The 57,108-nt window shown below is 67.1% G+C and carries 49 protein-coding genes and 2 pseudogenes (1 of these 51 only partly in view); 22 read left to right on the top strand and 29 right to left on the bottom strand.

Features of this window, described 5'->3' with window-relative positions:
* Positions 1-870 carry the 3' portion of an FAD-dependent monooxygenase gene (locus AAHM41_RS09120; protein WP_342236211.1) on the top strand. It extends 297 nt beyond the left edge of the window, so 870 of the gene's 1,167 nt are visible here — the last part of the coding sequence; its start codon lies off the left edge, out of view; its stop codon occupies positions 868-870.
* A 26-nt stretch (positions 871-896) separates the two neighbouring features.
* Here AAHM41_RS09120 and cueR read toward each other — a convergent pair whose 3' ends face one another.
* The 3 genes from cueR to AAHM41_RS09105 are packed head-to-tail and all read right to left on the bottom strand — an operon-like array spanning position 897 to position 4,968.
* Positions 897-1,346: a Cu(I)-responsive transcriptional regulator gene (cueR, locus tag AAHM41_RS09115; RefSeq protein WP_342236210.1), complete on the bottom strand. Its 450-nt coding sequence runs from the start codon at positions 1,344-1,346 to the stop codon at positions 897-899.
* Positions 1,343-2,359, bottom strand: coding sequence for a 2Fe-2S iron-sulfur cluster-binding protein (locus AAHM41_RS09110; RefSeq protein ID WP_342236209.1), 1,017 nt, complete (start codon positions 2,357-2,359; stop codon positions 1,343-1,345). Before AAHM41_RS09110 ends, cueR begins: the two co-directional genes overlap by 4 nt.
* 59 nt (positions 2,360-2,418) lie before the next feature.
* Complete coding sequence (locus AAHM41_RS09105) at positions 2,419-4,968, bottom strand: heavy metal translocating P-type ATPase (RefSeq protein WP_446719439.1); 2,550 nt, start codon at positions 4,966-4,968, stop codon at positions 2,419-2,421.
* A 199-nt stretch (positions 4,969-5,167) separates the two neighbouring features.
* Between AAHM41_RS09105 and AAHM41_RS09100 the strand changes: the two genes are divergently transcribed.
* Positions 5,168-5,611, top strand: coding sequence for a YqaA family protein (locus AAHM41_RS09100; RefSeq protein WP_342236208.1), 444 nt, complete (start codon positions 5,168-5,170; stop codon positions 5,609-5,611).
* Positions 5,612-5,756: 145 nt separating this feature from the next.
* Here AAHM41_RS09100 and AAHM41_RS09095 read toward each other — a convergent pair whose 3' ends face one another.
* The gene (locus AAHM41_RS09095; RefSeq protein ID WP_342236207.1) at positions 5,757-6,161 is read right to left on the bottom strand and encodes a cupin domain-containing protein; all 405 of its coding nucleotides are present in this window, start codon (positions 6,159-6,161) and stop codon (positions 5,757-5,759) included.
* Positions 6,162-6,430: 269 nt separating this feature from the next.
* On the opposite strand from AAHM41_RS09095, the gene AAHM41_RS09090 reads away from it, so the two are divergent.
* The 8 genes from AAHM41_RS09090 to copM all read left to right on the top strand — a co-directional run bounded on the left by AAHM41_RS09090 (position 6,431) and on the right by copM (position 12,857).
* On the top strand, positions 6,431-6,631 hold the full coding sequence (locus AAHM41_RS09090) for a hypothetical protein (RefSeq protein ID WP_342236206.1): 201 nt from the start codon (positions 6,431-6,433) through the stop codon (positions 6,629-6,631).
* 45 nt (positions 6,632-6,676) lie between these two features.
* A complete protein-coding gene (locus AAHM41_RS09085) occupies positions 6,677-7,264 on the top strand; it encodes a TlpA disulfide reductase family protein (protein WP_342236205.1) in 588 nt (195 codons plus the stop codon).
* 765 nt (positions 7,265-8,029) lie between these two features.
* Entirely contained in the window at positions 8,030-8,770 is a 741-nt protein-coding gene (locus AAHM41_RS09080) for a DsbA family protein (protein ID WP_342236204.1), read from the top strand.
* Positions 8,771-8,835: 65 nt separating this feature from the next.
* Positions 8,836-9,315 carry a hypothetical protein gene (locus tag AAHM41_RS09075; protein WP_342236203.1) on the top strand — a complete coding sequence of 160 codons (480 nt, stop codon included), beginning with the start codon at positions 8,836-8,838 and terminating at the stop codon, positions 9,313-9,315.
* Positions 9,316-9,317: 2 nt separating this feature from the next.
* Complete coding sequence (gene mrdA, locus AAHM41_RS09070; protein ID WP_342236202.1) at positions 9,318-11,189, top strand: penicillin-binding protein 2; 1,872 nt, start codon at positions 9,318-9,320, stop codon at positions 11,187-11,189.
* A gap of 5 nt (positions 11,190-11,194) precedes the next feature.
* Positions 11,195-11,650 (top strand): c-type cytochrome, encoded by a 456-nt coding sequence (locus tag AAHM41_RS09065; RefSeq protein ID WP_342236201.1) that lies wholly within the window; start codon positions 11,195-11,197, stop codon positions 11,648-11,650.
* 44 nt (positions 11,651-11,694) lie between these two features.
* Positions 11,695-12,339: an NrsF family protein gene (locus AAHM41_RS09060; RefSeq protein ID WP_342236200.1), complete on the top strand. Its 645-nt coding sequence runs from the start codon at positions 11,695-11,697 to the stop codon at positions 12,337-12,339.
* 107 nt (positions 12,340-12,446) lie between these two features.
* Positions 12,447-12,857, top strand: coding sequence for a CopM family metallochaperone (copM, locus tag AAHM41_RS09055; RefSeq protein WP_342236199.1), 411 nt, complete (start codon positions 12,447-12,449; stop codon positions 12,855-12,857).
* 102 nt (positions 12,858-12,959) lie between these two features.
* Here copM and AAHM41_RS09050 read toward each other — a convergent pair whose 3' ends face one another.
* The 18 genes and pseudogenes from AAHM41_RS09050 to AAHM41_RS08965 all read right to left on the bottom strand — a co-directional run bounded on the left by AAHM41_RS09050 (position 12,960) and on the right by AAHM41_RS08965 (position 33,675).
* Entirely contained in the window at positions 12,960-14,531 is a 1,572-nt protein-coding gene (locus tag AAHM41_RS09050; protein WP_342236198.1) for a DUF4396 domain-containing protein, read from the bottom strand.
* A 141-nt stretch (positions 14,532-14,672) separates the two neighbouring features.
* On the bottom strand, positions 14,673-14,981 hold the full coding sequence (locus AAHM41_RS09045; protein ID WP_342236217.1) for a M23 family metallopeptidase: 309 nt from the start codon (positions 14,979-14,981) through the stop codon (positions 14,673-14,675).
* Positions 14,963-15,592, bottom strand: coding sequence for an MFS transporter (locus tag AAHM41_RS09040; RefSeq protein ID WP_342236197.1), 630 nt, complete (start codon positions 15,590-15,592; stop codon positions 14,963-14,965). The genes AAHM41_RS09045 and AAHM41_RS09040 overlap by 19 nt, the downstream gene beginning before the upstream one ends.
* Positions 15,593-15,615: 23 nt before the next feature.
* On the bottom strand, positions 15,616-18,006 hold the full coding sequence (locus tag AAHM41_RS09035; protein ID WP_342236196.1) for a heavy metal translocating P-type ATPase: 2,391 nt from the start codon (positions 18,004-18,006) through the stop codon (positions 15,616-15,618).
* Entirely contained in the window at positions 18,003-18,695 is a 693-nt protein-coding gene (locus tag AAHM41_RS09030; RefSeq protein WP_342236195.1) for a methyltransferase family protein, read from the bottom strand. The genes AAHM41_RS09035 and AAHM41_RS09030 overlap by 4 nt, the downstream gene beginning before the upstream one ends.
* 3 nt (positions 18,696-18,698) lie before the next feature.
* On the bottom strand, positions 18,699-19,016 hold the full coding sequence (locus AAHM41_RS09025) for a DUF2933 domain-containing protein (RefSeq protein ID WP_446719438.1): 318 nt from the start codon (positions 19,014-19,016) through the stop codon (positions 18,699-18,701).
* 106 nt (positions 19,017-19,122) lie between these two features.
* Positions 19,123-19,692, bottom strand: coding sequence for a Spy/CpxP family protein refolding chaperone (locus tag AAHM41_RS09020; RefSeq protein ID WP_342236194.1), 570 nt, complete (start codon positions 19,690-19,692; stop codon positions 19,123-19,125).
* A gap of 36 nt (positions 19,693-19,728) precedes the next feature.
* On the bottom strand, positions 19,729-20,025 hold the full coding sequence (locus AAHM41_RS09015; RefSeq protein ID WP_342236193.1) for a DUF5676 family membrane protein: 297 nt from the start codon (positions 20,023-20,025) through the stop codon (positions 19,729-19,731).
* 815 nt (positions 20,026-20,840) lie between these two features.
* Positions 20,841-21,535 (bottom strand): annotated as a pseudogene (locus tag AAHM41_RS09010) (IS6 family transposase).
* Positions 21,536-22,076: 541 nt separating this feature from the next.
* Positions 22,077-23,591 (bottom strand): mechanosensitive ion channel family protein, encoded by a 1,515-nt coding sequence (locus AAHM41_RS09005; protein ID WP_342236192.1) that lies wholly within the window; start codon positions 23,589-23,591, stop codon positions 22,077-22,079.
* Positions 23,592-23,727: 136 nt separating this feature from the next.
* Entirely contained in the window at positions 23,728-24,588 is an 861-nt protein-coding gene (locus AAHM41_RS09000) for an alpha/beta fold hydrolase (protein WP_342236191.1), read from the bottom strand.
* 85 nt (positions 24,589-24,673) lie between these two features.
* On the bottom strand, positions 24,674-25,495 hold the full coding sequence (locus AAHM41_RS08995; RefSeq protein ID WP_342236190.1) for an alpha/beta fold hydrolase: 822 nt from the start codon (positions 25,493-25,495) through the stop codon (positions 24,674-24,676).
* Positions 25,496-25,575: 80 nt separating this feature from the next.
* Positions 25,576-27,180 (bottom strand): MFS transporter, encoded by a 1,605-nt coding sequence (locus tag AAHM41_RS08990; protein ID WP_342236189.1) that lies wholly within the window; start codon positions 27,178-27,180, stop codon positions 25,576-25,578.
* The gene (locus tag AAHM41_RS08985; RefSeq protein WP_342236188.1) at positions 27,177-28,340 is read right to left on the bottom strand and encodes an HlyD family secretion protein; all 1,164 of its coding nucleotides are present in this window, start codon (positions 28,338-28,340) and stop codon (positions 27,177-27,179) included. The genes AAHM41_RS08990 and AAHM41_RS08985 overlap by 4 nt, the downstream gene beginning before the upstream one ends.
* A 16-nt stretch (positions 28,341-28,356) precedes the next feature.
* Positions 28,357-30,585 carry a xanthine dehydrogenase family protein molybdopterin-binding subunit gene (locus AAHM41_RS08980; RefSeq protein ID WP_342236187.1) on the bottom strand — a complete coding sequence of 743 codons (2,229 nt, stop codon included), beginning with the start codon at positions 30,583-30,585 and terminating at the stop codon, positions 28,357-28,359.
* Positions 30,582-31,076 carry a (2Fe-2S)-binding protein gene (locus AAHM41_RS08975; RefSeq protein WP_342236186.1) on the bottom strand — a complete coding sequence of 165 codons (495 nt, stop codon included), beginning with the start codon at positions 31,074-31,076 and terminating at the stop codon, positions 30,582-30,584. The genes AAHM41_RS08980 and AAHM41_RS08975 overlap by 4 nt, the downstream gene beginning before the upstream one ends.
* Before the next feature lie 7 nt (positions 31,077-31,083).
* Positions 31,084-32,412 carry a c-type cytochrome gene (locus AAHM41_RS08970; protein ID WP_342236185.1) on the bottom strand — a complete coding sequence of 443 codons (1,329 nt, stop codon included), beginning with the start codon at positions 32,410-32,412 and terminating at the stop codon, positions 31,084-31,086.
* Between the two features lie 60 nt (positions 32,413-32,472).
* Positions 32,473-33,675 (bottom strand): MFS transporter, encoded by a 1,203-nt coding sequence (locus tag AAHM41_RS08965; protein ID WP_342236184.1) that lies wholly within the window; start codon positions 33,673-33,675, stop codon positions 32,473-32,475.
* A 241-nt stretch (positions 33,676-33,916) separates the two neighbouring features.
* Between AAHM41_RS08965 and AAHM41_RS08960 the strand changes: the two genes are divergently transcribed.
* From AAHM41_RS08960 to cydB, 4 genes are all read left to right on the top strand, one after another.
* The gene (locus tag AAHM41_RS08960) at positions 33,917-35,032 is read left to right on the top strand and encodes an FAD binding domain-containing protein (protein ID WP_342236183.1); all 1,116 of its coding nucleotides are present in this window, start codon (positions 33,917-33,919) and stop codon (positions 35,030-35,032) included.
* Positions 35,033-35,281: 249 nt separating this feature from the next.
* Positions 35,282-37,018: a ubiquinone-dependent pyruvate dehydrogenase gene (gene poxB / locus AAHM41_RS08955; protein WP_342236182.1), complete on the top strand. Its 1,737-nt coding sequence runs from the start codon at positions 35,282-35,284 to the stop codon at positions 37,016-37,018.
* Between the two features lie 76 nt (positions 37,019-37,094).
* A complete protein-coding gene (locus AAHM41_RS08950) occupies positions 37,095-38,513 on the top strand; it encodes a cytochrome ubiquinol oxidase subunit I (protein ID WP_342236181.1) in 1,419 nt (472 codons plus the stop codon).
* Positions 38,510-39,496, top strand: coding sequence for a cytochrome d ubiquinol oxidase subunit II (cydB, locus tag AAHM41_RS08945; RefSeq protein WP_342236180.1), 987 nt, complete (start codon positions 38,510-38,512; stop codon positions 39,494-39,496). The genes AAHM41_RS08950 and cydB overlap by 4 nt, the downstream gene beginning before the upstream one ends.
* Before the next feature lie 126 nt (positions 39,497-39,622).
* Here the strand turns inward: cydB and AAHM41_RS08940 are convergent, their stop codons facing one another.
* Complete coding sequence (locus AAHM41_RS08940) at positions 39,623-40,000, bottom strand: response regulator transcription factor (protein ID WP_342236179.1); 378 nt, start codon at positions 39,998-40,000, stop codon at positions 39,623-39,625.
* A gap of 117 nt (positions 40,001-40,117) precedes the next feature.
* Positions 40,118-40,774 (bottom strand): response regulator transcription factor, encoded by a 657-nt coding sequence (locus AAHM41_RS08935; RefSeq protein WP_342236178.1) that lies wholly within the window; start codon positions 40,772-40,774, stop codon positions 40,118-40,120.
* Between the two features lie 314 nt (positions 40,775-41,088).
* On the opposite strand from AAHM41_RS08935, the gene AAHM41_RS08930 reads away from it, so the two are divergent.
* The 8 genes from AAHM41_RS08930 to AAHM41_RS08895 all read left to right on the top strand — a co-directional run bounded on the left by AAHM41_RS08930 (position 41,089) and on the right by AAHM41_RS08895 (position 48,257).
* On the top strand, positions 41,089-41,604 hold the full coding sequence (locus AAHM41_RS08930) for a Dps family protein (protein ID WP_342236177.1): 516 nt from the start codon (positions 41,089-41,091) through the stop codon (positions 41,602-41,604).
* A gap of 253 nt (positions 41,605-41,857) precedes the next feature.
* A complete protein-coding gene (locus tag AAHM41_RS08925; RefSeq protein ID WP_342236176.1) occupies positions 41,858-42,505 on the top strand; it encodes a hydrolase in 648 nt (215 codons plus the stop codon).
* Positions 42,506-42,541: 36 nt separating this feature from the next.
* Positions 42,542-42,805, top strand: coding sequence for a XapX domain-containing protein (locus AAHM41_RS08920; protein ID WP_138888145.1), 264 nt, complete (start codon positions 42,542-42,544; stop codon positions 42,803-42,805).
* 79 nt (positions 42,806-42,884) lie between these two features.
* On the top strand, positions 42,885-44,774 hold the full coding sequence (locus tag AAHM41_RS08915; RefSeq protein ID WP_342236175.1) for an amidohydrolase: 1,890 nt from the start codon (positions 42,885-42,887) through the stop codon (positions 44,772-44,774).
* Positions 44,775-44,776: 2 nt separating this feature from the next.
* Positions 44,777-45,220, top strand: a complete 444-nt coding sequence (locus AAHM41_RS08910; RefSeq protein WP_342236174.1) for a DoxX family protein — start codon at positions 44,777-44,779, stop codon at positions 45,218-45,220.
* A gap of 26 nt (positions 45,221-45,246) precedes the next feature.
* Positions 45,247-46,140: a glyoxalase gene (locus tag AAHM41_RS08905; RefSeq protein ID WP_342236173.1), complete on the top strand. Its 894-nt coding sequence runs from the start codon at positions 45,247-45,249 to the stop codon at positions 46,138-46,140.
* Between the two features lie 16 nt (positions 46,141-46,156).
* Positions 46,157-47,578, top strand: a complete 1,422-nt coding sequence (locus AAHM41_RS08900) for an alginate export family protein (protein ID WP_342236172.1) — start codon at positions 46,157-46,159, stop codon at positions 47,576-47,578.
* Between the two features lie 4 nt (positions 47,579-47,582).
* Entirely contained in the window at positions 47,583-48,257 is a 675-nt protein-coding gene (locus AAHM41_RS08895) for a YoaK family protein (protein WP_342236171.1), read from the top strand.
* Positions 48,258-48,270: 13 nt separating this feature from the next.
* Here the strand turns inward: AAHM41_RS08895 and AAHM41_RS08890 are convergent, their stop codons facing one another.
* From AAHM41_RS08890 to AAHM41_RS08870, 5 genes and pseudogenes are all read right to left on the bottom strand, one after another.
* Positions 48,271-53,355 (bottom strand): trifunctional serine/threonine-protein kinase/ATP-binding protein/sensor histidine kinase, encoded by a 5,085-nt coding sequence (locus AAHM41_RS08890; protein WP_342236170.1) that lies wholly within the window; start codon positions 53,353-53,355, stop codon positions 48,271-48,273.
* 237 nt (positions 53,356-53,592) lie between these two features.
* Positions 53,593-54,369, bottom strand: a pseudogene (locus AAHM41_RS08885) (LysR substrate-binding domain-containing protein).
* A gap of 196 nt (positions 54,370-54,565) precedes the next feature.
* On the bottom strand, positions 54,566-55,390 hold the full coding sequence (locus AAHM41_RS08880; RefSeq protein WP_342236169.1) for an aldo/keto reductase: 825 nt from the start codon (positions 55,388-55,390) through the stop codon (positions 54,566-54,568).
* Positions 55,391-55,408: 18 nt separating this feature from the next.
* Positions 55,409-56,392, bottom strand: a complete 984-nt coding sequence (locus AAHM41_RS08875; protein WP_342236215.1) for a TIGR03571 family LLM class oxidoreductase — start codon at positions 56,390-56,392, stop codon at positions 55,409-55,411.
* Positions 56,393-56,755: 363 nt separating this feature from the next.
* On the bottom strand, positions 56,756-57,108 hold a 353-nt coding region (locus AAHM41_RS08870), incomplete at its 5' end, for an adenylate/guanylate cyclase domain-containing protein (protein WP_342236168.1).

Here is a 57,108-nt window from a genome sequence, read left to right as displayed (position 1 = left end):
ACGCTGCATCGGGGCGACCTGCAGCATGCTCTTCTCTCACAGCTGCCGCCCTCGATCGTTCGAACCGGCAAGAAATGCATTGATGCCCGCCAAACCGAAGGCAGGGTGATCCTGACTTTCGCCGATGGCGATACCGTCGATGCCGAGCTGGTGCTGGCCTGCGACGGCATCCATTCCGCGGTGAGGGCGGCGGCGTTCCCCGGCGCGAGGGAGCGTTTCGCCGACTACACCTGCTGGCGCGCGATCGCCGAAGTCGTCCCGGCCGGGACGGATCCGGGCCAGGTGACGGAGAGTTGGGGTGCGGGTGATCGCTTCGGCATGGCGCCGCTGCGGGACGGTAGACTGTATTGGTTCGCCTGCTGCGGGGCTCGCAGGATGAACGATCCCGAACTCGCCAAGATGGATCTGCCCGCGCTGCAGCGGATGTTCTCGGGATACCACAGGCCCATCCCGGAGGTGCTGCAGGCGACCCCGGCAGACAGCCTGATCTGGACCGACATCAGCGATGTCGAGCCGCTGCCGTCCTTCGTGAACGGACGGGTGGTGCTGCTCGGCGATGCCGCCCACGCGGTGACGCCCGACCTCGGCCAGGGTGCCGGCTTGGCCATCGAGGACGCGGCGGTGCTGCCCGTGCTGCTCGGGAGATATCCCTTGGATCAGGCACTGCGGAGATATGATGCCCTGCGGCTCGAACGGGCTCGCAAGATCACGGCCAACTCCCGGCTCTACGGGCGGATCGCCCAGTGGAAAAGCCCTCTGGCCGTGCGCTTGCGCAACCTTCTGGCCAGAAGCATCCCAGAGCGCTGGATGGACCGGCAACTCGATGCGATCCTCGACATCCGGTTCGAGCCGGTTGGATCGGCGGAATAAGGCCCAAGTGCTGCCCTCAACAGCGCTCAAGCGGATCGCGTCCGGGCGCCATCGCCCGCGTGGGGACGACGGGCCGATTTGGACGGCGGCTGGAGCGCCAGGTCGTCGATGATCGGGCAGTCAGGGCGATTGTCGCCGTGGCAGCTCGCCGAGAGATGCTTCAGCGTGGCGATCATCTGTCTCAGCCCCTCGACCTTCTGCTCCAGCTCGGTGACATGCTCGAGCGCGATCCGTTTCACATCGGCGCTCGATCGGCCGCGATCCTGCCAGAGAGCCAGGAGATCGGTGATCTGCTCGACGGAGAAGCCGAGATCCCGCGCGCGGCGGATGAAGCGCAACATGTGGACGTCGTCGTCGGTATAGACCCGGTAGCCGGCTTCGGTTCGAAGCGCCTTCCGGGTCAGTCCGACGGACTCGTAGTAGCGGATCATCTTGGCGGAGACGCCGGAGGCGACGGCAGCTTGTCCTATGTTCATGATGGCGAAACCTGTTGGTCGGGCGTGAAGAAGACGTCGGCATGGATATCGGCGGATCGCATGCCTCGCTCAAGCAGCGCGGCGCCGGTGGCCCCGACCATGGCGGGCGGCCCGGCGACATAGGCTTTCCAGCCGTCCAGATCCGACACGTCCGCGGCAACGGCGTCCGAGACGGTGCCGGACCGAACGTCGGCCTCGGCAGCCGCCGACAGCACTGGGACGAAACGCAATCCCGGATTTGCCGCTTCGAGTCTGCGAAAGTGGTCGACCAGATAAAGATCGCGCTCGGCGCGGGCGCCGAAGTAGACGTGGATCGGCTGCCGCATGCCGTTGGCCAGAGCCGTTCCGACGATGGCCTTGATCGGCGCCAGCCCCGAACCCCCTGCGACCGCGAGAATGGGGCCGGCATGTTTCTCTCTGAGGAATGCCGAACCGAGCGGGCCCTCGACCGTCACGGGGTCACCGACCGCGGCGTCACGAAAGATCCTGCCGGTGGCCGCGCCGCCCGGAACGCGCCGGATGTGGAATTCGAGCAGGTCGTCCTCGGGATCGTTCGCCATCGAGTAGTCGCGCGACGGCGTGCCCGGGAAGGTGAGCCGGGCGTATTGACCTGGCTTGAACCGGAAGGCGCTCCGGTCAGCGAGCGCAACCCGGACCAGCCTGACGTCGTGGGTCGCGCTCTCGATTGCGGCGATCCGGCCGGACAGGCGGCGGACCGGGATATCGGCGACCTCGTCCTCGCCGCTGAGCCAGACGATGGTTCCGTCCGACTGCGGGACAGCCCGACAGGCCAGGACAAGCCCTTGTGCCCGCTCAGCGGGGGAGAGGGCGAAGCGGGTGTGCGGCAGGAGCTCCACTTCGCCATCCAGCAACCGTGATTTGCAGGCGCCGCATCGGCCGGAGCGGCATCCGTGCGGGTAGGGGATGCCGGCATCCAGCGCCTTGGCGAGGATCGTCTCGCCGGGTCCGACGGCGATTGTTCGTCCGAGCTGCGGAATGACGATGCGGTTCATGGCCACCTATTCCTCGGGACTGGAGAGACGGCGGGCTCGGCGAGCGAGCCCGCCTCCGATCACTCTGCGGGCGAGAGCCGCGCTTCCGCGGCCGGTTCGCTGTTCCGATCCGCCAGAGGCGGCTGGAACCGGCGGAGCCGAAGCGCGTTGGTCAGCACGAAGACGCTCGACAACGCCATGGCCCCGGCCGCCAGGATCGGCGACAGCAACCAGCCCTGGGCCGGATAGAGGGCGCCGGCCGCGACCGGGATCAGCGCGGCGTTGTAGGCGAAGGCCCAGAACAGGTTCTGCTTGATGTTCCGGATGGTCGCCTGCGACAGGGCGATGGCGTTGACCACGCCGCGCAGGTCGCCCGACATCAGCACCAGGTCGGCGCTCTCGATGGCGATGTCCGTGCCGGTGCCGATGGCGATGCCGACATCGGCGGCCGCCAGCGCCGGCGCGTCGTTGATGCCGTCGCCGACGAAGGCGACCCGTCGGCCGCCTGTGCCGAGCCGCTTCACCGCCTCGACCTTGCCCTCCGGCAGCACCTCGGCAATGACCTCGTCGATGCCGAGGCGCCGGGCGATCGCCTCCGCCGTGCCGCGGTTGTCGCCCGTGACCATCGCCACCTTGAGGCCGAGCCCGTGCAGGGCGCGGATCGCCTCCGGGGTCGAATCCTTGATCGGGTCCGACACCGCGATGATGGCCGCCAGGCGTCCGTCGACCGCGGCGTAGAGCGGCGACTTGCCTTCATCACCCAGGCGGCGCGCGGTCGCAGTGAAGGTCGAAAGGTCGTGGCCGAGCTTCTGCATGAAGCGGTCGGCGCCGCCCGCGACGTGCCTCGTCCCAACGGAGGCGGCCACGCCGAAGCCAGGCACCGCCTCGAAGCCTTCGACCGGGGAGGGCGCCAAGCCACGCTTTTCGGCGGCCGCGACGATCGCCTCGGCGATCGGGTGCTCGGAGCGCGCCTCGACCGAGGCCACCAGCCGCAGCACCTCGTCGCGATCGAAGCCGTCGAGCGTGTCGAAATCCGTCAGCTCGGGCCGGCCCCGGGTCAGCGTGCCGGTCTTGTCGAGCGCGATCACCCCGGCGTCGCGCAGAGTCTGCAGCGCGTCGCCCTTGCGGAACAGCACCCCCATCTCGGCGGCGCGGCCGGTGCCGACCATGATGGAGGTCGGCGTCGCCAGCCCCATGGCGCAGGGGCAGGCGATGATCAGCACCGCGACGGCATTGACCAGGGCGAAGGCCAGGGCCGGGTCCGGGCCAGAGACGAGCCAGATCAGGAAGGTCGCGGCCGCCACGGCCATCACCGCGGGCACGAACCAGGCCGTCACCTTGTCGACGAGCGCCTGGATCGGCAGCTTCGCCCCTTGCGCCTGCTCGACCATGCGGATGATCTGGGCCAGCACCGTCTCGCCGCCGACCCTTGTGGCGCGGAAGGAGAAGCTGCCGGTCTTGTTTATGGTGCCGCCGACCACTTCGGCGCCGACGCCCTTGGCCACCGGCACGGGTTCGCCGGTGATCATCGCCTCGTCGACGAAGGACGAGCCCTCGACCACCATGCCGTCGACCGGCACCTTCTCGCCCGGCCGGACGAGCACGACGTCGTCGACCCGCACCTCCTCGAGCGGCAGATCCAGCGTGCGCCCGTCGCGGACGACGCGCGCCGTCTTCGGCTGCAGGCCGATCAGCCGCTTGATCGCCTCCGAGGTCCGCCCCTTGGCGCGCGCTTCGAGATACCGGCCGAGAAGGATGAGCGCCGCGATCACGGCGGCGGCCTCATAGTAGACATTGGCCGTGCCTGCGGGCAGCACGCCGGGCAGGAAGGTCGCCACGACCGAGTAGCCCCAGGCGGCGGCCGTCCCGAGCGAGACGAGCGAGTTCATGTCGGGCGCCCCGCGCAGCAGGGCCGGAGCGCCCTTCCGGAAGAACCGGAGGCCCGGGCCGATGAGGACCAGGCTCGCGAGGACGAACTGGACGTACCAGCCCTCCTGCATGCCGACCGTCGTCATAACGAAGTCATGGATGGCGGGAACGAGATGCGAGCCCATATCGAGCACGAAGATCGGCAACGTCAGGAGTGCCGCGAGGGTCAGGCTTCGCCCGAGCGCCGTCGTCTCCGCGGCGCGGGCGTCACGCTCGCGGTCGCCGGTGTCCTCCGAACCAAGGCGTCGAGCCTCGTATCCCGCCTCGCGGATCGCCTGCTCCAGCGCGGAAGGCTGAACCGCGCCGCGCGCGAACCGGACGGTGCCGCGCTCGGCGGCGAGGTTGACGGACGCCTCCGTCACGCCGGGGACGGCCCGCAGCATCTTCTCGACACGCGCAACGCAGGACGCGCAGGTCATGCCTTGGATGGAGAGTTCGATCGTGTCCTGCAGCACGGCGTAGCCGGCATTCTCGATCGCCTTCACGACCGCCGGGATGTCCGGTGCGGCCGAGAACGACACGTCGGCCCGCTCGGTGGCGAGGTTGACCGTCGCCGCGGCGACGCCTGGCGTCTTCGCGATCGACTGCTCGACGCGGCGGACGCAGGAGGCGCAGGTCATCCCTTCGATGGCGACCTGATAGACATCCCTTCCGGCGGCGCCCGGCGCAGAGGCGCTCGAACTTTCTTGGTGTGCAGCCACGATTCTCATCCCCGCAACAGCGGATGTGCAGAGAGATGGACCTTCCAACAATGGGAAGGTCAAGGGGCTGTCGGCACTTTTCTGAGCACGGGCGCCCGGGGGACAGCGGCTCGGCGCGCCCAATCGTTTTCCCGTCGGAGAAACCGGGCGTCCATGCTAGTCGGGCGGTGACCGGCAGCGCCGCACCCAACTGACAATCATGGATATCGTAGCGAGCTATCTCGGCCTGTTCAGTGCTGCCTTTCTCGCCGCGACGATTCTGCCGGGCTCGTCCGAAGCGGTCCTGGTCGCGCTTCTTCTCGGTGGACTGGGCGATCCGCTGTGGCTCTTCGTCGTCGCGACCATCGGCAACACGGCCGGAGCCATCCTGAACTGGAGCCTGGGGCGATGGCTGCTCCGCTACGCCGGGCGCAGATGGTTTCCGGTCACCAGAGGACAGCTCGCCCGGGCAGGGGCCTGGTTCCGGCGGTATGGGGCCTGGTCCCTCCTGCTGTCCTGGGTGCCAATTGTCGGCGATCCTCTGACGGTCGCCGCCGGGACGCTGCGCATGTCCTTCCTGCCGTTCGTCATCCTCGTTGGGATCGGCAAGGCCGCTCGATACGGCATGGTGATTGCGGGCACTGAGGTCATTCGCTCCCTATGATCGACCGCCGGCCGTGCCGTCCGGCTGTCCGCTGAGTGAGCCCTACATCATGGCATCCGTCCCGGACACGGATGGAAAGATGTACGAGGACTGTGAAGGCTGGGGAGGCCGGTAAGGTCGACCCGTCCCCGCCGCAACCCCCGCTCTAGTTGTCGAAGGTGGTCAGGGCGGCGCCATCGTCCCCGACCGCGACCACGACGAGCTTTGCCGGCTCGGTCGTACTGGCGTTCTCGCTAACGCTGTGGATCGAGCCGGGCGGCTCGATCCAGAACTGGCCGGCTTGGAACACCTCGGTTTTGCCGCCATTCACCTGCGACCGGATGGCGCCGGAGACGACATAGGCGAACAGCGTGGCCGAGGCGTGGTGGCGGTGTGCCGGCGAGGTGCCGCCGGGCGCGTAATCGACCGTCAGCGCGGTGAGGGTCTTCCCGGGGATGTTGGCGAAGCTTTGCGCCGCCAACGGCGTGACGGTCTGGCCGCGAGCATCCGCCGCCGCGGCCGCCGTCCAGGCCCAGCCGCCTGCGAAGCCGAGGGCTAGCATTCCGGTCATGATTGCCGTCGCGGGTATCCGCTTGGAACCAAAGGTCATGTCCATTCTCCATGTTGGCGGTCGGGCCCGAATCTCGGGTCCTGAAGCCGCTCCGGAAGGAAAGACGACGTAGCCCCGGCGGATGTGACGACCGTCCTGCGAGGGATCCGCAGGACGGTCGCTTCAGGCGCTCACGGGTTGAGAAGCTGCGCCTTGCCCCTCCCGCTGAGCGGGAACGGCCGGGCACTTCCCGGGTGCGTTGTAAGACGCAAGCGCGGTAGGAGGCTGCAATGGCACCGTCGAAAAATCCGATCGCCGACGCTATTCCGGAGGCCCTGAGGCAGGCCTGCGTCGAACGTCGCTTCGATGTCGCGGAACATCTCCCGGCCGGCTTGGAGACGCTCGAGACCGATTGCGATCCCGGCACGCCGCTGGCCGCCGCCTACATGATTGCATGCTCGTCAACGGCGCCGCGCCCGGTGCGCCGGTGACGCATTGCCCTGCATCAGGCTGCAGCGAGGGAGCGGAGCGATTCGATGGCCGATCTGACGAGGCGCGCCTTGATGACGGGCGCGGCGACGCTCATCCCCGCCACGAGGGCGATGGCGGCCGATGGAGACGCGGCGCCCGTGCTGCTGAGCGGCGCCGGTCAATACACGGAGTTGGAGCCGGTCCGGACCATACCCGACCGGGCGATCGAGACGATCGACGGCACCATCGTCGATCTCCGTGAGTTCCGCGGCCGGGTCGTCCTTCTGAACTTCTGGGCGAGCTGGTGCGCCGCATGCATCGCTGAAATGCCTTCTCTCGACCGGCTGGCCGCCGTTGAGGACGAACGGAACCTGAAGGTGCTTCCGATCTCCATGGATCGCGGCGGCCGCACATCCGTCACGGCGTTCTATCGGCGCTACCGCCTGTCGCATCTGCCCGTGGTCACCGATCCGGCAGAGCACATCGGCTATTTTCGGGACAGCAATCTGAACGGAGCTCCCTTCCCGCTACGGGCCTTCCCGATCACATATCTGGTCGATCGCCGGTCCCGGATCCGCGGCTATGTGCCCGGTGCGGTCGAATGGGAATCGGAAGCCGCCAGGTCGCTTCTGGAGTTCCTGGCCGCAACATAGCCGGTCGCCACGAGGATCGCCGCCATGCGCCGGCCTGGTCGCCCGGCGACGGTGCGACAGGGGTTGCGCTTGCCTTTTGAGTGCCCACGCGCATAGTGGCGGCATGTCGGTTTTCCGCCGCCTCTGCAGTCTTCTGGCGATCCTGGCACTGCTGCTGGGCTCGTCGCTGCACGCGGCCGGAGCGGCCGGTCTGCTTGGGGCGTTCGGCGGCCCCGGCCATGCTACGACAGCGGCTTGTCCCGATTGTAAGGGAAGCGCGAAGACCGAGACGGCTGCAAAGGCCTCGATCTGTGCCCAGGCGACGTGCATGGCCATCCCGGTCGCGCTTCCCCGCGCCGAAGCGGCTCTTGCCCTGACAGCAGCCGCGTTTGCGCCGGGAGCCGACGACAAATTGGCCAGCCGAGCCAGAATTCCCGATCCGCACCCACCAAGAACCGGGGCGCCCGCCTAGGACGGATCTCGGGCCGTCGCGGCTTTCCGTGCGCTCATGAAGCATGGTGAATGACGAAGCGGCCTGGTCGGGCCGCAGCCTACGCAGGCACCCCGGCATTCACGGATCGGATGGCGGTAGCAACCGCACCGTCGGATCGATCCACAAGCACGAGAGCGCACGAGCTTCCGGAATCCAGCGTGTCCTGGGCGGCGAATCTCGCCGGCGGGCGCGGCCGGATTTCCTCGTGTCCTCACCCGAACGTCGGCTTCCGTTTCCCTCGCAGGTCCTCTCCTCGAACCTCAAAATGCAAGGAGGATCGGATGTTTCGATCCATGACCGTTCGACGGCTGGCGGCGACATTCGCCGTCGCGGCCGCGATCGCGGCCCCCTCTGCCTCGGCCCAGCAGGCGATCGACCCGGGGCAGAAGCAGGCGATCGAGCAGATCGTGCGCGACACCATTCGGGCGCATCCGGAGATCGTGGTCGAGGCGCTGGACGCCTACCAGGCCAAGAAGGAGGCTGAGGATCACTCGGCCCAGGCCAAGACGCTGACCAGCCGGGCCGACGAGATCTTCCGCAGCCCGTCCTCGCCGGTGATCGGCAATCCCGAGGGCGACGTCACGTTGGTCGAGTTCTTCGACTACCAGTGCCCCTATTGCAAGCGGGTGCAGCCCGACCTCGAGCGGCTTTTGAAGGAGGACAGCGGGCTGCGCGTGGTGATGAAGGAGTTCCCGATTCTCGGCCCGGTCTCGGTCGCCGCGGCGCAGGCTTCGCTGGCGGCGCAGAGGCAGGGCAAATATCTCGACTTCCACATGAAGCTGATGGCGGTCAAAGGACAGCTCACCGAGGCAGTGATCTACGAGACCGCCAAGCAGGTCGGGCTCGACATCGACAGGTTGAGCCAGGACATGAGAGACCCGTCGGTGGCGGCGGAGCTGCGGGCCAACGGGGACCTTGCCCAGGCGCTGGGCGTGCAGGGCACTCCGGCCTTTATCATCAACAACCAGTTGATCCCGGGCGCCATCGGCTATGACCCGCTGAAAAGCCTGATCGAGAAGGATCGAGCCGGATGATGGCCGCAGCTTCCCGATCATCCGGCTCTGACCTCGACCCGGGAGACATCTCAGTGAGACGGATCTTGAGGACATTCGCCTCTACTCCGGCGCTGGCCCGAAGTGTCGGCGGAATCGTCACCGCGATCCTGTCCTTCTCGGCACTCGGAACGGTCGCGGCTCTCTGGAGCAATCCGTGGTTCGTGCGGATGACGCCTGTCGGCGACTGTGAGGTTGCGTTCCTGGCGGCATCGTCCGCCCTGGCCGGCCTCTATGTCGCCGTCCGACACCCGGCCTGCTCGGCCAAGATGGCGGGGCTGGGCGGCGTGATCAACTTCCTCGGGGTCGCCTGTCCCATCTGCAACAAGATTCTGGTCGCGGCGTTCGGCAGCCAGCTCCTGATGAGCTATTTCGATCCCATCCGTGTCTATGTCGCTGCCGTCGGGGTGATCGTCCTTGCGGTCGCAATCGTCCTCGAAATCACCAGAACCCCCGGCGTTCAGCCTTCGGGCGCTCCATTGCGAATACCCAGCGGACCGACCCACGAGCCGTCGGTGCGGGGTTGAGCATGTTCGAGGACGACAAGGTCAAGCAGAAGGCGTTCACGCGGCGGGCGCTCGTCCTGGCCGGGCTGCAGGCGACCGCTATTGCCGGCCTCGGCGCGCATCTGTACCGGCTGCAGGTCCTCGAGCGGGACAAATATCAGGTGTTGTCGGACAAGAACCGCATCCGTCTCCGCATGGTGCCCGTCTCGCGCGGCCGCCTCTTCGACCGGACCGGGGCTCCGATCGCCGTCAATACCCAGAGCTTCGCCGCCATGATCACGCCGGAGAACGCCGACGATCTGAGGTCGACGCTCGAGCGGCTCGCGACCATCGTCCCGATCGGTTCCGATCGGATCCAGAGCGTGATCGACAGGGCGCGCCACCAGGCCAGCTATGTGCCGACGGAAGTCCTGTCCGGTCTTACCTGGGAACAGATGTCGGCGCTCTCGGTCAGCCTTCCGGAGTTGCCGGGGGTTGCGGTCGAGCAGCGTGATCAGAGGGCGTATCCCCTCGCATCCGTCATGGGCCATCTCACGGGATATCTGGCGGAGCCGTCGACGCTGGACGACCCTCTTCAGGAACAGGCGGCCAAGCTTGGCCTGAAGATCGGGGCGAACGGCCTCGAGCGCAGTTTCGAGGAACGTCTCCAAGGCCGGCCTGGAACGGTTCAGGTGGAGGTGGATGTCCGGGGTCGGACCGTTCGCCTCCTGTCGCAAACGCCCGGCACGCCCGGCGAGGACGTCACGCTCGCCGTCGACAGCGGGCTGCAGGAGTATGTCGCGCAGCGCCTTGCCACCGAACGCAGCGCGGCCGCCGTGGTCCTGGACCTCCGTGACGGCGGCGTTCTCGCCATGGTATCCCAGCCGGGCTATGATCCGAACACCCTCGTCGACGGCATCACCTCGGCGGAATGGAAGGGGCTCTCGGATAGCGCCGATCGGCCGCTTCTCAATAAGGCGATCTCCGGCGAGTATGCGCCCGGGTCGACCTTCAAGATGGTGGTGCTGCTCGCGGCCCTGCAGGGCGGCGTGATCACCCCTGACCATGCGACCACCTGTCGGGGCGTGTTCGAGCTGGGCAGCTCGCGCTTTCATTGCTGGAAGAGGGGCGGGCACGGCCGGGTCGGGATCCGCGAATCGCTGAAGTGGTCGTGCGACGTCTTCTACTACGACCTGGCCATTCGGGTCGGGATCGACCGGATCGCCGCGATGGCCAAGACCCTCGGTCTCGGCTCCTCCTTCGATATCGGGCTCGCGGGGGAGCGCGCCGCGCGCATTCCCACCGTGGAGTGGAAGGAAGCCGCTTTCGGCCAGCCGTGGCGCGTCGGCGAGACCGTGAACGCCGGAATCGGGCAGGGCTACGTCACCACGACCGCCCTCCAACTCGCGACCATGGCGGCAAGGCTGGCGAGCGGACGAGCGCTGACCCCGTCGCTGCTTCGCCGCAGGCCCGAGGAAGCCGAACCGCTCGCGCTCCCGATCGACCCGGAGTTTCTTGCGCTCGCTCTCGACGGCATGAACGCGGTGGTCAATGCGCGCGACGGCACGGCCTGGTCGGCGCGGATCTCCACTTCCGCCCAAGCCATGGCGGGCAAGACGGGGACGTCGCAGGTTCGGCGCATCACGATGGCGGAGCGGCAGTCGGGCGTCATTTCCAACAACGATCTTCCTTGGGAACGTCGCGATCACGCCTTGTTCGTGGCCTTTGCGCCGGTGCAGAAGCCGCGGTTCGCCGCCGCCGTCGTCGTCGAGCACGGGGGCGGCGGTTCGGCTGTCGCCGCCCCGATCGCCCGCGATGTGCTCCTCGAAGCGCAGCGGCTCCTCCCGGAGCAAGCCGATCACCACCACCTCATCGCCGCGGCGCCCCAGCCGCTGTCGGCAGCCGGCGGCGGATGAGCACGATGAAGCCCATATTCTGCGTCTCCGCCGTTTCCGGACTGCTCGTCCTGCTGCTCGCTGGCGCCGGCCTGTGGTGGCTCGGGAGCAGGCCGCCGCGGGTCGATCCGCGCGATCCGGCACAGGTCTCGGCCGGCGCCGCGGTCTACGCGAGGAGTTGCGCCGTCTGCCACGGCGTCAACCTGGAGGGACAGCCGAATTGGCAGTCACGGCTTCCGTCGGGACGCCTGCCGGCGCCGCCGCATGACGCGAGCGGCCATACCTGGCACCACCCGGATTCCGTCCTGTTCGAGATCGTGAAGAACGGCTTCGGTAAGATTGTGCCGTCCGGCTACGAATCGGATATGCCGACCTTCGCTGGCGTTCTGACCGATCAGCAGATCGCGGATGTCCTGGCCTACATCAAGAGCCGATGGCCCGGCGAGGTTCAGGCGCGTCAGGCCCGCGCGAACGCGGAATAGGCTGGAGGCTGGCCATGGCATCGCAACGACTTCGGACGGAGCAATTGATCGAGATCCTGGTGGCCGACCTGCGGCCCCTGGGTGTCGAGAACCGAGCCCGTGCATGGCGGTTGGTGATTTTTTCCGTCGCACCGGTCATGCTGCTGCTTCTCCTATTCCTGAGCCCGTTTCGTGCCGACTTCGCGTCCCACATGGCGGACGGGTTCTTCGTCTCCTCCGTCGCGACCTCGGCGCTGGTCTTCCTGGCGGGCGTGTTGACGCTCTCTGTCCTACGCGTCCCGCGGCGGTCGCGGCTGTGGCTTCTCCTGCCGGTCGTTGCCTTCGGATTCTGGCTTGCTTCGGAATTCGCCGGCATCGCCGCCGAGTTCTATCGGGAGGGGATGCTCGCCTTTGCCTTCGCCAGCAGCCCGGAATGTCCGCTCGTCATCACCGTGGTCGGGGGGGCGCTGCTTGTCGCCATGCTCGGCTTTGCGAGGGAAGCCGTGCTCCTGTGGAGGGGCCCGGCCGTCGCGATCGCCGCTCTATCCGCCTTTTCGCTGCCCGCGGCGTTCTTGAACCTGTTTCACGACCTGGACACCGCCGCGATGGTCCTGCTGTGGCACTTCGGCGCCATCGCTGTTCTCTCGGCCGCGGCCGTTCTCGTATTTCATCGATGGATTCCCGGCTTCCAGGAGGGTCTCGGGCTATGACCGATAGCCTGTCAGACCATCGCTGTCGGAGCCGGCCAGCCACAGGTCGACGGCCTGCATCGGGTTTGGGCGTCGGTCCGAACCTCCAACCACGTATCAGGAGCACAATGATGGGACGTAAGGGACTTTCCGCCGGCATTCTGGCTGTTCTGGGCTTCAGCGCCTGGGCGGCGGTTCAGTTCGCCGTTCCGGAAACGTCTGTCGCGCAGACCATGGATCATTCCAACATGCCCGGAATGTCCGCGCGGGCCGGCGCGATGAACGATCCGGCGTCGAAGGCCTTCATGGATGCGATGGGCCGGATGCAGGCCGATATGTCCGAGTCGATGACCGGGAACCCGGATGTCGACTTCGCCAAGGGGATGATCCCCCATCATCAGGGGGCCATCGATATGGCGAAGGTCGAACTCCAGTACGGAAAGGATCCGGAGCTCAAGAAGCTGGCCCAAGAGATCATTGCCGCTCAGGAGAAGGAGATCGCCTTTCTGAAGAGCTGGCTCGCCAAGAACGGCCAATAGCTGTTCCAGAACGCTCCGGAGCGCCAGGCAGCCTGCCTGGCGCTCCCTCGCCTGCAGCGGATCACTCGGGTTTGCCGCGACGTCAGGAGCTAGGGGCAGCGGTCAGGCCTCAACGTCGATGATCATCGTCAGCCCGCCGCCGCCCGCCTCCTCGACGTTGTTGTTGGTCGTATGGTGGGGAATGTGGCAGTGGATCAACCACTTGCCCGGCCGGCGCGCGGTCCAGATCACATCGAACCGCTGGCCCGGGCCGACATTGACGGTGTCGGCAAGGTGGCGCGCACTCTCTGCCAGGGTTTCCCCGTCGACGGCCACCACCTCGAAGGGGCCGCCGTGGACATGCATCGGATGCACGAAATTGTTGTTGGAGCCGACGAAGCGCAGCTTCACGGTCTCGCCGACCCGCATCCGGATCGTATCGGTCGCGGGATAGGCCTTGCCGTTGATCGTGAAGAAGTTCGGAAGGCCGCCTTCCATGAGCATCGCCGGATAGGTCAGCCACCTCCGCTTCAGCCATTCCTGGAGCAGGATCGCGCGGATGACGGAAGCCTCAAGATCGAACACCTTCACTCCGTTTTCGATGCGCGGTTCAAGCGGCTGGTCGCCGCGAGCCGTGGGCCGAGCCTCGTAGCTGACGAGGCTCGGTCGGATCGCAGCCATGTCGCGCATCGCCTGTGCCGGCGTGTTGAAGTCCATGATCATACCGGGCGGCATGATCACGCCGCCAACATCGCGTGCGCTGAGCCCGAGATTGACGGAGAAGGCCGGAGTGATGAGGCCGGTCAGCAGCATCAGCAGGGTGACGCCCGCCATGGCGGCGACCTGGGGGCCGGTCGGGGCTCTGGCCGGAGGAAGCTCCGCCTGGTGATGGCGCTGGCCGGCGTCGTGCTGGGCCCCGTTGGGGTGAGCGTGATGCTCGCCGTGAGCGGCCGCTGCGCCGTCGTGCCTCCCGTGCTCCTCTTCGTTGCCGGGGTTCGCCGGCCGTGCCATGTGAAATCGCGTTCCGGGCTTCCGCTCGGTCATCAGCCCGTGTTTCAGGCCCTTGGCCACCATCCAGACGTTGAACGGATAGGCGAGGGCGAACCCGGCCATCACCCCGAGTGACATCACGCCCCAGAACAGGAGCTCCGTCGGCTCCATCGCGCGCATGTCGCGGCCCATCATCAGGAAGGCCATCACCGGCCCCATGCCGGCCATCATGGCGTTCATGCTGATGAATTCGGGCAGGAAGGTCTTGCGCACGTTCTCCCAATATGTGCCGCCCATCATCTCCTTCATGAACAGCGACTGGAAGATGAAGAGGCCGAAGGCGAAGCCGGCGGCGTATTCGATGACGAGATCGATCGCCATCGGCAGGCCGAGTGTGGCGGTCACCGCGGCCGCCAGAATGATCCCGGTTGCATCACCGGCGCAGCAGTGGATCGTCGAGCCAGTGCCCTGCTTCCAAAGAGGGGACGTGAACTCCTCATGTGTGCCCGGCCGCGGCACCTTGTCGGCAAGCACATAGAGCAGCAGGCCGAACGGCCCCATGTAGAGGGTGACGAGAATAAAGCCCCAGCGCATGACGACCGGCTCCGGATTGTTCCGGAACTGATCCCAGGCGACATAGGCCGTCGAGAGCAGGGCGAGGGCGAACCAGACAATCAGAAAATAGTCGATCGGCTGCTCGACCATGAAATCCCTCGCGTTTGCCCGATGGTAACCGTGTTGCAATCAGCCGAGTTCCGCGTTCGGCAGGCGCCAGTCGAGGCAGGACGGCCATCTTCTACGCACCTCGCCGGCCGAGTACGGCGGGAACACGGTGCTTCGGTGCCGTCACCTCTGGGCCAGTTGCCTTCCAGAGACGACGGGGCCGAGCACGAGCTGAGGATCAACCCACCTTCGATTTTCGGTCACCTCGAAGTGCAGATGCGTTCCGGTCGCCCGGCCTGAGCGGCCGACATAGCCGATCGTCTGCCCCTGGCTGATCATCTGGCCCGGGCGAAGGCCGGTCGCGAACGCCTTGAGATGCGCGTAGAGGGTGCTGGCGGCGGCATGCGCGATCACGATATGCCGGCCGTAGCCGTCGTCGGTTGCAACCGCTGCCACCAGGCCATCCGCCGCGGCTACGACCGGCGTTCCCATCGGTGCGCGATAATCGATGCCGCTGTGCATGCGGCCATGGCGCCGGCCATGGCCAGGCTCGCCGCGAGCAGGAACGGGACTGCATTGCTGGGGAACGCGATGACCTCAGCGAGCGCTAGGCCGTCCCATCTCGCCGTGACGCCACCCAGCATCGGCCCAGCCAGAAAGCCGATGATGCTTGCCATGCTGATCCAACTGAAGCGTCGCACCCGACGGTACTCATCGGTTTCGCTGTCAGCGGTGTAGGCAAGCGCCGCCGGAACGATAGTGGCGGCGAAGCCACCGTTCAGCAGCCGGATCGCATAGAGGACCGGCAGGCTTTCCACCATCCCTGATGCGGCGAGGGTCAGGCCGAAGCCGACGAGGCCGACGACCAGAATCGGTCGACGGCCGATGCGATCCGAACATCGCCCCCAGGGGTACGCCGCGGCGAGAGGTGCGGCCGCGAAGATGGCGGTGATGAAGGCCGTGTGACGGGCGATGACGGCCGGCTCGGACGTTCCTGTCAGCCGTTGCACGATCAGAGGCAGGACCGGCAGGACGATGCCGTAGCCGAGCGCGGTGACGAACACGGCGAAGAGGAGGGCGGGAAGCGACAGCCGCGGCGCCAATCTCGCGTATTCCCTCCACGGCCTCATACCGGCGCTCCGCTGGGACGCGTGTCCGCGACTCCCGGCTTGGCTTCCAGGCCGCCGGCGGGTCCGAGCCCTTCGAGCCGCGTCCGTTTCAGAAGCAGCGCGTTGATGGCGACCAGCGCGGAACTGCCCGACATCGCCAGCGCGGCGATCTCAGGGCTGAGCAGGACGGGATAGAGCACGCCGGCGGCGAGCGGGAAGGCGATGACGTTGTAGCCGACCGCCCACCACAGGTTCTGGTGCATCTTGCGCAGGGTTGCGCGCGACAGCTCGATGGCGCCGACGACGTCGTAGGGGTCGCTTCTCATCAGCACGACGTCGGCGCTCTCCATGGCGACGTCTGTTCCGGCGCCGATGGCGAAGCCGACATCGGCCTGGGTGAGCGCCGGGGCGTCGTTGATGCCGTCGCCGACCATGCCGACCTTCAGCCCTTGTGCCTGCAGCTCCTTGATCTTCGCGGCCTTCTGGCCGGGCAGCACGTCGGCCAGCACCATCTCAATGCCGAGCTCGCCGGCAATGCGCTTTGCGGTCCCGGCATTGTCTCCGGTCAGCATCGCGACCTGGACGCCGCTCCGGCGCAGCTTGGCCACCGTCGCCCGGGCCGTGGGACGCGGCGCGTCGGCGATGGCGACAAGGCCCAGGATCTGCCCGTCGCGCGCCACATGGACCACGGTGCGCCCGGCTCCCTTCAACTGCTCTGCCGCAGCGGTGAGCGGACCGAGGTCGATCTTCTCCTCGTCCATCAGCCGACGATTGCCGAGGAACGCCGTCTTCCCCTCGACCTCGGCACGCGCGCCCTTTCCCTCGAGATTGAGGAAGGACCGAGCCTCGGGGGCAGCCAGCGCCTTGGCCTGGTCGACGATCGCCAGGGCGAGCGGATGGTCGGAACCGCGCTCGACCGCCGCCGCGATGCGCAGCACCTCGTCCGGCGAAGACCGTCCGGCCGGGATCACCTCGACCACGCGGGGCTGGCCCATGGTGAGCGTGCCGGTCTTGTCGAACACGATGATGTCGAGCTTGGTCGCATCCTCGAGCGCCGAGGCGTTCTTGAACAGGATGCCGTTCACGGCGCCGAGCCCGGTGCCGACCATCACCGCCATGGGCGTGGCGAGGCCAAGGGCGTCCGGGCAGGCGATGACGAAGACGGTGATCGTCAATGTCAGCGCGAAGAGGAGCGTCTGGCCCAGCCAGACATACCAGATCGCGAAGGTGGCCAGACCGATCAGGATCGCCGCGAGCACCAGCCACTGCGAGGTGCGATCGGCAAGGAGTTGGGCCGGGGCCTTGGAGTTCTGAGCCTCCTGGACGAGCTTGACGATCTGGGCGAGCGCCGTGTCGGCGCCGACCTTCGTCGCGCGATAGTGCAGGGTTCCGCTCTTGTTGATCGTCGCCCCGATGACCATGTCGCCCGGCGTCTTCGAGACCGGCATCGATTCGCCCGTCAGCATCGACTCGTCGACGTCGGACCGGCCGTCGATGACCTCGCCATCCGCCGGGATCTTGTTGCCCGGGCGCAGGATGACCGTATCGCCGAGCTGGACCGCGGCGGTCGGGATCTCGATCTCCCGGCCATCCCGGAGGACGGTCGCCATCGGGGGAGCGAGGTCCATGAGCCGCCGGATCGCCTCCGAGGCACCGGCACGGGCCCGCATCTCCAGCCAGTGGCCGAGCAGGATGAAGACCAGCAGGACCGCCGACGCCTCGTAGAACTGCTGTCCCTCGAAGAAGAACGTCGCGCCGATGCTGAAAAGGTACCCGGTGCCGACGCTGAGCAGCACCAGAACCGCCATGTTAAGGACACCGTTCCTCAGCGCGCGGATGGCGGCGACCACGAAGGGCCGGCTCGGATAGAGGATCGCACCGCTCGCCAGGACGAAGAGCAGGATCTCGCGGTCGAGACCGAAGGGCGGGTCGATGCGCAGGGCATCCAGGCCCATCGGCTGCAGCAGGAAGATCGGCACGGAGAAGACCAAGCTCACCCAGAACCTGTTCCGCATGTCGCGGGCCATGACCTGCATGTCCATGCCCGCGCCATGGCCCATCTCATGCGCCATCATGTCTTGCGGCATCGGCCTCGCCTTGCCCGGGGCGTCGGGGGCGGTGCCGTGGCGGCGCGGCGCCGCCGGGTGGTCCGGCGGCACCGTCACCTCGTCCGGGATGCAGAGATGCCGCGGCACCATCTCGCCCCGGCAATGGAAGCCGCAGGCGATCACCTCCGCCCGGATCGCCTCGACCGTCGTGCGGGCCTCGTCGAACGAGATCGTCGCCGTCCCGGAGGCGAAGTTGACGTTGGCAGCCGTGACGCCCGGCAGCCGCCGCAGGCGCTTCTCGACCACGAGCGGATCGAGCACGTCCTGCAGCCCGCTGACCTCGATGGTCGTGGTCGTCATGGCGTGCCCTCGCCATGATGGGCCGGACCGGAGGGCGCGGCCGGTCCGCCGAAGAGGTGGGACCATCTCGGCAAGAAGGCGGGAACCTCGGCCGCATAGCGGTCATAGGCAGCGCCGAACTCGGCCCTGACCTCGCGCTCCTCACGCCGGGCCAGCAGCACATACATCACGACCAGCACCGGGAACATCGCAAGGGTCAGGACGGTCGGCCACTGCAGGAGGAAACCGAGCAGGACGAAGACGAAGCCGACATATTGGGGGTGTCGGACATGGGCGTATGGTCCGGTGGTCGCAAGCACGCCCTTCTTCTGTGCGGTGAACAGGGCATGCCAGCCGGCGCTGATCAGGACGAACCCGCCACCGATCAGAGCGAAGCTCAGGAGATGGAACGGCCCGAAATGCGGGTTGGCCCGCCAGCCGAACGTCATCTCCAGCAGGTGTCCGGCGTCGTGCGAGAACCAGTCGACGCCGGGATACCGGCTCTGCAGCCAGCCCGAGAGGAAGAAGATGGTGAGCGGGAAGCCGTACATCTCGACGAACAGCGCGATCAGGAAAGCGCTGAACGCCCCGAACGATGTCCAGTCCCGGCGCGTGGCCGGCTTGAAGAAGCTGAACGCGAAGAAGATGAAGATGGCCGAGTTGAGGATCACCAGGCTCCACAGGCCATAGGCGGGGGCTTGGGTGTCCATGGTTCACGCTCCATCCGGAGGGGAATTCGCCCGATTGGAGCGCCCGGTCGGGCCGCCGTGCCCACTGCCGCCATGCCCGCCGTGCCCGCCATGCATGAACAGGTGCAGGAGCGGACAGGCGAGGAGCAGCAGGAAGGGGAGGTAGCCGAGCACATGCGCCCGGTGCTCCGACAGCAGCAGGAATGCGGCGATCAGAAGGAATGCGATCGCGACCAGCCCACCTTTCGATTTCCAGAAGCTGGACTGCTGTGGAGCGGCATCGTCACTCTGGTTCATGTTCGCCGCAGGGTGCTGATGATCAGCATGCTGGTGAAACAACATGGGTAAAGCCTCCGTCTGGAAACCGGCGAGCGCGGCAGTTCCGGACCTATGTGGGAACATCGCGAGGACGTGCGCGGCGATAGGCCCGGTCCGCGCCGCTCACCGGTCACATCATTCCCATCGGCCCCGGCATGAGCAGATCGTCGGCTGCCCGCTTCTGCGTATCGTCGAGCGCCGCGTAAAGCGGCTGCAGGGCCGTCTTGATCTGACGCAGGCTGTCGAGCCGGGCGGCGAGCATCTGCTCATGGACATCGAGCCGCTGAAGGAGCGGCCTGGGCTCAGAGCCCTGGGATGGCATCATCGCGGCTTGCATGTCCTCCATCATGCCGGCCATGGAGCGGGCGTTGGCACGCAGAGCGTCCGCGACGGCATTCCAGAGGGGAAGCTGCTGCTCGGTGATCTTCAGTTCCGTCCTGAGGAACGCGATGCGCCCCTCGATGTGAGCGGGAGCCATCATGCGATCCGGCATGCCGCCGCGCATCATCCCCATCATCGCCATCATGCCGCCGGACATCATCCCGCCGCCCATCGTGGCCTGCGGTGCGTCGGGCATCGCGGTCGCCGCGGGCGGCGCCGGCTGTGCCGCATTGGCTGGGTGATGGCTGTCCTCGGCGAAAGACGGCGTTGCCGCCATCGCCAGGGCTCCGATGACAGTCATCGTCCGAAAGGTCTTCATGATCTGGTTCTCCTGAATCGAAGAGGCACGTCGGCTCTACCGGAGGCGGCCGGCGAAGGTGTTGAAGAGCAGCCCGAACAGCAGTGCGGCGTACCAGCCGTAGGCAAAGGTCTCGACCAGGCCGAGAAGGAAGCTCTGCCAGGTCAGCCAGGTGAAGCCGGGCAGGAATTGCAGCCACGGCTGATGCAGGCCGCCGCCCGGCCAGATCAGGCCGAGGAGGATGCACAGCGCATACGAGATCACCAGAAACAGGCTGAGACTGAGCCCCAGCGGTACGATGGGGAGATGCGGTGCGACCGGATGTGCCGTGGATGCCCGCGTTGACGCGACCATGACGATGTCTCCTGAGCGATCACGATCCCAGCGAGAGCTCATGATTGGAGCATTTCCCGCCGGTCGTCGGCGCCACTGCATCCGACGCGGAGCGCCGGAGACAGCGGCGATCAGGCCCGGAGGGGCAGCGCCGGGGGACGGATCTGGGGCTCGATCGCCCGGCCGGGATTGAGCGCTTTGCCGGCTGCCGAGGGCCATCTCGATGCCAAGTCCGGGGCCGCCAGGATCCCCATGGATCTATCGAGCGGGGCGCAGAGGGGGCAAGTCGTCGTCAGGTGGCAGTGTTCGATGCCGAGAGCGGGATCGCCCTGGCATGGATCGGCTGCGAATCCTGCCGAGACGATCTGATACGGGCTGGCCTTGGCCTGCGCCGGCATCGAATTGCTGAGGGACAGGACCGCAGCAACAGCAAACAGGATGCACAGAGCCGCCCGAGCCCGGTGCCATGGCACCGTTCTCTTCGACTGCATTTCCGTGCCATCCCTCTGTCGCATCGGTCTAAAGCTCCCTCCCGAGTCCGATCCGTCGGGATGGAAGACATGATCGCCCACCCGGGGTGGGAGAGATTTGATCCAGGTCAAGCGGCGGTGATCCTATCGATCTTCGCGTGAGGATAGCGCCGACCCATTGTTTGGCTGCGCAGCTTCCGCATCTGAGGCAGGTACTCGAAAGGGGCCGTCGATTTGGACAAGGTCCATCGAGCTGCCTTTCACGACAGTGCTGTATGTCGTCTGGATTCCGTCGACGAGATCGACCGGAGAATGGCTTTGTCACGTTGTCGGGCGTGGCCGCTCTGAAGCGAGCGTCCGCCGGGCTCAGGCGGCGACGCCTGCCGCGCTACGCCATGCTGCGAATGCCTCGGCTCGGAACAGCCGGTGCGTGCGAGCGGTGGTGAGATGACGGCAGATGTTGAACGTGTTGTAGGTCGCGGCATGCATCGACAAGAACCGCTGCGCCGAGGCGGCCGATTTGAACCGTTGCAGCTTGCGCCCGCGTCGGCGAACCGGGACATGCGAGCTTTCGGCCCGGTTGTTTTGCCGCTTGGCCCGCAGGTGGCGATGCCATCGAGCTGCAGATCACGAAGCGCCGCGCCGTACGCCGGACACTTGTCGGTGACCCACTGGTTCGGGGCGATCCCCTGCTTCTTGAGGAGCTTGCGCATCAGCTTGCGGGCGGCAGCCGTATCCCGCCTAGCCTGAACCAACACCTCGAGTACCTCGACATCGACGGCGCGCCACAGATACCTCAGCTTGCCGCCGATCCGGACGAACATTTCGTCGAGGTGCCATCGCCGATGCGGCGCTGGCCGTTGTGCGCGGAGGCGTCGGGCGATCATCGGGCCGAACGCACTCACCCATCGACGGATCGTCTCGTACGACACCTCGATGCCGCGCTCGGCGAGCAAGTCCTCGACGTCGCGGTAGCTCAGGGTAAAGCGGAGGTACATCCAGACGGCACGCTGGATCACGTCGGATGGAAAGCGATAGCCGGAATAGCCAAGCGGGGTCATGACGACCGCTACGCTCCTCGCGAGCGTTCTGCAACGCCGCGAACGTGACAAGCCCTCCCCAGCAGTATGCTGCAGAATTTGATGTAGCTATACGGCGATCACCAGCTTGTATGGGTATCGGTGGTATCCTGTCCCCACAACCACCCCTCTCATACGCTCTCATATCCCCACGCGCGCGGAAGCGCGATCGGTGACCGATGCCGGCGGGGGATCCTGGACGATGTACTGCACCGCCACTCGTGGAATCGGAACTGGCCAGAATCGCTTCGCCGTCAATCAGGGTCAGCTTGTCTGGACATAGAGGGCCAGCTTCAGCAGCGGATCGTCGTTGGTCTGGAAGGTGAATTCATCTGCGCCGTGGTCGCGAGCTCTCACGAACATCGATGTGTCTTGCCCCGACTGGGTTCGTGTCGGCCAGCCCACCGGCTGCAGGGGCTGATCGACGACGGGTTTCAGCTTCTTCTGGCGCCCATCCTGGAAGTCCACAGGCGGAGGCAGAATCCCATGCCTGGATGCGGGAGTGATATGTCGTGCAAGCGGCTCAGAGATCGAACAGGCGCCGGATCCGTGCGGCCAGGCCGGGAGCCGACGTGATGGCGGGGGATCCATCGCCCTGCTCGAGGCGGTACCGGTCCCTGGCGGTCCGGCGGGCCAGCAGGGAGCCGAGCTCCTCGGCAATCGCGGGGCGGTCCCGCAGCAGCGGCGCCAGGCCTTCCTGCGTGATTTCGTAGACGACGACGAGCGTCAGGGCCTGGATGGTCCCGGGCTCGCCTTCGCCGGTCAGCAGGCCGCGTTCGCCGAAGAAGTCGCCGGGTGCGAGCCGGCGCAGCTCCGTCCCGTTGCCATGCTCCAGCCGGGTCACCGTGGCGACGCCGTTGCGGACGATCATCAGCGACGTCAGCACCGTTCCCTGTTCGACCATGGTCTCGCCGCTGCGGAAGGTGCGGCGGGTCATGGTTGAGGCCAGGGCTTCCTTCTCGTCCTCGGTCAGAGAATCGAACAGGGTGATAGCGTCGAGAAGGCGCTGCGGCGTGCTGCGGTGATGGACGGGTACATCCTCTGCCCCCGCTGCGACCGGCGCGGCGCCGAGGGCGTTGGGCGGCAGGGACAGGACTAGGCCGGCCGCCTTTGCTTGGCGGTAGATCAGGTCGAAAATCTCACTCTTCGCCTGCGCTGTCGCCGCAATCTCCGCCACCCGGAAGGACAGATCGAGCGCGACAGCGTTGGCGTCCAGCGCGGTCACCACTGCCGTCGGTTCGGGGATGGAGAGGATCGAGTTGCTGCTCAGCAGCACCGAGCGCATCACCTCGACCATCGCGGCCGGCGCTGTTGTCGGCTGGAACCGGACCGTCAGCGTCACGCCGTGGCTTCGTTCGGGACTGCTCAGATTGGACAGCCGCGCCTTCGCCAGGTCGGCGTTCGGGACGATAACAAGATCGTTCGTGCCGCTGAGGAGATGCGTCGCGCGCCAGTTGGTCTCCACCACCCGGCCCTCGATCCCGTTGCCGAGCACGAGCCAGTCGCCGATGGAGTAAGGTCGGCTGAGGTTGAGTGCTATGCCCGAGAACACGTCGTTCAGGGTGCTCTGCAGCGCCAGGCCGAGAATGATGGCGAAGACGCCCGATGTGGCGATTAGCGTCCCGACCGGGGCATCGAAGACGTAGGCGACGACCGAAAGAAACGCGCTGACATAGACGACACCGCCGACGAGATCCTGAAGCAGCCGTCCTTCACGGGGCTGATGTTCGAGGATCAGGAAGACGCGGACGATACCGATGATGGACCAGGCCGCATTGATCCACCAGACCACCTTGGCAAGGCCGACGAAGAAGCGCTGCAGGTTGGATGCGATCGCCGGATCAGGCTGATAGGGCACGATGCCGTGGTATAGCAACAGGGCGGTGAGCGCCGCGAAGAAGGCGAGCTGGCCGATCAGCCGCCGGGTTGGGTGGTGGCGCAGCACGACGCGCGTCACCACGGCGCCGATGACGGCGAGCACGCCGGTCTGGACGAACGTGTCGCCGGCCATGCCAAGGATGTCGTCGGCACTCAGCATCGGACCGGCCGGGGACGTGGAACGACTGCGCCGCGGATGTCGGGGGAGCGAGTGGCAGCTTCACGAACTATCGTGAGCGCCACGCATCGATGCCAGGAAGACACTGCCTGTCCTTGCATGTGGAGGCCGCGGGCGGTCAGCCGCGCCAGCTCTCAAGGAAATCGAGGAGCAACTGATTGACGACATCCGGGCGCTCTTCCGGGGGCAGGTGACCGCACCGGGGAATGGGATAGGCGACCAGGTCGTCAGCGAACTCCGACCACACCTTTGTCATGTCGAACAGCTTGCCGACGGCGTGGAAATCGGCCCCCCACATCGACATCACCGGGCAGGCGATCTTGACGTCGGCATCGGCCTCGTCCTGGGTGATATCTTCGGCATTGGCCCGGTAGTCCGCCATCGCGCCGCGTACGGCGCCAGGTGCCCGGTAAGTCCGGACATAGGTATCGAACGCCTCACCGGAGATCGTCGAGGGGTCATAGGTCCAGTCGGAGAAGAAATGCCGCAGCCAGATGTGCTCGCGCCCAGCGATCAGCGCCTCGGGCAGGTCCGGCACCAGGTGGAATAGGAAGAACCAGTAGGCCCTGGCGATGTGGGCATTGATGTCGCGCGCCACAATGCGGGTGGGCACGTTGTCGATCACGACCAAGCGGTCCAGCAGGTCCGGATAGTCCTTAGCGAAGCGGGTCGCCACCCGCGCGCCGCGGTCGTGGCCGACGAGCGCGACCTTCGGCAGGTCCAGGACGCGCATCAGCTCGCGGATGTCCCTGGCCATGTTGCGCTTGTCGTAGCCTGTGGCCGGCTTGTCCGTTTCGCCGTAGCCGCGCAGATCGGGCGCGATGACGCGATAGCGCTCGGCCAGAACCGGGATCTGGAACCGCCATGCGAAATTGGTCTCGGGAAATCCGTGCAGCAAGATCACCGGCGGGCCGTCGCCGGCCTCGATGACGAACTGGCGGATGCCGTTGGCCTGGATGGTGTAGCTTTTCTGGGTCATCGGCTGACGCTCCGTGAGGGTTGGCCGCTGTCCGCCGCCGGCGGACGGCGGCAAGTGGAGGCGCCCGGTCGCCCGGGCGTCCGGCCTAGCCGCGGATGAACGCCAGCAGGTCGGCGTTCACCTGGTCCTTGTGGGTGGTGCAGGTCGCATGCGGCGCTCCGCGATAGACCTTGAGCTGCGCGCCGGGGACGATGCTGGCGGCCAGCTTTGCGGTGGGGCCAATGGGTACCGTCTGGTCGTCGTCGCCGTGGATGATTAGCGTGGGGACATCGATCTCGGCCATCTCCTGCCGGAAATCCGTCTCGGAAAACGCCGTGACGCAGTCGATCGTGGCCTTGATCGAGGCCTGCAGCGCGATTTGCAGCGTCTGGGTCAGGATGCCCTTCGACACTGTGCTCTCCGGCCGGTTGGTGCCGTAGAAAATGGTGTTGAAGTCGTCGAGGAATTGCGGCCGATCATGAGCAATGCCGGCGCGGATGCCCTCGAACACCTCCGCCGGGACGCCGTCGGAGTGGTCGTCGGTCTTGATGAACAGGGGGGTGATCGCGCTGATCAGCACCAGCTTCGCCACCCGGCCGCTGCCATGGCGGGTGAGGTAGCGCACGACGTCGCCGCCGCCCATGGAGAAGCCGACCAGGATCACGTCCTTCAGATCCAGATAGTCGATGAGTTGGGCGATGTCGTCGGCGAAGGTGTCGTAGTCGTAGCCGTCCCAGGGCTGGCTGGACCGTCCGAAGCCCCGCCGGTCGAACGCCACGGCCCGATAGCCCTGCTGGGCCAGATGCAGCATCTGGTAGTCCCACATATCGGCGCTGAGTGGCCAGCCATGGCTGAACAGGACTGGTTGCCCCCGGCCCCAATCCTTGTAGTGGAGCTCGGTGCCGTCGTGTGCTGTCAGGATGGTCATGCTTGAACTCTCTCTTGAGGTCACGGGCACACAGGCAGCCGTCGGCCGCCTGTGTTCGAGGGGATGGTCGCTTTCGACCATCATGACACTTCGGCCGACGGGCTCGCGGCTCGGGCGGGGACGGCGGCGAGTTGCGGGCCCTTCGGAACGAGTGCTGCCAGGAGCCAGCAGAACAGGGCGACGATAGCGGCCGCCTGGAAGGCGTCGATGAAGGCGAGGACATAGGCCTGCTGGGAGACAGCACTCGCGAGCAGTTTGATGTTGGCGGCCGCGGCTCCCGAACCGCTGGCGAGTTCGCCTGCGAGGGCATGGCCGTAGGCGGCGATCCGGCTGGCTGTGTCCCCCGACTGGCCCTGGACATGAAGGCCCAGCAGATTGGAATGGAGCTGCTCGCGCTGCCTGAGGAAGGTCTGCATGAAGGCGATGCCAGCCTCACCGCCGAGTAGCCGGCTCGTCTGCATGAAGGCGCCGATGGTGACGGCCTGTTCCGGCTTGATGGTCGTAGCAACCAGCGCCACCAGGCTCGTCAGTGCGAGCGATTGGCCGACCGCCTGCATGACTTGCGAGGGCAGGAAGTCCGCCGTCGCCCAGGCACCTGTCAGGCCCGTCGCCAACACGCATGCCGCGGCGACCAGGGCCGCCCCGGCGCCCAGCGTCCATTTCGGATCGATCCGCTGTAGCAGGAGGGCCAGCGGCAGCACCAGGATGATCTGTGGCGCGGCGATCCAGATCAGCACCGCGCCGATCTCAAGGGCGCGGTAGTTCTGCAGTGTCTGCAGATAGGTGGGAATCACATAGGCCGTGGACAGGATGATGAAGCGCAGCCCCGCCAGCAGCATGAACAGGACGAGAAGCCCGGGCGCGGCGAGAGCCCTCAGATTCAAGGCAGGATAGGGTGTCTTCAGTTCCCGGGCGACGAAGGCGGCGAAGGCAAGGCCTCCGACGGCCAGGAGGCCCACGATGGTTCCGCTGCGGGTCCAGTCCAGCCGGTTGCCCTGATCGAGCGCGACGTAGCAGGCGCCGAGGCCCAGCCAGGCGTATGCCAAGCCCGCGCCGTCGATCCGCTTCAGCACTGGAGCATTGGGCGGGTCCGCCGGCATGCCGAGCCAGACGCACAGGAACATCAGTGGAAGCCCGAGACAGTACTGCCAGGAGAGCCAGTGCCAGGACAGGGTGTCGAGATAGAACCCCTCCAGGGACGCCGCGATGTTCTGCGAGAACTCGAGATTCATCCCATAGATGGCGATGCCGTAGATCAGCATCGGTTTGGGCAGGTGCCGCAGGATGAAGATCAGGGTCAGGGGAATGAACGTTCCCGAGCCGAGGCCCGCGAAGAACTGGGCGGCGAGGTAGCCGTCCAGATCTGGAGAGAACGGGCCGAGCAGGCTGGCGACGAAGAAGACGAGAATGCCTGACAAAAGGATCCGGCGTCCGCCGGCGATGGAGGCGAGATACGGGCAGGAGATGCCCGAGATCAGCTGTCCCAATCCCAGCGCCGTCGTGATCCAGGCGCCCTCATCGAACCCGGCCCCCAGGCTGCCGCGAAGATCGGCGAGGCCGAAGGTGGTGACGCGCGTGCCGAGCGTCGCCATCATCGAGCCCAGCATGACGCCGACGAGGCCGACATAGGGCCTCCAGGACGCAGACGGGGGTGCGGGTTGAGTGCCGGCTGGTGCCGCTGTCATCGGCCTCCTCCGCTATCAGCGGAGGCGGCGCTTCCGCCCGGAGAACCGCCCGTGTCGATCGTGGCGATCACGGACATGCCGGGGCGGATCAGCGCCCCGAGGGCAGGGTTCTGGTCGAGCGCGATCTTCACCGGCATCCGCTGGACGACCTTGGTGAAGTTGCCGGTCGCGTTGTCGGGCGGGAGGAGGGCGAAGACGCTGCCCGTCCCGGGGGACCAGTTCTCCACCCGGCCGCTCAGGACGACGTCCGGGAAGGCGTCGACGGTGATGTTCGCGCGGTCGCCGACCCGGACATTGGTCATCTGCGTTTCCTTGAGGTTCGCGATGACCCAGACTTTCGCCAGAGGCATCAGCGTGATGAGCTGCGTTCCGGGCGAGACGAACTGACCCGGGCGGACCTGGCGGGCGCCCGTCATCCCGTTGGCGGGGGCCAGGATGCGCGTATAGCCGAGATTGTCCTGCGCCAGCTTCAGCCGGGCTTCGGCCGCCGCCACCTGGGCGACGTCCTCCTGCTCCTCCGCGTCGAGCGCTGTCAGCAGGGCCTGCTGCTGGACGAGTTGCGACTGAGACAGGGACAGGGTGCCCGCCGCCTTCGCCGCATCGGCATCGGCCTGCTCCACATGCTGCTCGGTCCCGACGATGCCCGTCTGCAGGAGATCGCGTTGGCGCTTCGCTTCGGCCGCGGCGGGCGCCAGCTCGGCCCGGGCAACGTCGATCGTGGCCTTCGCCTGGTCGATCAGCGCGGCCTGGACCGCCCGCTTGTCGGCGATGCCCGCGAGGCTGGCGCGGGCCGCGGCCAGATCCGCCTCCGCCAGATCGCGCTGCGCCTGGTAGTCTGCCGGGTCGATCTCGGCGATCAGCTGCCCCGATGCCACGACCTGGTAGTCGTCGACGGCCACCGACCGGACATAGCCGGAGATCTGCGTTGCGAGAGGTGTGGTGTCGCCCGCGATGAAGGCGTCGTCGGTCCGCTGGAAACGGGAGGTCCCTGTCCAGCGATCCCAGTTCGACGCCACCGTCCATCCGGACGTAACGATGGCGACGAGGATCGCGGCGTGGAACACCGGGTGTGTCAGGGCGCGCTTGAGCCCGCGGCCCTCCGCGCCTGGCGCGGCGGCCTCGGGTCGGGAGCCCGCGGCCCCTATGGTCGCCGTCGTCATCGTTGCGTAGCCTCTGTCAGGGGCCGATGGCCGCCTTGATGCGGGCCGGCGTCAGCGGCAGGTCGCGCAGCCTGTGGCCGGTCGCGTCGCGGATCGCATTGGTCAGGGCGGCTCCCATGGGCCCCTGCGCCGCCTCGGCCACGCCGAGGAATGGCGCCCCCGGCTGGTCGAGGATTGCGACGTCGATCCGTTCCGGCACGCTGGCGAAGCGCAGGATCGGATAGGCCGACCAGTCGACGGAGGTGATCCGTGTGCGATCGAAGGTTACGCGCTCGAACAGGGTCCAGCTCGTGGACTGCACGATGCCGCCCTCGATCTGGTTGCGCACGCCGTCGGGATTGATGACCTCGCCTGTGTCGACGGCCGCGGTCACCCGCCGGATCAGGACATCACCCGTCTCCGGCTCGACCGCGATCTCGACGGCGATCGCGCAATAGGCCTCGAGGTTCTTGTATTGGGCGAAGGCGAAGCCGTATCCGCCGCCGGCAGCTGGCTTCGGGCGGCCGCTCCAATCGAACCTCGCCGCGGCCTCCTGGATCACGGCGCGGGCCCGGTCGTCGTCCAGCCATCTGAGCCGGAAGGCGATGGGATCTTGCCCCGCGGCGCGGGCGAGGTCGTCCATCGTGCTCTCGATCGAGACGACGTTCAGGTAACCGCCGAGCGAGCGCATGGACGAGCCGCGCAGCGGCATCTCCGGCAGGAAGTGATGCACCACCTTGGCGTTGGGGAAACGGTAGAGGGGAATGGCGTTGCGGTCACCGCCGCCCTCCGGTTGCGCCAGCTCGACCGGCGGCGGCGCCGCCGCCGGATCCGTCATGTCCCGGGCCGCGAGCAGCGTTCCGGGCGGGCCTGGCCGCATCATGTGCGACTGGCTCCAGACCTCGTGGTGCCAGTCGACGATGTCACCGGCCTGGTCGACCGTGGCGCGGACCAACGTGACCATGCCGGGGCCGAAAGGCTCCCAGGAATGCTCCTGCTCCCGCATCCACTGCACGCGGATCGGCCGGCCCAGGACAGCTATCGCGATCAGCGCGGCATCGGCGGCGACGTCGTCCGCGCCGTTGTGCCCGTAGCAGCCCGCGCCCTCGGCATGAATGCAGCGCACCTTCTCGGGCGGGAGATTCAGCATGCCGGCGATGGCCTGGCGCAGGGGGAACACGCCCTGGGTGTGAGTCCAGATGGTGACCGCCCCATCGCGCGCCTCCGCGACCGCGCAGGACGGGCCGATCGAGCCGTGGGCGAGATAGGCGCGGGTGAAGGTTCCCTCTACCACCGTGCCGGCGGCGCCGGCCTGCCCCTGGTCGAAGATGACGGTGTCCTTCGAAGGAAGGGCCGTCAGCGCCGCCGCGAGATTCGCCTCGTCCGGCAGGGACGGACTCTCGGTCCAGACCGCCGCGGCGGCGAGGCGGCGCATTGCCTGGATCGCGATCCACTCCTCATCAGCGACGACGGCCAGGAAGCTGCCGTTCCGAACCACCCGGACCACGCCGGGCATGGCCTCGACTGGGCCTGTGTCGACGCGTTCCAGCACGGCGCCGTAGCTCGGCGGCCGGATCACGCGCGCATGCAGCAGGCCGGCAAGGCGCATGTCCTGGACATAGGCCTCGCCGCCCGAGACCTTCGCCGGGATGTCGACCCGCGGCATGGGGTGGTTCATGATGGTGAAGTCGGCGGTGGGCGTCAGCCGCGAGACGGGCTGCGCCTCGACATCCAGCAACTGGTCGCGGACCAGCTCGCCATAGCCGATCTTGACCCCGTTTGGCCCGAGCACCGCTCCGCCGGCCGCGTGCAGCTGGGCCTCGGAGAGACCGAGCCGCCGGGCCGCCTCGCCGATCAGGATATCGCGGACCTGCGCGGCCGCGTTGCGGATCGCGGTGCCGGAATCCTGCATGGAGTGACTGGCCGCGGTGTAGCCCTCATCCGCGGTGAGGTCCGTATCGGCGGTAATCAGGGTCAGCGAGCCAAACGGGACCTTGAGCTCCTCGGCTGCGACCTGGAGCAGCGCCGTCTTCAGGCCTTGCCCGAGTTCGGCCTTGCCGGTCAGGATCGTCGCGGCGCCCGAAGCGTCGATACGGATCCAGGCGTCGAGGCGCGGCGTGTCGTCCAGGCTTCCGGGCAACCCGCGCTTCGATGGCCCACCACCCTTGCCGGTTTCCGTCTGTGCCCGCGCAGGCACCAAGCTGAAGCTGAGCAGAAGCGAGCCGGCTCCGGCCAAGACGCGGCGGCGCGAGATGACCATGCTCATGACCGGCCCTCCGAGGTCTTGGCGGGCCGGTCCCGGCCCATCGCGTCGGCCGCCCGGCGGATGGCCCGCAGGATGCGCATATGCGTGCCGCAGCGGCACAAATGCGGTTCCAGCTCGGCGCGGATCGCAGCGTCCGAGACATCGCTGTCGCGCTCCAGCAGCGCCTGCGCCCGCATCATCATCCCGGGGATGCAGTAGCCGCATTGGGCTGCCTGCTCGTCGATAAAGGCCTGCTGCAGCACGCCGGGATGCTCGCGCGTCCCCAACCCCTCCAGGGTCGTCACCGTACGATCGGCGACGAGCTCGACAGGAGTGATGCAGGAGAAGACGGCCTGCCCGTCCACCATCACCGTGCAGGCGCCGCATTGGCCCAGGCCGCAGCCATATTTCGCGGCGTTGAGGCCGAGCTCGTCGCGCAGCACATAGAGAAGCGGCGTGTCCGGCGTCGACCGGATGGTACGCGGTGCACCGTTGATCGTCAGCGTCGGCATCACGTCCTCACTGCTTGGCTTGAAGGGTCGCCTGGGCGGCGCGGGCCCGGCCGATCGCGGCATCCAGATCCGGCCACTCGCGCCGCTGCGCGAGTTGGCTGCGCAGGTAGCGGGCCAGCGCGGACACCTGCTGGTCGGTCATGACGGCGCCGAACCCCGGCATGATCGGCGCGCTCGCACCGTTGGCCGCCGGAATGCCGGCCAGGATCAGGTTTACGAGATTCTCAGGGCTCTCGCCGGCCACGGCGGTGGAGAGGGACAGCGGCACGGCGCCGAGCGGTAGCGGCCTGCCGGAGTCGTGGCAGGAGGCGCAGGTCGCGGCATAGAGCTGCGCCCCAGGCTGTGCGTCCCCGGACGGCGTCGCCGCCTGGATACCCGCGGATTGCGGCGCCGACGGAGTAGCCACGGCCGCGTCCTGCGGGGCGGCGCTACCATCGGCCATTGGTTGCCCCAGGGAGGCGAGATAGACCGCCATCGCGGCGGCGTCCTGGCGCGGCACGCCGGCCAGGTTCTTGACCACCGGCGCCATCGGACCGCGGGCGACACCATGCTGCGGATGAAAGCCCTCGGCGAGATACTGCTCAAGCGCCGCGGCGGTCCACGGCACCGGCGCCTGCGAGGCCGGTCCAAGGCCATAGGCATGCCAGCCCTCTGCCTCTCCGCCCTGGAAGGCACGGGAGGTCTCCTCCGCACCCATCAGGTTGCGCGGCGTATGGCAAGCACCGCAGTGGCCGAGCCCTTCGACCAGGTAGCGCCCGCGGTTCCAGGCGGCATCCTTGGCCGGATCCGGCTCCAGTTGCTGCTCGCGGAAGAACAGAAGCTTCCAGCCGGCGAGGACGAGCCGGATGCTGATCGGGAAGGGAAGGTCGTTGGCCGGCGCCTTCGCCGCGACCGGCTCCCGTGACATGAAGAAGGCGTAGAGCGCCTTGATGTCCTCGTCCGAGGTCCGGGTGAAGTGGTCGTAGGGGAAGGCGGGGTAGAGGTGGCGTCCCTCGCGATCGACGCCTTCGCGCATGGCCCGACGGAACGCCTCTTCCGACCAGGCGCCGATCCCGGTCTCGCGGTCCGGCGTGATGTTGGTGGAATAGATCGTTCCGAACGGCGTCGGCATCGCCAGGCCGCCGGCGTAGACGCGGCCGCCCGGGGCCGTGTGGCAGGTCCGGCAGTCGCCGACCAGGGCGAGCTCGGCGCCCTTCTCGACCAGCTTCGGATCGAAGCTCGACGCCGGCGGCGTCGGGATCGGCGCGATCTCGGACCGCCAGGCATAGGCGAGGGCCGCCACGCCGAACGCCAGGACGACAACGGTGCCGGCAATGAGCGCGTATCTCAGTCGCATCGGCGTGATCCTTCGAGGCCGGTGCCGCGGGCTGGAATGGAAGGGGTGTCGTTGCCGCCGTCAGGTCGCGTGACCGTGACGCCGGGCGCGGATCAGGCTGGCGAGCTGCAGCGCGCTCGCCGCCGCGCCGAGGGCGAGGCCGAGCCCGACCACGCCCGGCCAGCCGCCCGCGTCCCAGGCGGAGGTCGCGGCGGCCGACCCGAAGGCGCCGCCGATGAACATCGAGCCCATCAGGACGGTGTTGAGCCGGGCGCGGGCCTCGGGCCGCAGCGCGAAGACGATGTGCTGGTTCGACACCAGGGCGGACTGCATCGCGAAATCCAGCAGGATCACGCCGAGGACGAGCCCGGCCAGCGAGGTCCACAGGCCGAAGACGGCCCATGAGGCCAGGGTCAGCACCGCGCCCATGGCAACGACCGGGGCCGGTCCCCGGGCGTCGGCGAAGCGGCCGGCGAGGGGGGCGGCGAAGATGCCGACGGCGCCGACGATGCCGAACAGCCCGGCGACGTCGGCGCCGAGGCCGAAGGGCGGCTCCAGCAGCCGGAAGGCGAGGATCGTCCAGAAGGCGGTGAAAGCGGCGAAGATCAGGGCCTGCGTCACCGCGGCCAGACGCAGCGCCGGGAACTCCCGCCAGAGATGGACGATCGAGTGCAGCAGCCGGCCGTAACCGAGGCGCGAATCCGGCGGGCTGTGCGGCAGCACGGCCATCATCAGCCCGCCCGCCAGCAGCGCCATGGGCACGCCCAGCCAGAACATCTCGCGCCAGCCGCCATAGGTCGCGACGAAGCCGGCGAGCGTGCGGCTCAGCAGGATGCCGGTCAGGATGCCGGCCAGGATGGTGCCCACTGTCGCGCCGCGCCGCTCCGGGGCGGCGAGATGCGCGGCGAGAGGAACGATCTGCTGCGCCACGGTTGACGAGACGCCGAGAGCAAGGGAGGCCAGCAGGATCAGCATCGCGTTCGGGGCCACCGCCGCCATGGCGAGCGCCAGGGCCAACACGCCGAATTGGACGACGATCAGCCGCCGGCGTTCCAGGATGTCCCCGAGCGGCACCAGGAGGAACAGGCCGACGGCGTAGCCCAGCTGCGTCGCGGTCGGAATCAGCGGTGACAGCCGTCCGGGAAGCTCGGCCTCGATCAGGCCCAGCATCGGCTGGTTGTAGTAGATGTTCGCCACTGCGATGCCTGCCGCTGCGGCCATCAGGTAAATGACGGTGCGGCCGACAGCGGTCGAATGCCGATCTGCCTCTTTGATTTGCTTCATTGTCCGTGCCTCGGAAGATGCCGGACGTTTCGATCGGCTCTCGTAAAGAACGACTGTCGATCGTCTTGGTCCTGCTTGGCAACCAAAGTACTGCCCTGGCCGTGTGGCATCTGTAGTGCTTGCAGGTAGCGGCATCACACCTGCGTATGATTGCCGTCGGTGTCGGGACGGTGTCTCAAGGGAAAGGCCCCGGCGGCGATCGGCGCACGAGGCGCGCCGCGCAACGAGAAAGACGCCATCCATGAAACCGCTTCGGATCAGGATCATCGGCGGCTCGCTGGCCGGCCTCTTCGCCGGCGTCCTGCTGCAGCGCGACGGGCATGACGTCCGGATCTACGAGCGCTCGGCCCTGGGTCTTTCCGGCCGGGGAGCGGGGCTGGTCGCCCAGCGGGAGGTGTTCCAGATCCTTAGGCTGATCGGCGTCGAGCGCATCGCGCATATCGGCGTGGTGGCTAAGGAGCGCATCGTCCTGGATCGGGCGGGGCAGGTGGTGCAGACGGTCGCGACGCCGCAGACGCAGATCTCCTGGGATGTCCTCTACGACAGCGTCGCGTCCCGCTTCACGACGGATTGCTATCGGCTCGGCCGACAGGCCGTGCAGGTCGTGGACGGCGATGCTGGCGCGGTCATCGGCTTCGCGGACGGATCGACCGATCAGGCGGATCTCGTGATCGGGGCGGACGGCATCGGCTCCGTCGTGCGCCAGGCGGTCGATCCCGAGACGCCGGAGAACAGCTTCGCCGGATATGTCGCCTGGCGCGGCCTCATTCCAGAGACGATTCTCCCCGAGGCGGCCTCCCTGCTGCTGGATCGTTTCGCCTTCTACCTGGCACCGGGGGGCCAGGCTCTCGGCTATCTCGTGCCCGGCCCCGGGGGCGAAGTGTCCAAGGGCCATCGGCGCTACAACTGGGTGTGGTACCGCCACGTTCCGGCGGACGCGCTCGCCGCGCTGTTCACGGACCGCTCCGGGCGCAGCCATACCTTCTCGCTGCCGCGCGGCGGGCTGCCGGAGGACCGGCTGCTGGCGCTGCGCCGCGATGCGGCCGAGAGCCTGCCGCCGCAATTCGCGCTCGCCGTGTCCGTGGAGGGAGCGCCGTCGATCCAGGGGATCTTCGATTATCAGGCGAAGCACATGGTCGGGCGCTCCGTCGCGCTGATCGGCGACTCTGCCTTCGTGGTGCGGCCGCACACGGCCATGGGCGTGTCGAAGGCCGCCGGGGACGTCATGGCGCTGCAACGGCATCTGGCGACGCAGGCCGATCTGCGGTCGGCCCTGGCCGGGTTTGAGCAGGAGCGGCGCGCGGTCGGAGAGCAGATCGCCGCCTATGGCCGCCGGCTCGGCGCCTCGGCCCTCTGAGCCCTAGCCTCATGTATGAGAGCGCTACCCTGGTGTCTGAATGTGCCACGCCTGGCGTGTCGGTACGGTTCGGCCAGGCTTGCTGATCGTCTCTCGCGAAAGCGATCCGCAGGCCGCCAAGGGCGCGCATCGCCGCCGTCCTGGCGCCTGAAACCAGCACGGGCCGCGCAGCGGCAACCGACCCCCGCCCCAGGCGGGCAGGAGGTCGCCAGCCTGCGCCGTCCCGCGAACCCAAAGAGGCGAGGCACCATGTCGTCTGCAACCATTGCCGACCTGATCGTCGAAACCCTTCACCAAGCCGCAGTCGAGCGCATCTACGGCGTCGTCGGCGACAGCCTCAACGGCCTCACTGAAGCGCTGCGGCATCGGCCCGGCATCGAGTGGGTGCATGTACGCCACGAAGAGGTGGCGGCCTTCGCCGCAGCCGGGGAGTCCCAGGTCACGGGCAAGCTCGCGGTCTGCGCGGGGTCCTGCGGGCCGGGCAACCTGCACCTGATCAACGGCCTCTACGACGCCCAGCGCAGCCGCACGCCGGTGCTCGCGATCGCGGCCCAGATCCCGTCCCAGGAGATCGGCGGCGGCTATTTCCAGGAGACGCATCCGCAGAACCTGTTTCGCGAATGCAGCGTCTACTGCGAGCTCGTCTCCGATCCCCGCCAGATGCCGTTCGTCCTGGAGAATGCGATCCGGGCCGCGGTGGGGGAGCGCGGCGTCGCCGTCATCGTCGTCCCGGGCGACGTCGCCCTGCGGCCGGCGCCGAACCGGGCCGTGTCGTCCCGGCCGGGCCTGCTGCCGCCGGCGCCGGTGGTCGTGCCGGACAGCGTCGAGATCGACGCGCTGGCCGATCTCCTCAACGGGGCGGAGCGGGTCACGCTGTTCTGCGGACGCGGATGCGCCGGCGCCCACGCACAGCTGATGGCGCTGGCCGATACGCTGAAGAGCCCGATCGTCCACGCGCTCGGCGGCAAGGAGCATGTCGAGTACGACAACCCGTTCGATGTCGGCATGACTGGCTTCATCGGCTTCGCCTCCGGCTACGAGGCCATGCATCGCTGCGACCTGCTGCTGATGCTGGGCACCGATTTCCCCTACAAGCAGTTCCTGCCCGAGGGCATCAAGATCGCCCAGGTCGACATCCGCGCCGCCAATCTCGGGCGGCGCTGCAAGCTGGAGCTCGGCGTGGTCGGCGATGTCGGGGCGACAATCACGGCGCTGCTGCCGAAGCTGGCCGCCAAGCGGGACCGGCTGCATCTCGACGACGCGCTGGCGCGCTACGCCCGGTCTCGCGCGGGGCTCGACGAGCTGGCGCGGGGCACGCCCGGGCGCAGGCCGATCCATCCCCAGTACCTCGCCAAGCTGGTGAGCGATTTCGCCGCCGAGGACGCCGCCTTCACCTTCGATGTCGGGACGCCGACGATCTGGGCGGCCCGCTATCTCAAGATGAACGGCAGGCGCCGGATGGTGGGCTCCCTGGTGCACGGCTCGATGGCGAACGCCCTGCCGCACGCCATCGGCATCCAGGCGGCCCAGCGCGGCCGGCAGGTCGTCTCGCTGTCGGGCGACGGCGGCTTCACCATGCTGATGGGCGACCTGATCACACTCCAGCAGGCGGAGCTGCCGGTGAAGGTCGTGATCTTCAACAACGGCGTCCTGGGGTTCGTCGCGCTGGAGATGAAGGCGGCGGGCTTCGTCGAGCTCGGGACCGATCTGCGCAATCCCGACTTCGCCGCGATGGCGCGCGCCATGGGCATCCATGCGGTGCGGGTCGAGGATCCGGGGGAGCTCCCGGCCGCGGTCGAGGAGGTGCTCGCCTATGACGGGCCGGCGCTGCTCGACGTCGTCACCGCCAAGCAGGAGCTGTCGATGCCCCCGACGATCGAGCCGGAGCAGGTCAAGGGGTTCAGCCTCTGGCTCCTGCGCGCGGTCATGAGCGGCCGTGGCGACCAGGTGGTCGATCTCGCGCGGACCAACCTGCTGCCCCGCTGAGGCGCTGTTCCAAGCGATGCCGCCTCCCGATCTGCCCGGAGCGCCCCAAGGCGCTCCGAACCGATGAGACTGCGCCATGGACGTCACGCCGCTTCTATTGTCGCGGATCCAGTTTGCTTTCACGGTGTCCTATCACATCATCTTTCCGGCCTTCACCATCGGGCTCGCCGCCTGGCTGGCCTTCCTGGAGGCGTGCGGGCTCGTCACCGGCGAGCGCATCTACCGGCGCCTCTCGGAGTTCTGGCTGAAGATCTTCGCCATCGCCTTCGGCCTGGGCGTCGTCTCGGGGATCGTGATGGCCTTCCAGTTCGGCACCAACTGGAGCGAGCTGTCCCGCCGGACCGGACCGATCCAGGGCCCCCTGCTCGGCTATGAGAGCTTCACGGCCTTCGCGCTCGAGGCCGCCTTCTTCGGCGTGCTGATGTTCGGCCGGGATCGCGTGCCGCGCTGGGTCTATTTCCTGGCATGCCTGATGGTCGCCGCCGGCACGACCCTGTCCTCGTTCTGGATCATGGTCAACAACAGCTGGATGCAGTCGCCGACGGGATTCGCCCTGGGTCCGGACGGCGTGTTCATCCCGACCGACTGGTCCGCCATCATCTTCGACCGCGCCGTGTGGGTGCGCTTTCCGCACATGATGCTGGCAGCCTATGTCACCTCGGCCTTCTGCGTCGCCGCGACGGGCGCGTGGTACATGTTGCGGCGGCAGGCCGCCTACGAAGGCCGGGTGATGCTAACGATGGGGCTGCGGCTGGCCGCGATCCTCGTCCCGCTCCAGATCGGCTTCGGCCACCTCGTCGGCGACTTCGTCCATGACGCGCAGCCGGCGAAGTTCGCCGCGATCGAAGGTCGCTGGGAGGACGAGCAGCCGGCCCGGGAGATCCTGCTCGCATGGCCGGACGAGCAGGCCGAGGCGAACCGGTTCGAACTGGCCGTGCCCTATCTGGGCAGCCTCATCGGCTCGATGAGCCTCTCCTCGAAGGAGACCGGCCTCAAGAGCTTCCCGGCGGACCGGCGCCCGCCCGTGGCGATCCCGTTCTTCGCCTTCCGCGTCATGGTCGGTTGCGGGCTCCTGATGCTGGCGCTGGCCTGGTGGGGTTCGTGGCTGAGCCTGAGCGAACGAATCCTGCGGGCGCGGCTGTTCCTGTGGGCAACATTCCTGTCGTTCCCCCTGGGCTTCATCGCGACCCTGACCGGCTGGTTCACGGCCGAGGTCGGCCGGCAGCCCTGGGCCGTGTACGGGCTGCTGCGGACCGCCGACGCCGTGACCCCGTTTCTGGGGGCATCCCAGGTCGCGGCCAGCCTGGTCGTCTTCGTGGCCGTCTATACGCTGATCTTCGGCTTCGGCGGGGTCACCATCTACCGCCAGCTGCGCGCCGGGCCGATTCCCGCGGCCGACCTGTCACTCCTCACGACCAATCCGAAACGTCCGCTCTCGCTCGCCGGGGCCAGCCCCGGCATTGCCGATGCGGCCGAGATGGGAGACCGGGCATGATCGAGTTCTGGGCGACCGTATTGGCGCTGGCCATCCTTCTCTACGTCACCCTGGACGGCTTCGACCTCGGCGTCGGGATGCTGTTCCCGTTTGCGCCCGACGAAGCCGGCCGACGGCAGATGCTGGCGTCGATCTCTCCGGTCTGGGACGGCAACGAGACCTGGCTGGTGGTGGCGGCGGCGACGCTGTTCGGCGCCTTTCCGCTGGTCTATTCGATCCTGCTCTCGGCGTTCTACCTGCCGCTGCTGGTGATGCTCGCCGGCCTGATCCTGCGGGGCGTGGCCTTCGAGTTCCGATACAAGACCGAACGGTTCCGGTGGGTCTGGGACGCCGGCTTCGTCGCCGGCTCCTACGCCGCCGCCTTCATCCAGGGGACGGCGGTCGGCGCGATCGTCCAGGGCCTGCCGATCGAGAACGGCGCCTATGCGGGGGAACCATTCGCCTGGGCGAGGCCCTTCGCCCTGCTGTGCGGCGTCGGGCTCTGCATCGGCTATGCGATGATCGGGGCCTGCTGGATCGCCGGCAAGGCGCATGGCGAGCTCCGGACCTTCGCGTTCGGCGCCCTGCCGAGGCTGCTGGGCGCGCTGGCGGCCTTCCTGGCGGTGGTGTTCGCCTGGTCGCTCCTGATCGACCTTCCCGTCCTGCAGCGCTGGATCGAGCGGCCGCTGCTGCTGTTGTGTCCGGCCGTGGGCCTGGGCGCGTTCATCATGCTCATGCGATCGGTCCGGCGCGGCGACGACCGCCGGCTGTTCCTCGCCGGCGCCGCCATCTTCGCGGCGGCCTTCGCCACCCTCGCCGGGTCTTTCCTGCCCTATATCCTGCCGTTCTCGCTGACGTTGCGGCAGGCGGCGGCGCCGGAGGCCTCGCTCGACTTCCTGTTCTGGGGCGCCGGCCTGTTCGTCCTGCCCCTGACCCTGGCCTACACGGCCGCGGTCTATGTCATCTTCAGGGGACGGGTGCGGGCCGATCAGGGCTATCATTGAGGCCGTGAAAAAGGGAGGGCGGAGAAGCTCCGCCCTTCGTCCGGTCCGGCTTCGCCGTGGATGTAGCCGGAAGATCCGGGTGAATCACGTCGGCGTGCGTTGCGCACATGTCGTGGGGATGGCCTCTTATGGGCGATGGGCGGGATCCAGCGCCGCCTGCAGGCAGCGGGAGATGGTCTCGCCGTCATAGGGTTTGGCGATGAACGCGCAGGCGCCGGCAGCCATCACGCGGTCACGGACTGCGTCGGTCGGAAATGCGGTCATGAGGATCATCGGGAAGACACGGCCGGTCGCGATCAGCTTGGCCTGCAGTTGGTCGCCGGTCATCTGCGGCATCTGGATGTCGGCGATCATGCAGTCCGGATCGCCTCCCGCTTCGCCGAGAAACTCCACCGCCGACCGGTAGGTCCGCACGGAGTAGCCAAGCGACCGTATGAGGCTGGAGAGAGATCGCCGGATCTCGTCGTCGTCATCGACCACCGCGATCGTTGGGATCTTCGTCATGACCACATGTCCTTCGCGCCGTGCTGGTACGAAGGAAGAGCGTCCCATCCGCGGCTTGCCCGATCATGCCGGGGTCCGGGGCAAGCCAACATCATATTGAGGTTTGCATCCGACGTTTCACGGACGCGGCAACCCCAGGGATTGGGCGTGGCGGACGAGATCGGCGAGCGAACGCACCTGCAACTTCCGCATCATGTTGCTTCGATGGATCTTCACCGTGATCTCGCTGAGCCCCAAAACCCCCGCGACCTGCTTGTTCATTAGGCCGGCGACCACATGCGTCATGACTTCCCGCTCCCGCTGCGTCAGCGTCTCGTAGCGGACGCGCAGGTCGCGCAGGGCGGCGATCTGGCCGCGCCGCTGCTGGTCGCGCTCGATCGCCGCAGTGACGGCATCGATCAGATCCTGCTCGCGGAATGGTTTGGCCAGGAAGTCGACGGCGCCGGCCTTCATTGCGCGCACGCTCATGGGGATGTCGCCATGGCCTGTCATGAAGACGATCGGAAACCCGATCCCCTGGCTCGCGAGGTGAGCCTGGAAATCCAGTCCGTTGATGCCCGGAAACCGGACGTCGAGGACGATGCAGCCGGGAACGTCGGGCAACTGGCTCTTCACCAGTTCGGTCGGGGAGCCGAAAAGCATCGTCTCCATGCCGATCGAACGAAACAGGCTGTCGAGCGCGCCGCGGATGGTCGGGTCATCGTCGACGATGATGACGATGGTCGAAGCCGGGTCTGGGGCGGGAGCCATCTTTCTGACCGTCTGCCTGATCATCGCCAAATGCCGCGCATCATGTTCGCCCCCTTCGATGCCGCATGCAGGGCCATGCCGGCTCGATGAAGTCTGGCCAAGTCCCGCGGTCGATAGAATCATACATGCGTTTAGTCGGGGTATCGAACTTCGTTGTCTCCCGGCGCGCCGCCGCCAGCCACAAACCCACGTATGAGTGGAGTAAACGACCGACCGATATGAGGCCGCCGGCCTGTCCCGTTACCGTTCGATCCGTCAGGCCGTTGCCGGCCGTAGAGACCTGCCGGTTCGGACGATACTCGTCCGGCACTGCGGGCTGGATCCGAAGGGGATCTCACATGGACGATCTTTCGCTTCAGTCTCGTCGAAAGGCCGCGCTTCGCACACCGAGCGATCTCGGTGAGGCTGCCGTTGTGGATATCGCCGCCGCACTGACCGGCGTGCTGGCGGACGTGTTCGCGCTGTACCTCAAGACCAAGAACTTCCACTGGCACCTGTCCGGCCCACATTTCCGTGACTACCACCTGATGCTGGACGAGCAGGCCGATCAGATCTTCTCCACCACGGACGCGATCGCGGAGCGTGCCCGCAAGGTCGGCGGTACCACCCTCCGGTCGATCGGGCAAATCCACCGGATCCAGCGGCTGCTGGACAACGACGCCGACTACGTCACCGCGCCGGACATGCTGGCTGAGCTGGCCGACGACAATCGGCGCCTCACAGGGTTCCTGCGGGCCGCGCACGAGGTCTGCGAAGCCCACAACGATGTCGCCTCGACCAGCCTGATCGAAGTCTGGATCGACGAAGCCGAACGGCGCAGCTGGTTCCTCCACGAGGCCACCCGCTCACGCTGAACTGCCGCGGACCAAGGTGATTCCGCAAACTCGCCTTGCGCTCAGGAAGGCGGTTGTCCTGAGCAAGACCGGCCGACACGGCTAGTCTGAAGCCGCGGCATAAGGGGTGACGATCCTTCGCGTCCATGCGTGGGACCCCGAGCCCCGCCCCGCCCCCCGGACCGTACCGCTATAGCGCCAAGGCCGCATGGCTTCGGCCAACGGTCCTCCTTTCGCCTTTCACCCAGCCAAACTTCCGACAGAGGAAAGCAGAATGTCCAATCTCGATATGCTCACCCCGCAGAACAGCGCCATCGCCCTGATCGATTATCAGCCCGCGATGTATCAGGGGGTGCAGTCGCATGACCGGCTGGTGCCGTTCAACAACGTCCAGATCCTGGCCAAGACCGCGAAGCTGTTCAAGATCCCGACCGTGATCTCGACGGTGGCCGAGAAAACCTTCTCCGGCCCGTTCATGCCCGAGGTGACTGACTTGTTCCCCGGCCACGACATCATCGATCGGACCTCGATGAACTCCTGGCTCGACGCCAACTTCCGCAAGGCGGTCCACGCCACCGGCCGCAAGAAGATCGTCGTCGCCGGGCTGTGGACAGAGGCCTGCGTGCTGTTCCCGACTCTCGACATGCTGAAGGAAGGCTTCGAGATTTACGTGCCGGCCGATGCCTGTGGCGACGTCTCGCCGGAGGCCCACACCCGATCGATGGAGCGGATGATCCAGGCCGGCGCCGTGCCGATCTCCTCGCTGCAGTACCTGTTCGAGCTGCAGCAGGACTGGGCCCGGGTGGAGACCTATGACGGGTGCATGGAGATCATCAAGGCCCATTCGCCCTACGGCATCCAGATCCGCTTCTCCAAATGGGCGCTCGGCGAGCACGCCAGCGAGGCTGGCGCGGCCGCCTAAGCCCCCGTCCTGCCCGCTCGCCGCAGAGGAATGGCCATGAAGCTCTATCTGGTGTCGCTCGCCGTCGGGATTCTCGTCGGCATCATCTACGCGGTGCTCAATGTGCGCTCGCCGGCGCCGCCGGTGGTCGCCCTGATCGGGCTTCTCGGCATGCTCGTCGGCGAGCAGCTCCCACCGATCCTCAAGAGCCTGTGGAGCCAGGAGCCGACGGCCGTGTCCTGGCTCCACCAGGTGAAGCCGCACATGTTCGGGCATCTGCCGAAGGGCAGCCGTCCGCCTACCGACCAAGCCGAGGGATAGCCGGCCCGACCCGACGCCCCGCCTTCATCGCGGCCCGCCCCACCCGGGGCGGCCGCCCGCCTTCACAGGAGAGATCCTGATGACCGAGACCCGTGCACCCGACGTGATCCTGCATCGCGGCCTGATCACCACCCTCGACCGCGCCCAGCCGACCGCCAGCGCCGTGGCGATCACCGACGGGGCGTTCAGCGCCGTCGGCGCCGACCACGAGGTGATGCCGCTGGCCGGGCCGAAGACCCGCATTGTCGACCTGAAGGGCCGGCGGGTGCTGCCCGGCCTGATCGACAACCACCTGCACATCATCCGCGGCGGCCTCAACTTCAACATGGAGCTGCGCTGGGATGGCGTGCGCTCGCTGGCCGACGCCATGGCGATGCTGAAGCGGCAGGTCGCGGTCACCCCGCCGCCGCAATGGGTGCGCGTGGTCGGCGGCTTCACCGAGCACCAGTTCGCCGAGAAGCGGCTGCCGACGATCGAAGAACTGAACGCCGTCGCGCCCGACACGCCGGTGTTCCTGCTGCATCTCTACGACCGGGCGATCCTCAACGCCGCCGCGCTACGCGCCGTCGGCTACGGCAAGGACACGCCCGAACCGCCGGGCGGCGAGATCACGCGCGGCCCCGACGGCACCCCGACCGGGCTCCTGCTGGCCAAGCCCAACGCCGCGATCCTCTATGCCACCCTGGCCAAGGGGCCGAAGCTGCCCTTCGAGTACCAAGTGAACTCGACCCGGCACTTCATGCGCGAGCTGAATCGCCTCGGCGTCACCGGCGCCATCGATGCCGGCGGCGGCTTCCAGAACTATCCCGAGGACTATGCCGTCATCCAGAAGCTCGCCGACGACGGCCAGTTGACCATCCGCCTCGCCTACAACCTGTTCACCCAGAAGCCGAAGGCCGAGAAGGACGACTTCCTGAACTGGACGAGGACCTCGCGCTACCGGCAGGGCGACGACTATTTCCGGCACAACGGCGCCGGCGAGATGCTGGTCTTCTCCGCCGCCGATTTCGAGGATTTCCGCCAGCCCCGACCGGACATGCCGCCCGAGATGGAAGGCGAGCTGGAGGAGGTCGTCCGCATCCTGGCCGAGAACCGCTGGCCCTGGCGGCTGCACGCCACCTATGACGAGACGATCAGCCGGGCGCTCGACGTGTTCGAGCGGGTGAACCAGGACATCCCGCTGGAAGGGCTGCACTGGTTCTTCGACCATGCCGAGACGATCTCGGACCGGTCGATCGACCGCATTGCCGCGCTGGGCGGCGGCATCGCCGTGCAGCACCGCATGGCCTATCAGGGCGAGTATTTCGTCGAGCGCTACGGCCTCGGTGCCGCCGCGGCCACGCCGCCCGTGGCGCGGATGCTGGAGAAGGGCGTCAAGGTCTCGGCCGGCACCGACGCGACGCGAGTCGCGTCCTACAACCCCTGGGTCTCGCTGTCCTGGCTGATCACCGGCCGCACCGTCGGCGGCCTCAGGATCACCCCGCAGCACAATTGCCTCGACCGCGAGACGGCGCTGCGGATGTGGACCGAGAACGTCACCTGGTTCTCGAACGAGGAAGGCCGCAAGGGCCGCATCGCCGTCGGCCAGCTGGCCGACCTGATCGTCCCCGACAGGGACTTCTTCGCCTGCGCTGAGAGCGAGATCGCCGACACCGCTTCGGACCTCACCTTGGTCGGCGGCAAGGTGGTCTGGGCCACGGCCGACTTCGCCCCGCTGGACGAGGCAGCGCCGCCGCCCGCCATGCCCGACTGGTCGCCGGTGCGCCGCTTCGGCGGTTATGCGGCCTGGGGCGATACCGAGCAGGCCGGTTCCGCGGCCCTGCAGAGGACGGCGGCCGCTAGTTGCGGCTGTGCGAGCAGCTGCGGCATCCACGGCCATGATCACGCCTCGGCCTGGTCGGCCCGGTTGCCGGTCTCCGATCTGAAGAGCTTCTGGGGCGCCCTCGGCTGCGCCTGCTGGGCGGTGTGACGATGCCGACGTCCGCGACGATCGAGAACCGTGTCGCCGCATTAGTCCGCCCCGTATTCGGGGCGGATTGGGCCCGGTGGCTGGCGCTCCTCGGACTCTGTGCCGCCTACCTTCAGGGCGGGCTCAACAAGGCCACGGATTTCCCCTTCGCAATCGCCGAGATGGAGCATTTCGGCATCGCCCCGGCCGCTCCCGCCACGGTCGCGGTGATCCTGCTGGAGCTTGGCGCCTCAGCCATGATCCTGACCGGGATCTGGCGCTGGCTTGGGGCGCTGGCCCTCGCCGGGTTCACGCTGATGGCCACCGTCCTGGCCCTGCGGTTCTGGGAGATGGCTCCGTCCGACCGCTTCGGCGCCGCCAATGCCTTCTTCGAGCATCTCGGCCTCGCCGGCGGCTTCCTTCTCGTCGCCTGGCACGACCTCCGGGACCGGAAACGTCCGAGCTGACCCTGTTGATTAGAGAGAGTTCTCCAATGCGCATCCCTCTTCTCGCGGCGGCCCTCGGCCTGAGCATCCTGGCCGCGTTCCCCGCACAGGCCAGGGAGACCGGCGCACCGGTCGCCGTGGGCCCGCAATACGACACCACCCATGTCTATGTGGCGCCCGCGGATGTCGACCGCTTCGCCTCCAGCTTCCTCGCCACCTTCGGCGGGCAAAGCACGAAACAGGTGGTTGCGACCGTGACGCCGACGCCGAGCAGCACCACCTCGCAGCTGCTGCAGACGCCGGCCGGCACCGTCTCCCTGTTCGGCTTCACTACGCCGGTCCCGTATCCTTTCGGCGCAGAGCGGACCGGCTATCTCGTCACCGATCTGGACGCGGCGCTGGCGGCCGCCCGCACTGCCGGAGCCATCGTGCTGGTCGACGCCTTCCCCGACCCGATCGGCCGCGACGCCGTCATCCAGTGGCCGGGCGGCATCAACATGCAGCTTTACTGGCACACGACGAAGCCGTCCTATGCGCCGTATCAGACCGTGCCGGAGAACCGGGTCTATGTTTCGCCCGACGGCATCGACGATTTTCTGCGCGGCTTTCTGGCCTTCTCGCATGGCACGGTGGTGTCCGACGACAGGCAGGCGCCCGGTGTCGAGATCGGCCGGCCGGACGACACCTACCGGCGAATCCGGGTCGAATCGACCTTTGGCCGGCTGACCGCCCTCGTCACCGACGGCCATCTGCCCTACCCGTATGGCCTCGAGACCACCGGCTATGAGGTGGCGAACCTCCAGGACACGCTGGCCAAGGCAAGGGCGGCCGGCGCCACGGTACTGGTCGCGCCCTACACCGCCGACGGCCGCAGCGCGGCCATGGTCGAATTTCCCGGCGGCTACATCGCCGAGATCCATGGTCCGGCCTCGCATGGCTGAGCCGGTGAAAGCAGGGATGATCGGTTGGCCCCGCCGCGCCCTCCCGCCCGTTGGGGCCGGGCTGCTAGCAGCCATTGCGCTCCTGCCCGGCGCGGCCGCGCAGGAGGTGCCGGCCGCGGCGCCCGCGCGGCCGAAGATCCTGATGAACCGCTGGCAGGAGGACTGGTCGGTGCTGGCCGATCCCGCCCTGCGGACCCAGCCCTTCGACGGCCTGAAATACATCCCGCTCTGGGCCGGCAACCCGCAGACCTACCTGTCCTTCGGCGCGACGCTTCGGGAGCGGTTCGAGATCAACGACGCGCCGGGCTTCGGCACCGGCGGGAGCAAGGGCGACGGTTATCTGCTGCAGCGGCTGCAGATCCATGCCGACCTGCACTTCAATGAGAACTGGCGCTTCTTCGTTCAGCTCGAGGATGATCGGGCCTTCGACAAGCGGTCGATCTCGCCGGTCGACCAGAACCCGCTCGACCTGCGTCTCGCCTTCCTCGAATTCACCCACCCGGCGGGTGACGGCGTGGTCAAGGCCCGCATTGGCCGGCAGGACTTCGCCTTCGACCTGCAGCGCTTCGTCTCCTCGCGCGACGGCCCCAACGTCCGGCAGTCCTTCGACGCCTTCTGGATGGACTGGGAGAGCGGACCATGGCGTGTCCTCGGCTTCGTCAGCCAGCCGGTGCAGTATTTCGACGGCGAGCCCTTCGACGACCGGTCCAACGACGATTTCCTGTTCAGCACGGTCCGAGTCGAGCGCCAGGTGCTCGGGACGAATGAGCTGTCAGCCTATTATGCGAGCTACGATCGCCAGGACGCGCATTACCTCGACGCCGACGGCGACGAGCATCGCGACATCTTCGACGCCCGCTTCGCCGGCGCCGCCGACGGGCTGGACTGGGACCTGGAGGCGATGGGCCAGACCGGCTCGGTCGGACCGAAGTCGATCGCCGCCTGGGCCGTCGGCGCGCGCGCCGGCTACACCTTCGGCGACACGCTGTGGCAGCCGCGGCTCGGGCTGCAGGTCGACGCTGCGTCGGGCGACACCCGTCCTGGCGACGGTACCCTCGGCACCTTCAACCCGCTGTTCCCGAACGGCTACTATTTCAGCCTCGGCGGCTACACCGGCTACAGCAACCTGATCCATGTGAAGCCGTCGGTGACGGTGAAGCCGGTCGACGGGCTGTCGTTGACGGCGGCGCTCGGCCTGCTGTGGCGCGAGACCACGGCCGACGCCGTCTACACCCAGCCGAGCGTGCCCGTGGCCGGCACGGCCGGGCAGGGCGACGCCTGGACGGGCGCCTATGGCCAGTTCCGCGCCGACTACGCCTTCAACGCCAACCTGACCGGCGCGGTCGAGGCCGTGCACTATCAAGTCGGCAACGCCCTGCGGCAGGCCGGAGCGCATGACAGCGACTATCTCGGCATCGAGCTGAAATTCGGATGGTGACGCGATGAGACCGACCCTCCCGGTGATCCTCAGCTTCAATGCCGGCTATGTCGACACGGCCGGGTTCCTGGCCCTGCAGGGGCTGTTCACCGCGCATGTGACGGGCAACTTCGTCACCTTCGGCGCGGCGGTGACGCTCGGCACCACCGGCGCGGTGGCGAAGCTGCTGGCTCTGCCGGTCTTCTGCCTCGTCGTCATCGGCACGCGGTACCTGGCCTATGGGCTTGAGAAAACCGGGCTGCAGCCGCTGCGGGCGATGCTGGTCCTGAAGCTGGCGCTGCTCACGCTCGGTGCCGCGCTGGCGATCCGGCTTGGCCCCTTCCCCGACGGGGACGCGTGGCCGGCGATCGTCACCGGGATGGTGCTGGTCGCGGCGATGGCGATCCAGAACGCGGTCCACCGCATCCACCTGGCCAGTGCGCCGCCGACCACGCTGATGACCGGCACGACGACGCAGATCATGATCGACCTTGCGGATCTGGCGCACGGCGTGGCGCCGGAGGCGGCCGGCGCGGCCAGGTCTCGCCTGGCCCGGATGTCGGCCGCCGTCATCGCCTTTGCCCTCGGCTGCGGAGCGGCCGCCCTGGCCTTCGTCCTGGCCGGAGAATGGTGCTTTGCCATTCCGCCGGTCGTCGCACTGGCCTCGACCCTGCTGTCCGACGCCAGGCAGGGCTCATAGGCAACGGCAGGGGCTATGGATCGAGAGCCGGCAGTTGGAAGGAGAACGTGCTGCCCCGGCCGACTGCCGACACGGCATCCAGCGCCCCGTTGTGCGCCTGGACGATGGATCGGCAGATCGCTAAGCCCATGCCCATTCCCGTGGTCTTGGTGGTGAAGAGCGGGTCGAAGATTCGCTCCAGGATCTCGGGGGAGATGCCGTCGCCGTTGTCCTCGATGTGGACGCGGATGCTTCCATGCGCCCGGGTGGATCGGACCGACAGGTGACGCCGGTCGTCCGGCAGGCCGGCCATGGCGTCGATGGCGTTGATGACAAGGTTCAGCACAACCTGCTGGAGTTGCACGGCGTCCCCGAGCACAGCGATCCCGTCCGGCTCTAGATCGGTCGTGAGCCGCACCTGATGGACCTCGAAGTCGGTCGCCGCCAGCCGCAACACATCGCGGATGAGACCGTTCAGATCGATCGGGCTCGGCGTCGCCGTCGTCTGCTTTGCGAGTGACCGCAGCGCCTTCACGATTCCACCCGCCCGCATCGCCCCGCTGCGGATGCTCTCCAGCGCCGCCATGGCCTCCGCGAGGTCGGGCGCTGGCCGCGTCAACCATCGCATGCCCGCTTCCGCATAGGAGGCGATGGTCGTCAGCGGCTGATTGACCTCATGCGCGATCGAGGCCGCCAGCTCGCCTATCACGGTCAGCTGCGTGGCTCGGGCGAGATCAGCGCGGGCCTGGTGCAACGCCGCCTCCGCCCGCGCGCGGCGGGTGTTCTCCTCGCCCAGCTCCCTGTACAGCCGGGCGGCATCGAGCGAAATCGCGGCCTGCGGCGCCAGGATGTCGAGCATCGCCATGCGGCTATCGGTGAAGACACCGGGCGCGAGGTTGTTCTCGAGATAGAGAATGCCGACGAGATTGCCGCTCTTGACCAGCGGCTGGCAGATCACGGAACGGATGCGTCGATCGTTCGGCCATTCCGACCGGACGCGCGACGCTTCAGCGTCGGCATCGGCGAGCACCAGAGCCCGCTTCGTCCGCACCACCGTGTTCAGAACCGGACCCGGAATCTCCTCGGCAGTGGGCGTGGACGAATCCAGTTCGACCTCGACGTCGCTACGTATGACGCGCGCCCTGGCTGCGACGACGAGCTCGCCTTCGCGCATCAGCAGCAGGAGCCCGGTCTGGGCCCCAGTGTGGATGATCATGTCGGTCATCAGCGTCTCGACGACCCGATCCAGCAGGATCTCCTGGGAGACGGCCTGGGCCGCCTTCATGATCACAGCAAGGTTCAACTCGACCTGCCCGGCGTCCGGCGTCGCGCCGGTCCCCTCGGACGGCGCCTTGAACAGTTGGGGGTGGTCGGCTTCCAGCCGTCGGGCCTTCGCTTCGGCCCCCCAGCGTCGGTAGCAGGCATGCGAGGCGCGGATATGGCTCTCCGCTGAACGGGACAGCCCTTGCTGCAGGCAGAATGCGCCGGCCAGTTCGTAGGCCAGAGCCTCCTCATGGACGAAGCCGGCCGCTTGCGCGCCGAGGGCGGATCGCTCGTAACAGCCGAGCGCGGTCCTGAGATCGCCCTTCATCCGCGCGATCTCGGCTTCGATGAGAAGCAGCTTGCAGCGGAACGTCGTGGGGTTGAGATCCGCCCATCGGGAAAACATCGCGTGATGGCGGGCCAGGTTCTCCACGGCTTCGGGATGCCTGCCGTCGCATGCAACCCGGGCAGCCGCCAAAGCGGAGAACAGATGGCAGTAGGCGAGATCGATATGCGCCGGCGCGGACCACGACACCGCCATAGCCTCTCGTAGGAGGCGTTCCGCGTCTGCATCGCTGCCCAGAAGGAAAGCGGTAAGCCCCTCATAATACGAGGCGAAGAACAGGGTAGTATAGGAGCGGATCTGATCTCGGTAGATTGGCCTCGGCTCGCTGGCTTGGCCATTCTGCAACGCATCGACGAATGAAAGCTGTGCTCTCAAGATGAGTTCGACGTCTGTGAAGCTGATTTTTTGTGTGACTGCGATGCCGTCCTCGACTGCTTCCCTGACCTGAGCCAACGGGGCTCCGAGAGCGATCAGGTCGGACGCGATGTGGTTCCGCGCGTAGCACGTCATGCCGATGTCGCCGGCCGCATGTCCGGCGGTGACGGCGTCCCGCGCCCTGGCGAGCGCATAATGCAGCGGTTGAGTCCAGGGGCTGACCTGATCGAGAGCGATCAAGACTGCAGTCCGTTGAGCCTCATAGCCATCGCGCTGCACCAGGGCCGCGGCGGCGCTGGCGTGGGCGAAACCATCTTCATAGGCGCCGTAAAGGCTAGCGCTGAAAACGCCGAACCAGGCCAGGCCGTATCCCGCCGCCGGAGACGTGCCGTGCTGCAGGGTCAGTTCGACGATCTTGGCCGTGTGAAGGAATTTGAGGCCGCCTTCGACAAAGAAGGAGGAGCTCAGCGAAGACAGAAGCGCCAAGGCGGACTGTATCGTGCGGTCCTTCAACTCGGGCAGATCGGCGAAACTCTCCAGCGGACAGTCGCTCAGGCCCTGCCGAACCATGGCGTAGGCGGCATCCAGCTCGTCGGATGCGGGCCATCGGGCCAGCTCGATCCCCAGCAACCGCAGACCGTTTAAGGCCGCTTCGATGGCCGCTTCATAGTCCGATCTGACCGTGTGGATCGTGGCTTTGAGCCGATACGCATCGGCCCGATCGACGGGGCTGGCGGCGACTGCGAGCAGGGGACCGACCGCGCGCGACGCCTGTTCGATGGACCCGCCCGCGACGAGGCATTCGCAATTCAGGAACTCGACCTCGAACACGAGCGCGGGGTGCTCCGCCGCGCAGGTGGGATCGAGCCACGATCGCGCTGTCTGCAGATACCCCACCGCCCGCTCCACCGCCGCTGCATTCATGGCGCGTCGGGCAGCGGCCAGAAGGACTCGCACGAAGGTCAGGCGCTCGGTCGCAGTGATCTCATCCCCGGCGGCGCGCTCGATCTGGCTGGCGAGTTCGAACAGAACATCGGCATTCGTTTCGCCATAGAGGTCGACCATGAGCCGTGCGATCCGCGCGTGCTCCCGGGGCCGGTCGGCGGGATTCGTCAGGGCATAGGCCGCCTCGAGAACGCGATCATGCGCGATCGCATAGCCGATTTCGCGCCGGGCGAGCAGTCCCGTATCGATCAGCGGTGCCGAAAGTTCTTCAAGGCCTCGCGGGCCTTCGCCGGACATCCGCGCGAGAAGCATCTCGTCGCATTGGCCGTCGACGCAGGCGAGCCCACGCAGCAGCTCGCGCTGGGCCGGAGCAAGCGCGTCGAGTCGGCGCAGCATGAAATCGACCACGCTGTCCTCGTAGGTGATCCGGGCGGTGTCCCAGACCCAGCGCCGACGATGTGCATCGTAGGTGACGACGCGGTCCTTTATGAGCTGCTGTAGGAGCTGGATACAGTGGAACGGATTGCCGCTCGTCTTGTGATGCACGGTCTCCGCAAGCGTGTCGATATCCGCTTCCGAGCCGTTCAGGATGCCGCCGAGCAGCCGAGCGACATCGGCGGCGGCAAGCGGGCCGACCGCAATATTCGTCTGGGGCAGGCCGGCCAAGCGGATCGCCGAGAGCACCTCGTCGAGCCTTCCTGGCTGTCTACTCTCCTCGTCCCGATAGGCACCGATCAGAACAAGGTCTTCTGGCGTGTCCTCCACAAGGGCTGAGATGACCGCGAGAGTCTGGTCGTCTGCCCATTGCAGGTCATCGAGGAACAGGACGAGAGGCCGGCCTCTCGTTGCGAACGCCGCCAATGTCCGCAGGATGACGCGTCGCATCCGCGTTTGCGCCAGCGTTGCCGGGGCTGCGGGCAAGGGGGCCGCCGGCCCGAGAACGATCTCGGTTTCCGGTACGAGGTCGATGAGCAGCGGCACATGGCCGGCGAGAGTGTCGACGAGACGCTGCTTGACCAGTGTGAGGGCGTCGTCGCTCTCGCTCAGCAATCGGGTCGTGAGGGACCGGATGATCTGAACGAGCGGGGCATAGGGCATCGCCTTCTGCATGAGATCGCTCTTGCCGGATGCAAAGCGTGTGCCGGACGGCCCAATGGCCTGGCTGAACCGTTCGACGAGCGCCGACTTTCCCGCCCCTGGCGCGCCGGACAGGAGCACGATCTCGGTCGAGCCCGATCCGGCCACCCGGGAATGCGCATCCAGCAGCAATCCCAATTCGGCGGAGCGCCCGCAAAGATGCCGGGGGGCCGTTCCCTTCGCCGAGACATCGGCCCGACCCAGTTCGAACGGCTCGATCGCCTGGATGGCGGACCAGTCGTCCCGGCAGCGCAGGAGGTCGGCATGTAGGGCTGTTGCGCTTTGGTAGCGATCCGCAGGATCTTTGGCGATCAGCTTCAGAATGATCTCGTCGACGACGTTCGGAACGGCGTCATGGAGCAGGCTTGGCCGAATCGCCTCGACTGCCACATGCGCATGGAGCCACTGCTGGGTCGACGCGGCTTTTAGCGGCGGCTCTCCGGTGGCCAGCTCATAGAGAACGACGCCTAGCGCGTAGAGATCGCTTCTATGATCGCAGTAGGGGTCATGGCGGCGGGCCTGCTCGGGTGCCACATGGACGAAGGTGCCGGCCGGGAGGGCCGTCGCCGGGGCCTGGCCGGTTCCCCCGATGATCTGGGCCGCGCCGAAGCCGGCCAGACGAACGGTGCCGGCCGCATCCAGAAATAGGTTGGCGGGGCGGATATCGCAGTGAACGATGCCCAGCGCATGCAACTTTGCGAGGGCGGATGCTGCGCCGACCGCGATGTCGAGGAAATCCGATAGCGCGGCGCGATGCCCCGGCTTGATCACGGCGTCGAGGGCCTGGCCCATGGCCTCGGGAAACACCAGCGCGGTGCCCCGCTCTGCCGGAATAAGCGCGAGTGGCACTAGAGCCCAGTCATGCCCGAGTTCGCACGTAACCGAGAAGTCTCGTTTCAGACGCTCTGCTGCCGCTGTGTCTCGCGCGAGCAGGGCGTGCCATGTGCGGCGCGATCCGGGATCGGAGGCAAGACAGCGATCGACGCCGTCGAGGGCCTCGACGACCTCGATATCGAGGGTTTTGAACCAGGACGTGTCAGGAACGAACTTCATGCCGGCATCGGCGCTATGGTTGCCGGCGGGCAAAGCGACCGCGGCCCCCCGTTGTCGGGAGCCATGCCCCAGTTGTGCAGAGAGACGGCTCCGTTGCCGACGTCATGTAAGGCTCATCCTCTGTATGGTTCCGGAACCTCTCGGTGTGCGCCGAGCGCACCCGGAGTGTAGTGAAGAGCGCCGCTCCCGGGGTGAGATAACAGCTTGCGTTCCTGCAACCTCGACTTGCGCGAGGGATCACTCGGCGTCGCGGCTCGATGAGGCTGACGTCTCGAAGACGGGGCCGGACACGATCCGCCAGTCCCCTTCGAAGAGAGGCCGGGACCGGCCGATCTCGCTGGCTTGATAGTCGAGGAACACGCGCACGCGGGCGGACTGGCGAAGATCGGGATGGGTCAGCAACCAGAGATCGACCGCAAGACCGAGGATGGGCGGGCCCAGCCGGACATGCGTTGGGCGAACATCGCCGATGAAGCAGGGCAGATGGCCGATACCTATGCCGCTCTCGACGGCCTCGGCTAGGCCGAGGACTGTGTTGATCTTGTAGACGATCCGCTCCGGCGTGACGTGTTGCCGGACGAAGCGCACCGCCTTGAGCACCGCTAGGTTGTCGCCGAGCGACACCTATGGCCGGTCGGTGAGATCGTCGAAGGCCGGCATCTCGGGCCGCGGGAATCCGGCCGCCCGGCCATAGAGCGCCCAGGCGATCCGGGCGACCCGCCGACCCACCAGCGTCTCCGGCGGGTTGTCCGTGGCCCGGATCGCAACGTCGGCGTCGCGCTTGGGCAGGTTCAGGGGCTCGTTGCTGAGCACGACGGCCAGCCCCACATCGGGGCATTCGCCCTGAAACCGAGCGAACAATGGGATCAGCAGGGGGATCAGCAGGGAGCCGGTGGTGGTGACGCGCAATTCGCCGGCCGGGGAGATCGTCTGGCCGGCGACCTTGCGGGTGAAGCCGGTGATGTTGATCAGCCGGAAATCGTCCCACGAGATATCGCCGAACGGCTTGCCCATATCCTGGATCCTGCGCGCCACGTGAACAATGTTGCAGCCGAGCTGATCCTCTCCACTTCGCAGGCCCCATGGGCGTGAACTCTGAGGTTCCGATGTCGAAGGCGCCGATGGCGACCGCAAGCAGCAGCCAATTGGACCGCTGCCCGGCATCTGCGCGCGGAGTCTCAGAATTCGTCCTTCTCATCGCTCGTACTGCTCATGCGTCCCAGGCCGGAGCGAGGCCGGGAGGGCTGACGAGACGGCCATCGGCGCGGGACAGCTTGCCGATCACGCTCATATCCCCATCGCTTAACGCGAAATCGAAGATGTCGATATTCTCAGCAACGCGTTCGGGCTTAGCGGTCTTGGAAAGCGCCACAAAACCCTGTTGGATCAGCCACCGTAGCGTGACCTGAGCGGCACTCTTACCGTGCTTGGCTGCGATTTTCTGAAGAACGGGATCGCGAGGTGCAGCGCCGTCGGCCATGCCGTAGTAGGCAGTGATGGCGACGCCCGCGGCCTTTGCAGCCTCCGCCATTGTGCGTTGATCCAGATAAGGATGAACCTCGACCTGATTGGTGACGATCGGCGCCTTGCTGAGTGCGATCGACGTCCTGAGCTGCGCAACATTCTGGTTACTGACGCCGATGAAGCGTGTCTTGCCGGCAGCCTGGACGGCGTTCAGCATCTCGATCTGCTTGGCAATGGCGACCTTGTCGCCCGGCCAGTGCAGCAGCAGCAGATCGATGTGGTCGACCTCTAGTTTGTCGAGGCTCTCGTCGACGGAGGCGGCGAACTTTGCCTGGCTATAGTTGTCGACCCAGACCTTGGTGGTGAGGAACAGGTCCTCACGGCGGGCACCAGCCGCTTGCAAGGCCCGGCCGAGCGCAGCTTCGTTCTGGTAGATCTGGGCGGTATCGAAGTGCCGGAAGCCGGCTTCGAGCGCGGCTGGAACCACTCGCTCCACTTCGGCGTCCGACATGCGGAACACGCCGAATCCAAGCGCGGGGATCTCCGCACCGTGAGCCTCGACTATCTGCATGATGGTCTCCTGAGATCGTCAGGCGGCAAGCGCCGCCGGTTTCCTGGTGAGCGCCGGCATGACATCCGACGCCAGTTCCTCGATGACCTCGGCGGGCGGTCGCGCCGACTGCCTGAGATTGATGGCAATGTGATCGACGCCGCCGGCAGCCAACGCCCGCAAGTGGGTGACCAGGGCCTTGCGGCCGACGCGGGCACCGAAGCGGATTGGCGTGGCCGGGGCATCGGCGTTGCTGAGCAAATCGAGATGGAAAGCGCTGATGAAGGCCCCGCGTCCCGCCGTTGCATCCGCCCAACGACCTGCCTGCCCGACCAGCTTTTCGAGACTTTCGGGATAGACGAACCGACCGTCCATGTCGGCGGCAAGCCAAGCATCCTCCTGCTGCGCCTGACCGGCGACGACCAGCGGGATGCTCGATTGCGCAGGTCGCGGCAGCAGGTCGAGCGACGGGACGCGCTCGCCGTTCAGCGGCAAACCGCCTGGCTGCCATGCCGCGCGCAAATAGGCGACGGCGTCGCGGAAGGCCTGGCCGCGCGCCTCGAAATCGAGGCCGAGCAGCGGGTATTCGACGGGCCGGTCGCCCGAAGCGACACCGAGGATCAGGCGGCCGCCAGACAGCGCGTCGACTGAGGCTGCAGCCTTGGCCGTCATCAGCGGATGCCGGATCGGCAGGACCACCGCGGCCGTGCCGAGCGCGACGTTGCGCGTCACGCCCGCAAGAAAGCCAAGCAGCGCGAAGACGTCATAGACCGAGCCGGCATCGCCCATGTTCACTTGATCGAAGACAGGCACGTCACGCGTCCAGATCGCCGAGAATCCGAGATCATCGGCCTTGTGAATGAGGTCGGTCTGTGCGGTGAGATTGGGAACGCCGCGCGGGCGCCCGTCGGCCACTCGCCGGGCTTCGCCGGCAGGCGACCAATCGTTGTCCAGCGGCAGTTCAATGCCGAGGGTCATGCGATCCCGCTTGCGGATCAGGCCTAGTGCGGATTTTCCTTTCATAAGGAACGAGATACGTGGCTCGTCCGGCGTTGATAATCCGCTGGCGTTCCACAATTTCTGTGAAACCATTTCATAGATCGAGCAGGTTGTAGCCGACGAATGCCGGTGCCCTTGACGCTGGTCGCCATCGAGCGCGGATCCGGGTCAGTCAGCGAGGCCCGATTCGCTCGCCTAAGCCAGTCTCCAAAAGCCAGCCTTGAATCAGCCGCAAGTCACCCCGTCAAGCGTGTCCACGCGGCAGCTGGCGCTCTATTGAGTAGAGCGCATGTCATTCGCGGCCGCGATGCGCTTGGCAAACGGGCGGACGCCTAATCCGGTACGGGCTTCAATTTTCGACCCGTAGAATTACTCCCAAAATCCGTTTCACTCGGATAGCCCGAACACGGAGGCGCGAGCGGATACACCTCGCAATTGATGTTCGCCTAGATGCTCGACCTTCTGGCAGAGATGTTGCGCCACGGCTTCGGTCATAAGCAATTCGCGGCCGATCGTCTTCGTGAGCGCTTCCACTCGACAAGCTTCGTTGACTGCGGAACCGATCACCGTAAAGTCGAGCCGATCAGGTGCACCGATATTGCCTAAGAATACCTCGCCTTCGTGCAGGACAATCCCCGCCTGTAAAGTGGGGCGAGCTTTCGCCAAAGGCATACTTGGATATTGGTCATTGCAGGTCGCCAGACGTTCGATAGCTTCCTTCGCCGCCATGACAGCTAGTG

The sequence above is a fragment of the Inquilinus sp. OTU3971 genome (genome assembly GCF_038440215.1).
The sequence above is the reverse complement of the archived record's forward strand: the minus strand, read 5'-3'. Positions and strand labels throughout refer to the sequence as shown.

Excerpts from the sequence above, each read along its gene's own strand:
- cueR (WP_342236210.1), bottom strand. The coding sequence starts at position 1,346 with ATGAACATAGGACAAGCTGCCGTCGCCTCCGGCGTCTCCGCCAAGATG.
- AAHM41_RS09110 (WP_342236209.1), bottom strand. The coding sequence starts at position 2,359 with ATGAACCGCATCGTCATTCCGCAGCTCGGACGAACAATCGCCGTCGGA.
- AAHM41_RS09100 (WP_342236208.1), top strand. The coding sequence starts at position 5,168 with ATGGATATCGTAGCGAGCTATCTCGGCCTGTTCAGTGCTGCCTTTCTC.
- AAHM41_RS09095 (WP_342236207.1), bottom strand. The coding sequence starts at position 6,161 with ATGACCGGAATGCTAGCCCTCGGCTTCGCAGGCGGCTGGGCCTGGACG.
- AAHM41_RS09090 (WP_342236206.1), top strand. The coding sequence starts at position 6,431 with ATGGCACCGTCGAAAAATCCGATCGCCGACGCTATTCCGGAGGCCCTG.
- AAHM41_RS09085 (WP_342236205.1), top strand. The coding sequence starts at position 6,677 with ATGGCCGATCTGACGAGGCGCGCCTTGATGACGGGCGCGGCGACGCTC.
- AAHM41_RS09080 (WP_342236204.1), top strand. The coding sequence starts at position 8,030 with ATGACCGTTCGACGGCTGGCGGCGACATTCGCCGTCGCGGCCGCGATC.
- mrdA (WP_342236202.1), top strand. The coding sequence starts at position 9,318 with ATGTTCGAGGACGACAAGGTCAAGCAGAAGGCGTTCACGCGGCGGGCG.
- AAHM41_RS09065 (WP_342236201.1), top strand. The coding sequence starts at position 11,195 with ATGAAGCCCATATTCTGCGTCTCCGCCGTTTCCGGACTGCTCGTCCTG.
- copM (WP_342236199.1), top strand. The coding sequence starts at position 12,447 with ATGATGGGACGTAAGGGACTTTCCGCCGGCATTCTGGCTGTTCTGGGC.
- AAHM41_RS09050 (WP_342236198.1), bottom strand. The coding sequence starts at position 14,531 with ATGGTCGAGCAGCCGATCGACTATTTTCTGATTGTCTGGTTCGCCCTC.
- AAHM41_RS09045 (WP_342236217.1), bottom strand. The coding sequence starts at position 14,981 with ATGGGAACGCCGGTCGTAGCCGCGGCGGATGGCCTGGTGGCAGCGGTT.
- AAHM41_RS09035 (WP_342236196.1), bottom strand. The coding sequence starts at position 18,006 with ATGACGACCACGACCATCGAGGTCAGCGGGCTGCAGGACGTGCTCGAT.
- AAHM41_RS09030 (WP_342236195.1), bottom strand. The coding sequence starts at position 18,695 with ATGGACACCCAAGCCCCCGCCTATGGCCTGTGGAGCCTGGTGATCCTC.
- AAHM41_RS09025 (WP_446719438.1), bottom strand. The coding sequence starts at position 19,016 with ATGTTGTTTCACCAGCATGCTGATCATCAGCACCCTGCGGCGAACATG.
- AAHM41_RS09020 (WP_342236194.1), bottom strand. The coding sequence starts at position 19,692 with ATGAAGACCTTTCGGACGATGACTGTCATCGGAGCCCTGGCGATGGCG.
- AAHM41_RS09015 (WP_342236193.1), bottom strand. The coding sequence starts at position 20,025 with ATGGTCGCGTCAACGCGGGCATCCACGGCACATCCGGTCGCACCGCAT.
- AAHM41_RS09005 (WP_342236192.1), bottom strand. The coding sequence starts at position 23,591 with ATGCTGAGTGCCGACGACATCCTTGGCATGGCCGGCGACACGTTCGTC.
- AAHM41_RS09000 (WP_342236191.1), bottom strand. The coding sequence starts at position 24,588 with ATGACCCAGAAAAGCTACACCATCCAGGCCAACGGCATCCGCCAGTTC.
- AAHM41_RS08995 (WP_342236190.1), bottom strand. The coding sequence starts at position 25,495 with ATGACCATCCTGACAGCACACGACGGCACCGAGCTCCACTACAAGGAT.
- AAHM41_RS08990 (WP_342236189.1), bottom strand. The coding sequence starts at position 27,180 with ATGACAGCGGCACCAGCCGGCACTCAACCCGCACCCCCGTCTGCGTCC.
- AAHM41_RS08985 (WP_342236188.1), bottom strand. The coding sequence starts at position 28,340 with ATGACGACGGCGACCATAGGGGCCGCGGGCTCCCGACCCGAGGCCGCC.
- AAHM41_RS08980 (WP_342236187.1), bottom strand. The coding sequence starts at position 30,585 with ATGAGCATGGTCATCTCGCGCCGCCGCGTCTTGGCCGGAGCCGGCTCG.
- AAHM41_RS08975 (WP_342236186.1), bottom strand. The coding sequence starts at position 31,076 with ATGCCGACGCTGACGATCAACGGTGCACCGCGTACCATCCGGTCGACG.
- AAHM41_RS08970 (WP_342236185.1), bottom strand. The coding sequence starts at position 32,412 with ATGCGACTGAGATACGCGCTCATTGCCGGCACCGTTGTCGTCCTGGCG.
- AAHM41_RS08965 (WP_342236184.1), bottom strand. The coding sequence starts at position 33,675 with ATGAAGCAAATCAAAGAGGCAGATCGGCATTCGACCGCTGTCGGCCGC.
- AAHM41_RS08960 (WP_342236183.1), top strand. The coding sequence starts at position 33,917 with ATGAAACCGCTTCGGATCAGGATCATCGGCGGCTCGCTGGCCGGCCTC.
- poxB (WP_342236182.1), top strand. The coding sequence starts at position 35,282 with ATGTCGTCTGCAACCATTGCCGACCTGATCGTCGAAACCCTTCACCAA.
- AAHM41_RS08950 (WP_342236181.1), top strand. The coding sequence starts at position 37,095 with ATGGACGTCACGCCGCTTCTATTGTCGCGGATCCAGTTTGCTTTCACG.
- cydB (WP_342236180.1), top strand. The coding sequence starts at position 38,510 with ATGATCGAGTTCTGGGCGACCGTATTGGCGCTGGCCATCCTTCTCTAC.
- AAHM41_RS08940 (WP_342236179.1), bottom strand. The coding sequence starts at position 40,000 with ATGACGAAGATCCCAACGATCGCGGTGGTCGATGACGACGACGAGATC.
- AAHM41_RS08935 (WP_342236178.1), bottom strand. The coding sequence starts at position 40,774 with ATGATCAGGCAGACGGTCAGAAAGATGGCTCCCGCCCCAGACCCGGCT.
- AAHM41_RS08930 (WP_342236177.1), top strand. The coding sequence starts at position 41,089 with ATGGACGATCTTTCGCTTCAGTCTCGTCGAAAGGCCGCGCTTCGCACA.
- AAHM41_RS08925 (WP_342236176.1), top strand. The coding sequence starts at position 41,858 with ATGTCCAATCTCGATATGCTCACCCCGCAGAACAGCGCCATCGCCCTG.
- AAHM41_RS08920 (WP_138888145.1), top strand. The coding sequence starts at position 42,542 with ATGAAGCTCTATCTGGTGTCGCTCGCCGTCGGGATTCTCGTCGGCATC.
- AAHM41_RS08915 (WP_342236175.1), top strand. The coding sequence starts at position 42,885 with ATGACCGAGACCCGTGCACCCGACGTGATCCTGCATCGCGGCCTGATC.
- AAHM41_RS08910 (WP_342236174.1), top strand. The coding sequence starts at position 44,777 with ATGCCGACGTCCGCGACGATCGAGAACCGTGTCGCCGCATTAGTCCGC.
- AAHM41_RS08905 (WP_342236173.1), top strand. The coding sequence starts at position 45,247 with ATGCGCATCCCTCTTCTCGCGGCGGCCCTCGGCCTGAGCATCCTGGCC.
- AAHM41_RS08900 (WP_342236172.1), top strand. The coding sequence starts at position 46,157 with ATGATCGGTTGGCCCCGCCGCGCCCTCCCGCCCGTTGGGGCCGGGCTG.
- AAHM41_RS08895 (WP_342236171.1), top strand. The coding sequence starts at position 47,583 with ATGAGACCGACCCTCCCGGTGATCCTCAGCTTCAATGCCGGCTATGTC.
- AAHM41_RS08890 (WP_342236170.1), bottom strand. The coding sequence starts at position 53,355 with ATGAAGTTCGTTCCTGACACGTCCTGGTTCAAAACCCTCGATATCGAG.
- AAHM41_RS08880 (WP_342236169.1), bottom strand. The coding sequence starts at position 55,390 with ATGCAGATAGTCGAGGCTCACGGTGCGGAGATCCCCGCGCTTGGATTC.
- AAHM41_RS08875 (WP_342236215.1), bottom strand. The coding sequence starts at position 56,392 with ATGAAAGGAAAATCCGCACTAGGCCTGATCCGCAAGCGGGATCGCATG.